The 55,477-nt window shown below is 76.5% G+C and carries 54 protein-coding genes (1 of these 54 cut by a window edge); 36 read left to right on the top strand and 18 right to left on the bottom strand.

The window, feature by feature from the left end; translation table 11 throughout:
• Window positions 1–6 precede the first annotated feature (6 nt).
• Complete coding sequence (locus BUE45_RS10130; protein ID WP_073378063.1) at window positions 7–447, top strand: MarR family winged helix-turn-helix transcriptional regulator; 441 nt, start codon at window positions 7–9, stop codon at window positions 445–447.
• 230 nt (window positions 448–677) lie between these two features.
• Here BUE45_RS10130 and BUE45_RS10125 read toward each other — a convergent pair whose 3' ends face one another.
• On the bottom strand, window positions 678–1,019 hold the full coding sequence (locus tag BUE45_RS10125) for a DoxX family protein (protein WP_073378060.1): 342 nt from the start codon (window positions 1,017–1,019) through the stop codon (window positions 678–680).
• A gap of 286 nt (window positions 1,020–1,305) precedes the next feature.
• On the opposite strand from BUE45_RS10125, the gene BUE45_RS10120 reads away from it, so the two are divergent.
• A complete protein-coding gene (locus BUE45_RS10120; RefSeq protein WP_073378058.1) occupies window positions 1,306–2,811 on the top strand; it encodes an MFS transporter in 1,506 nt (501 codons plus the stop codon).
• 22 nt (window positions 2,812–2,833) lie between these two features.
• On the top strand, window positions 2,834–3,400 hold the full coding sequence (locus BUE45_RS10115) for a TetR/AcrR family transcriptional regulator (protein ID WP_073378056.1): 567 nt from the start codon (window positions 2,834–2,836) through the stop codon (window positions 3,398–3,400).
• A 143-nt stretch (window positions 3,401–3,543) separates the two neighbouring features.
• On the opposite strand, the gene BUE45_RS10110 is transcribed toward BUE45_RS10115, so the two are convergent.
• Window positions 3,544–3,804 (bottom strand): hypothetical protein, encoded by a 261-nt coding sequence (locus tag BUE45_RS10110; RefSeq protein WP_073378054.1) that lies wholly within the window; start codon window positions 3,802–3,804, stop codon window positions 3,544–3,546.
• A 249-nt stretch (window positions 3,805–4,053) separates the two neighbouring features.
• Entirely contained in the window at window positions 4,054–5,037 is a 984-nt protein-coding gene (locus BUE45_RS10105) for an ArsR/SmtB family transcription factor (protein ID WP_073378296.1), read from the bottom strand.
• A 105-nt stretch (window positions 5,038–5,142) separates the two neighbouring features.
• Here BUE45_RS10105 and BUE45_RS10100 point away from each other — a divergent pair, with 105 nt between their 5' ends.
• Both BUE45_RS10100 and BUE45_RS10095 read left to right on the top strand, forming a co-directional pair.
• Window positions 5,143–5,499 (top strand): cupin domain-containing protein, encoded by a 357-nt coding sequence (locus BUE45_RS10100; protein WP_073378052.1) that lies wholly within the window; start codon window positions 5,143–5,145, stop codon window positions 5,497–5,499.
• 75 nt (window positions 5,500–5,574) lie between these two features.
• Window positions 5,575–6,681: an NAD(P)-binding domain-containing protein gene (locus tag BUE45_RS10095; protein WP_073378050.1), complete on the top strand. Its 1,107-nt coding sequence runs from the start codon at window positions 5,575–5,577 to the stop codon at window positions 6,679–6,681.
• 14 nt (window positions 6,682–6,695) lie between these two features.
• Here the strand turns inward: BUE45_RS10095 and BUE45_RS10090 are convergent, their stop codons facing one another.
• Window positions 6,696–7,247, bottom strand: coding sequence for a TOPRIM nucleotidyl transferase/hydrolase domain-containing protein (locus BUE45_RS10090; protein ID WP_143173316.1), 552 nt, complete (start codon window positions 7,245–7,247; stop codon window positions 6,696–6,698).
• Window positions 7,248–7,419: 172 nt separating this feature from the next.
• Between BUE45_RS10090 and BUE45_RS10085 the strand changes: the two genes are divergently transcribed.
• The 6 genes from BUE45_RS10085 to BUE45_RS10060 all read left to right on the top strand — a co-directional run bounded on the left by BUE45_RS10085 (window position 7,420) and on the right by BUE45_RS10060 (window position 13,521).
• Window positions 7,420–8,103: a Crp/Fnr family transcriptional regulator gene (locus tag BUE45_RS10085; RefSeq protein WP_245832952.1), complete on the top strand. Its 684-nt coding sequence runs from the start codon at window positions 7,420–7,422 to the stop codon at window positions 8,101–8,103.
• A gap of 141 nt (window positions 8,104–8,244) precedes the next feature.
• Complete coding sequence (locus BUE45_RS10080; protein WP_073378045.1) at window positions 8,245–9,030, top strand: hypothetical protein; 786 nt, start codon at window positions 8,245–8,247, stop codon at window positions 9,028–9,030.
• Window positions 9,023–10,675, top strand: a complete 1,653-nt coding sequence (locus BUE45_RS10075) for a hypothetical protein (RefSeq protein ID WP_073378043.1) — start codon at window positions 9,023–9,025, stop codon at window positions 10,673–10,675. The genes BUE45_RS10080 and BUE45_RS10075 overlap by 8 nt, the downstream gene beginning before the upstream one ends.
• A gap of 28 nt (window positions 10,676–10,703) precedes the next feature.
• Complete coding sequence (locus BUE45_RS10070) at window positions 10,704–11,267, top strand: hypothetical protein (RefSeq protein ID WP_073378041.1); 564 nt, start codon at window positions 10,704–10,706, stop codon at window positions 11,265–11,267.
• A 63-nt stretch (window positions 11,268–11,330) separates the two neighbouring features.
• Window positions 11,331–12,227 carry a hypothetical protein gene (locus BUE45_RS10065; protein WP_073378039.1) on the top strand — a complete coding sequence of 299 codons (897 nt, stop codon included), beginning with the start codon at window positions 11,331–11,333 and terminating at the stop codon, window positions 12,225–12,227.
• 271 nt (window positions 12,228–12,498) lie between these two features.
• The gene (locus tag BUE45_RS10060) at window positions 12,499–13,521 is read left to right on the top strand and encodes a glutathione S-transferase family protein (protein WP_073378037.1); all 1,023 of its coding nucleotides are present in this window, start codon (window positions 12,499–12,501) and stop codon (window positions 13,519–13,521) included.
• A gap of 42 nt (window positions 13,522–13,563) precedes the next feature.
• On the opposite strand, the gene BUE45_RS10055 is transcribed toward BUE45_RS10060, so the two are convergent.
• Window positions 13,564–14,463, bottom strand: a complete 900-nt coding sequence (locus BUE45_RS10055) for a LysR family transcriptional regulator (RefSeq protein ID WP_073378035.1) — start codon at window positions 14,461–14,463, stop codon at window positions 13,564–13,566.
• A 106-nt stretch (window positions 14,464–14,569) separates the two neighbouring features.
• Here BUE45_RS10055 and BUE45_RS10050 point away from each other — a divergent pair, with 106 nt between their 5' ends.
• The gene (locus tag BUE45_RS10050) at window positions 14,570–15,535 is read left to right on the top strand and encodes an EamA family transporter (protein ID WP_073378033.1); all 966 of its coding nucleotides are present in this window, start codon (window positions 14,570–14,572) and stop codon (window positions 15,533–15,535) included.
• On the opposite strand, the gene BUE45_RS10045 is transcribed toward BUE45_RS10050, so the two are convergent.
• From BUE45_RS10045 to eat, 4 genes are all read right to left on the bottom strand, one after another.
• Window positions 15,483–16,700: an FAD-dependent oxidoreductase gene (locus BUE45_RS10045; protein WP_073378030.1), complete on the bottom strand. Its 1,218-nt coding sequence runs from the start codon at window positions 16,698–16,700 to the stop codon at window positions 15,483–15,485. The two genes, BUE45_RS10050 and BUE45_RS10045, sit on opposite strands and share 53 nt — an antisense overlap.
• 41 nt (window positions 16,701–16,741) lie before the next feature.
• Complete coding sequence (locus BUE45_RS10040) at window positions 16,742–17,554, bottom strand: TetR/AcrR family transcriptional regulator (RefSeq protein ID WP_073378028.1); 813 nt, start codon at window positions 17,552–17,554, stop codon at window positions 16,742–16,744.
• 308 nt (window positions 17,555–17,862) lie between these two features.
• Window positions 17,863–18,627 carry a FadR/GntR family transcriptional regulator gene (locus BUE45_RS10035; RefSeq protein ID WP_073378026.1) on the bottom strand — a complete coding sequence of 255 codons (765 nt, stop codon included), beginning with the start codon at window positions 18,625–18,627 and terminating at the stop codon, window positions 17,863–17,865.
• 89 nt (window positions 18,628–18,716) lie between these two features.
• Complete coding sequence (eat, locus tag BUE45_RS10030; RefSeq protein WP_073378024.1) at window positions 18,717–20,171, bottom strand: ethanolamine permease; 1,455 nt, start codon at window positions 20,169–20,171, stop codon at window positions 18,717–18,719.
• Between the two features lie 218 nt (window positions 20,172–20,389).
• On the opposite strand from eat, the gene BUE45_RS10025 reads away from it, so the two are divergent.
• The 4 genes from BUE45_RS10025 (at window position 20,390) to BUE45_RS10010 (ending at window position 24,856) form a co-directional block, all read left to right on the top strand.
• Window positions 20,390–21,760 carry a glutamine synthetase family protein gene (locus BUE45_RS10025; RefSeq protein WP_073378022.1) on the top strand — a complete coding sequence of 457 codons (1,371 nt, stop codon included), beginning with the start codon at window positions 20,390–20,392 and terminating at the stop codon, window positions 21,758–21,760.
• 74 nt (window positions 21,761–21,834) lie between these two features.
• Window positions 21,835–23,214 (top strand): aldehyde dehydrogenase family protein, encoded by a 1,380-nt coding sequence (locus tag BUE45_RS10020; protein ID WP_073378020.1) that lies wholly within the window; start codon window positions 21,835–21,837, stop codon window positions 23,212–23,214.
• A 51-nt stretch (window positions 23,215–23,265) separates the two neighbouring features.
• The gene (locus BUE45_RS10015) at window positions 23,266–24,030 is read left to right on the top strand and encodes a 3-oxoacyl-ACP reductase (RefSeq protein ID WP_073378018.1); all 765 of its coding nucleotides are present in this window, start codon (window positions 23,266–23,268) and stop codon (window positions 24,028–24,030) included.
• 76 nt (window positions 24,031–24,106) lie between these two features.
• Window positions 24,107–24,856, top strand: a complete 750-nt coding sequence (locus tag BUE45_RS10010; RefSeq protein WP_073378016.1) for a gamma-glutamyl-gamma-aminobutyrate hydrolase family protein — start codon at window positions 24,107–24,109, stop codon at window positions 24,854–24,856.
• On the opposite strand, the gene BUE45_RS32485 is transcribed toward BUE45_RS10010, so the two are convergent.
• Complete coding sequence (locus BUE45_RS32485; protein ID WP_073378013.1) at window positions 24,844–26,928, bottom strand: serine/threonine-protein kinase; 2,085 nt, start codon at window positions 26,926–26,928, stop codon at window positions 24,844–24,846. The two genes, BUE45_RS10010 and BUE45_RS32485, sit on opposite strands and share 13 nt — an antisense overlap.
• A gap of 251 nt (window positions 26,929–27,179) precedes the next feature.
• Between BUE45_RS32485 and BUE45_RS10000 the strand changes: the two genes are divergently transcribed.
• The 5 genes from BUE45_RS10000 (at window position 27,180) to BUE45_RS09980 (ending at window position 31,114) form a co-directional block, all read left to right on the top strand.
• Window positions 27,180–28,145: a glucosyl-3-phosphoglycerate synthase gene (locus BUE45_RS10000; protein ID WP_084737098.1), complete on the top strand. Its 966-nt coding sequence runs from the start codon at window positions 27,180–27,182 to the stop codon at window positions 28,143–28,145.
• The gene (gene folP / locus BUE45_RS09995) at window positions 28,142–29,002 is read left to right on the top strand and encodes a dihydropteroate synthase (protein WP_073378009.1); all 861 of its coding nucleotides are present in this window, start codon (window positions 28,142–28,144) and stop codon (window positions 29,000–29,002) included. Before BUE45_RS10000 ends, folP begins: the two co-directional genes overlap by 4 nt.
• A gap of 28 nt (window positions 29,003–29,030) precedes the next feature.
• Complete coding sequence (locus tag BUE45_RS09990) at window positions 29,031–29,723, top strand: class III extradiol ring-cleavage dioxygenase family protein (RefSeq protein ID WP_073378007.1); 693 nt, start codon at window positions 29,031–29,033, stop codon at window positions 29,721–29,723.
• Window positions 29,720–30,460, top strand: coding sequence for a dihydrofolate reductase family protein (locus BUE45_RS09985; RefSeq protein WP_073378005.1), 741 nt, complete (start codon window positions 29,720–29,722; stop codon window positions 30,458–30,460). The genes BUE45_RS09990 and BUE45_RS09985 overlap by 4 nt, the downstream gene beginning before the upstream one ends.
• Window positions 30,461–30,631: 171 nt before the next feature.
• Window positions 30,632–31,114, top strand: a complete 483-nt coding sequence (locus BUE45_RS09980) for a hypothetical protein (protein WP_073378003.1) — start codon at window positions 30,632–30,634, stop codon at window positions 31,112–31,114.
• A 103-nt stretch (window positions 31,115–31,217) separates the two neighbouring features.
• Here BUE45_RS09980 and BUE45_RS09975 read toward each other — a convergent pair whose 3' ends face one another.
• Window positions 31,218–32,369: a PrsW family intramembrane metalloprotease gene (locus tag BUE45_RS09975; protein ID WP_073378001.1), complete on the bottom strand. Its 1,152-nt coding sequence runs from the start codon at window positions 32,367–32,369 to the stop codon at window positions 31,218–31,220.
• On the bottom strand, window positions 32,366–32,968 hold the full coding sequence (locus BUE45_RS09970; RefSeq protein ID WP_073377999.1) for a hypothetical protein: 603 nt from the start codon (window positions 32,966–32,968) through the stop codon (window positions 32,366–32,368). Before BUE45_RS09970 ends, BUE45_RS09975 begins: the two co-directional genes overlap by 4 nt.
• 258 nt (window positions 32,969–33,226) lie before the next feature.
• Here BUE45_RS09970 and BUE45_RS32935 point away from each other — a divergent pair, with 258 nt between their 5' ends.
• Genes BUE45_RS32935 through BUE45_RS09940 form a run of 7 tightly spaced genes read left to right on the top strand, consistent with a single transcriptional unit; the run spans window position 33,227 to window position 39,122 of the window.
• The gene (locus tag BUE45_RS32935) at window positions 33,227–33,805 is read left to right on the top strand and encodes a GNAT family N-acetyltransferase (protein ID WP_073377997.1); all 579 of its coding nucleotides are present in this window, start codon (window positions 33,227–33,229) and stop codon (window positions 33,803–33,805) included.
• Window positions 33,802–34,779: an amino acid ABC transporter permease gene (locus BUE45_RS32930; protein ID WP_073377995.1), complete on the top strand. Its 978-nt coding sequence runs from the start codon at window positions 33,802–33,804 to the stop codon at window positions 34,777–34,779. The genes BUE45_RS32935 and BUE45_RS32930 overlap by 4 nt, the downstream gene beginning before the upstream one ends.
• Complete coding sequence (locus BUE45_RS09955; RefSeq protein WP_073377993.1) at window positions 34,776–35,570, top strand: amino acid ABC transporter ATP-binding protein; 795 nt, start codon at window positions 34,776–34,778, stop codon at window positions 35,568–35,570. The genes BUE45_RS32930 and BUE45_RS09955 overlap by 4 nt, the downstream gene beginning before the upstream one ends.
• 47 nt (window positions 35,571–35,617) lie before the next feature.
• Complete coding sequence (locus tag BUE45_RS09950; RefSeq protein ID WP_073377991.1) at window positions 35,618–36,589, top strand: ABC transporter substrate-binding protein; 972 nt, start codon at window positions 35,618–35,620, stop codon at window positions 36,587–36,589.
• Window positions 36,590–36,647: 58 nt separating this feature from the next.
• Window positions 36,648–37,685: an LLM class flavin-dependent oxidoreductase gene (locus tag BUE45_RS09945; protein WP_073377989.1), complete on the top strand. Its 1,038-nt coding sequence runs from the start codon at window positions 36,648–36,650 to the stop codon at window positions 37,683–37,685.
• Window positions 37,686–37,690: 5 nt separating this feature from the next.
• Window positions 37,691–37,837: a hypothetical protein gene (locus tag BUE45_RS32480; RefSeq protein WP_178378498.1), complete on the top strand. Its 147-nt coding sequence runs from the start codon at window positions 37,691–37,693 to the stop codon at window positions 37,835–37,837.
• Window positions 37,824–39,122 (top strand): LLM class flavin-dependent oxidoreductase, encoded by a 1,299-nt coding sequence (locus tag BUE45_RS09940; protein WP_073377987.1) that lies wholly within the window; start codon window positions 37,824–37,826, stop codon window positions 39,120–39,122. Before BUE45_RS32480 ends, BUE45_RS09940 begins: the two co-directional genes overlap by 14 nt.
• Before the next feature lie 143 nt (window positions 39,123–39,265).
• On the opposite strand, the gene BUE45_RS09935 is transcribed toward BUE45_RS09940, so the two are convergent.
• The 3 genes from BUE45_RS09935 to BUE45_RS09925 all read right to left on the bottom strand — a co-directional run bounded on the left by BUE45_RS09935 (window position 39,266) and on the right by BUE45_RS09925 (window position 43,709).
• A complete protein-coding gene (locus tag BUE45_RS09935) occupies window positions 39,266–40,276 on the bottom strand; it encodes an alcohol dehydrogenase catalytic domain-containing protein (protein ID WP_178378497.1) in 1,011 nt (336 codons plus the stop codon).
• A gap of 261 nt (window positions 40,277–40,537) precedes the next feature.
• Complete coding sequence (locus tag BUE45_RS33805; protein WP_073377983.1) at window positions 40,538–42,409, bottom strand: FAD/NAD(P)-binding protein; 1,872 nt, start codon at window positions 42,407–42,409, stop codon at window positions 40,538–40,540.
• Between the two features lie 82 nt (window positions 42,410–42,491).
• Window positions 42,492–43,709 carry a winged helix-turn-helix domain-containing protein gene (locus tag BUE45_RS09925; RefSeq protein ID WP_073377981.1) on the bottom strand — a complete coding sequence of 406 codons (1,218 nt, stop codon included), beginning with the start codon at window positions 43,707–43,709 and terminating at the stop codon, window positions 42,492–42,494.
• A gap of 197 nt (window positions 43,710–43,906) precedes the next feature.
• Between BUE45_RS09925 and BUE45_RS09920 the strand changes: the two genes are divergently transcribed.
• The 3 genes from BUE45_RS09920 (at window position 43,907) to BUE45_RS09910 (ending at window position 47,056) form a co-directional block, all read left to right on the top strand.
• A complete protein-coding gene (locus BUE45_RS09920) occupies window positions 43,907–45,499 on the top strand; it encodes a hypothetical protein (RefSeq protein WP_073377979.1) in 1,593 nt (530 codons plus the stop codon).
• A gap of 69 nt (window positions 45,500–45,568) precedes the next feature.
• The gene (locus tag BUE45_RS09915; protein ID WP_073377977.1) at window positions 45,569–46,534 is read left to right on the top strand and encodes a phosphotransferase enzyme family protein; all 966 of its coding nucleotides are present in this window, start codon (window positions 45,569–45,571) and stop codon (window positions 46,532–46,534) included.
• A gap of 96 nt (window positions 46,535–46,630) precedes the next feature.
• Window positions 46,631–47,056, top strand: a complete 426-nt coding sequence (locus tag BUE45_RS09910) for a hypothetical protein (protein WP_073377975.1) — start codon at window positions 46,631–46,633, stop codon at window positions 47,054–47,056.
• 5 nt (window positions 47,057–47,061) lie between these two features.
• Here BUE45_RS09910 and BUE45_RS09905 read toward each other — a convergent pair whose 3' ends face one another.
• Window positions 47,062–48,588, bottom strand: a complete 1,527-nt coding sequence (locus BUE45_RS09905; protein WP_073377973.1) for a bifunctional phosphatase PAP2/diacylglycerol kinase family protein — start codon at window positions 48,586–48,588, stop codon at window positions 47,062–47,064.
• Between the two features lie 167 nt (window positions 48,589–48,755).
• On the opposite strand from BUE45_RS09905, the gene BUE45_RS09900 reads away from it, so the two are divergent.
• From BUE45_RS09900 to BUE45_RS09880, 5 genes are read left to right on the top strand one after another with little or no spacing between them, the layout of a single operon-like run.
• Entirely contained in the window at window positions 48,756–50,030 is a 1,275-nt protein-coding gene (locus BUE45_RS09900) for an NAD(P)/FAD-dependent oxidoreductase (RefSeq protein WP_073377971.1), read from the top strand.
• On the top strand, window positions 50,027–50,803 hold the full coding sequence (locus tag BUE45_RS09895; protein ID WP_073377969.1) for a DUF1365 domain-containing protein: 777 nt from the start codon (window positions 50,027–50,029) through the stop codon (window positions 50,801–50,803). The genes BUE45_RS09900 and BUE45_RS09895 overlap by 4 nt, the downstream gene beginning before the upstream one ends.
• Window positions 50,800–52,047: an SAM-dependent methyltransferase gene (locus BUE45_RS09890; RefSeq protein WP_073377967.1), complete on the top strand. Its 1,248-nt coding sequence runs from the start codon at window positions 50,800–50,802 to the stop codon at window positions 52,045–52,047. The genes BUE45_RS09895 and BUE45_RS09890 overlap by 4 nt, the downstream gene beginning before the upstream one ends.
• Window positions 52,044–53,318, top strand: coding sequence for an SAM-dependent methyltransferase (locus BUE45_RS09885; protein WP_073377964.1), 1,275 nt, complete (start codon window positions 52,044–52,046; stop codon window positions 53,316–53,318). Before BUE45_RS09890 ends, BUE45_RS09885 begins: the two co-directional genes overlap by 4 nt.
• A gap of 56 nt (window positions 53,319–53,374) precedes the next feature.
• Window positions 53,375–54,100: a DUF1295 domain-containing protein gene (locus BUE45_RS09880; RefSeq protein ID WP_178378505.1), complete on the top strand. Its 726-nt coding sequence runs from the start codon at window positions 53,375–53,377 to the stop codon at window positions 54,098–54,100.
• A 310-nt stretch (window positions 54,101–54,410) separates the two neighbouring features.
• Here the strand turns inward: BUE45_RS09880 and BUE45_RS09875 are convergent, their stop codons facing one another.
• Window positions 54,411–55,196: an SDR family oxidoreductase gene (locus BUE45_RS09875; RefSeq protein WP_073377959.1), complete on the bottom strand. Its 786-nt coding sequence runs from the start codon at window positions 55,194–55,196 to the stop codon at window positions 54,411–54,413.
• 88 nt (window positions 55,197–55,284) lie between these two features.
• Window positions 55,285–55,477: the end of an NAD(P)-dependent alcohol dehydrogenase gene (locus BUE45_RS09870; RefSeq protein WP_073377957.1), read on the bottom strand. Its footprint extends 857 nt past the window's final position; only the last 193 of its 1,050 coding nucleotides appear in the window; its start codon lies beyond the right edge, outside the window; its stop codon occupies window positions 55,285–55,287.

Raw genomic sequence — 55,477 nt, 5'->3', positions numbered from 1 at the left:
GGACCCATGGTCCACAGACTCGACGGCCGCGCCACCTGGCTGGTGGGCCGGGCGCACCTGCGCTCGCACGGCCTGCTCCAGGAGGCGTTCGCGGCGGCCGGCGCGCGCCCGTACCACTACCGGCTGCTCGCCGCGCTGGAGGAGTCCGGCCCGCTGAGCCAGGCGGAGCTGGGGCGGGCCGCCGGGCTCGACCGCGGCGACGTCACCCGCTCGCTCGATGTCCTGGGCGGGAGCGGCCTCATCCTGCGCGAGCCCGACCCCGCCGACCGCAAGCGCAACCGGGTCTCGATCACGCGGGCGGGCCGGGCGGAGCTGTACCGGCTGGACGCCGTGCTCACCGAGGTCCAGGAGCGGTTCCTGGCCCCGTTGTCGGCGGGGGAGCGCGCCGTGTTCCTGGGCCTGGTCGCACGGCTGGCCCGGGACCCCGAGGGCGCCCGGGAGGCCTAGTCGTCCCGGGTCGGCCGCCCGCTCGCGCGGGGCCGCCCCGGCGCCGGTGGCACACCCGGCAGGAAGGCGTCCGGCGCCGCCCCGGCGTGCCGCCGGATCCCGTCCGCGTCCATGCGGGCGGCCTCGCCGTCCAGCGGCATGGCCCGGTCGGCCGGCCCGCCGATGACCGGCCGGTTCGGCCGGGCCGCAGCGCGTACCACCGGGGCGGGGGCCGGCCGCCGCCCCGGGCGTCAGGGCAGGTAGGCGGCGAACGCCGCCACCGAGGCGGTGAAGAACAGCGCCCAGGGGCCCAGGCGCAGGTCGCCGACGCGCAGGTGGGCGGCGAGGGCGCCGAGGAAGTACAGCACCAGCCCGGCGGAGGCGGCCGTCCCCACCGCGGGCACGGCCAGGCCGAGCAGCAGCCCCAGTGAGCCCGCCCCGAGTAGGGCGCCCAGCAGGGGGATCCACCTGCGGGGCACGCCGAGCCGGTCCGCCTCCTCGCGCGGGTAGCGGTGGCCGGACAGGTCGGCGACCGCTGCCGCCGCGCAGGCCAGTGCCGCGGGCAGGACGGCGGCGAGGTGGAGGAGGTGCATCGTTCGGCTCCCGGGTGTCGACTGCGGTCACGCCCCTGTGACGGATCGCGGGACCCGGATGTGACCGCGGTCCGCTCGGAGCCGGGTACGGGACGGCGGCGCGGAGCCCGTTCTGCGAACGCCCTTCCGGCTCCGGGCCGGGGCCTGCGGGGAGGACGCCGCACAGCGGACCGGGGGCGGGCGTCCGGTGGACGGCCGCGTCCCTCCCGCACTCTTCCGTAGAAAGTTGAACGATGGTACAACTTGTGCAATCGTTCAACTTGTTCTCGTGAAAAGGGGAGGCGTCATGCAACGCCCCGGAATACGGGCCTGGGCGGGCCTCGCGCTGCTGTCACTGCCCACGGCCCTGCTCGGCCTGGACGTCACGGTGCTCTACCTGGTGCTGCCGAGCCTGGCGGCGGACCTGGAGCCCACGGCCGCGCAGACGCTGTGGATCATGGACGCCTACGGGCTCCTCATCGCGGGCTTCCTCGTCACGATGGGGAGCCTGGGCGACCGCGTCGGCCGCCGCCGGCTGCTGGTGGCCGGCGCCGTCGCGTTCGGGCTGTTCTCGGTCCTGGCCGCGTACGCCCCCAGCGCGGAGTGGCTGATCGCCGCCCGGGCGCTGCTCGGCGTCGCCGGGGCCACGCTCATGCCCTCCACGCTGGCGCTCATCGGCACGCTGTTCCCCGACCCCCGCGACCGCGCCCTGGCCATCGGGGTGTGGGCCACCGTGTTCGCCCTGGGGATGGCCGCGGGGCCGGTGGTGGGCGGCGCCCTGCTGGCGCACCTGCCCTGGGGGTCGGTCTTCCTGGTCGCGGTCCCCGTGGCGGCGGTCGTGGCGGTGGCCGCCCCGGTCCTGCTGCCCGAGTACCGGGCCCCGCGCGCGGGCGGGTTCGACCTCCCCGGCGTGGCCCTCTCGCTGGGGGCGCTGCTGCCGCTCGTCCACGCCGTCAAGCACCTCGCCGTCGACGGGCCCGACCCGTGGACCCTGGCCGCCGCCCTGGCGGGCACCGTGTGCGCGGTCCTGTTCGTGCGCCGCCAGCTCCGCTCCCCGGCGCCGCTGCTGGACGTGTCGCTGTTCGCGGACCGGGCCTTCTCCGCCGCCCTGGTGGTGCTGCTGGTCGGCCTGGTCGGCGTGGGCGGGGCGATGTTCCTGGTCACCCAGTACCTGCAACTGGTCGAGGGCCTGGCGGCCACCGAGGCCGGGCTGTGGATGGGGCCGCCCGCCCTGGCCATGCTGGCCGCCGCCGTCGGCGCCCCCCTCGCCGCCCGCCGCATCCGCCCCGGCACCGTCATGGCGGCGACCCTGGCCGTCTCCCTGGGCGGCTACGCCCTGCTGGCGGCGGCCGGCCCGGGGGACCGGCTCGGCGTGGTCCTCGGGTTCGCCCTGGTCTACCTCGGCCTGGGCGCGATCGCCGCGCTGGGCACCGACATCGTGGTGGGGGCGGCGCCCGCGGAGAGGGCGGGGTCCGCGGCGGCGGTGTCCGAGACCGTGCAGGAACTGGGGCTGGCGCTCGGGGTGGTGCTGCTGGGCGGGCTGGCCGGAGCCGTCCACCGGCAGCGGGTCGTGCCGCCCGAGGGCGTGTCCGCCGACGTGGCGGCCCGGGCCGGCGAGGGGCTGTCGGGGGTGCGCTCGGTGGCCGACCGGCTGCCCGACGCCACCGTGCAGAGCGCGGTGGACGCGTTCGTCGCGGGGCTCAACCTGGCCGCCCTGGCCACCGGGCCGGTCATCGCGGTGCTCGCGGTGGTCTGCGCCGCCGCCCTGCGCCACGTCGGTCCGATCGGAGCCCCGGTGCCCGCGGACCGCTAGCCTGGGCGGTGTGGGAGGCACCATGGGCGAGGCGGCGGCGGCCACCGACGGGCGCAGGATCCGGGGAGAGCGCCGGCGGGCGGAGATCATCGAGGCGACCCTGCGCGTCGTGCGCAGGGACGGCGCCTCCGGCGTGACCCACCGCACCGTCGCCCGGGAGGCGGGGGTGACCGCCAGCCTCACCACGTACTACTTCGCGACCCTGGACGACCTGCTGGTCGCCGCGCTGGCCACCGTCGCCGACCACTACAGCGGGCGGGTCCGCGCCGTCATCGACGCGGGCGGGGACACCCTGCGGGGCCTGGCGGAGCTGATCGCCGAGTCCGCCGGGACCGGGCGCGAGCGCGCCCTCGCCGAGCGGGAGCTGTCGACGCTGGCGGCGCGGCGTCCCGCGCTGCGCCCGCTGGCCCTGCGCTGGCGGGAGAGCGTGGCCGAGCTGGCCCGGGCCCGCACCGACGACCCCGCCGCGGTCGAGGCCCTGGTGGCCGCCTCCGACGGGCTGTGCGCGTCCCTGCTGCTCGGCGGGGGAGAGGCCGACACCGACCACGTGTACGCGGTGCTGGACCACGCGCTCGCCGGCGGGCGCTGACCCTTTCCGGCGGCCCGTGATATCGGTCCGGCCCCGGAATGCGCTTGCGCTTCCCGGAATCGCGTCGCGTGTGGTTGTTTTCTTTCGGGCGCCTTTTCGGCCGGGTCCCGCGGAGAATGTCCGCGGGACCTTTCCCCCTGCGGTCAGGGGCGGCGCAGCCACAGGTAGACGGTGGCTCCGCCGTCGCACTGGTAGTCGTCGTAGCGGCGGTTGTCCACCTGCTTGCGCCCCTCCTCGTGGCAGGCGGCGTAGGTCCAGTACCAGGAGTAGTACTCCCAGCAGGGGCGGGCCCCGCCGTTGGACTCGCACTGCGGCGTCGGCTCGACGGCGGCCGCGGGGGAGGTGAGGCCGAGGGTGGCGACGACCGTCATGGCGGCGACGGCGAGGGTCCTGGTGAGCTTCACGAACCACCTCTTCTGTGTTCCCGTGAAAGGGTGTCCGGAATGTGCCCTGAGGGTGCGCGATCGCGCTTTTCCGGATCGAGAGGATCATAGGTTGCCACTTGTTAAAGCAGGGGAAAAGTGAGGGTAAAGCAATGGTCAAGTGAATTCACATATCCGAATTCTGTGATTTCGTTCCCCGCCTCCCCGCCTCCCCGCCTCCCCGCCTCCCCGCCTCCCCGCCTCCCCGCCTCCCCGCCTCCCGGGCCCGGATCAGCCGCGGCCCAGGAGCGCCTCGCCCAGCGGGGTGCGCGTGTGCAGGACCCGGTTGCCCTCGCGGCGGGCGTGCACCAGCCCCGAGCGGTGCAGCACCGCCAGGTGGTGCGAGGCCGTCGACACCGCCATCGCGCAGGCCTGCCCGGTCTCGGAGGTGGTCCGGGGCCCGTCCAGGCAGGCCAGCACCCGGGCCCGGCCCGCGCCCAGCAGCTCGCCGAGCGCCGCCTCGGCCGCCGCTCCGTGGATCCAGGTCTCCGACAGCCCGTCCACCGGGTAGAACAGGCTGGGCTGCACCGGCGGCTCGGTGAGGACCGCGCACCGGGCGGTGCCCATCACCGACGGGGCCAGCACCACCCCGCTGCCCTCACAGCGCACGTCCTCGTCGTGCAGGCGCAGCGCCACCTCGATGGTGTCGCGGTTCCAGCTCACCGTCTCGTGCAGGGTCGACACCATCGCGCCCACCCCGCCCGCCCCCATCCGCCGCATCCGCAGGTCGATGTCGGCGCCCATCAGGCGGCGGACCTGCGGCCAGTGCGGGGCCATCGTCGCCTCCCACACCTGCTCCCAGGCGTCGGCCAGCATGTCCCGGGTCCGCCCGGGGCGCTCGATCATGCGCGCCACCAGGTCCCGGGCCCGGCCCTCGGACCGCACCAGCACCTTGTTCAGGTCGAACCGGACCGCGTCCAGCGCCACCCCGCGCAGCCGCTCGACCTCGTCCCGCGGGGTCATGTCCCAGCTCGGCGCGGCGGTGAGGAAGTCGGGGAAGTACCCCTCCCGGCGGACCACCGCGGCCAGCCGGTCCAGGGCGGGGCCCGGCACCGACGGCTTCACCGACCGCAGCCACCCCCACTGGAGCGGGTGCCGCTGCGGGTTCAGCAGGATCCGTACCGCGTGCGCCAGCTCGTGGCCGGGGGACACCCCGAACCGGATCGCCGACACGTCGTCCGCGCCGATGTGGAAGCGGGCGCTCTTTCGATCCATGTCGAAACAGTAGAGCCCCGCGGCGCCCGGCCGCCAGTGTGGGGGCATCGCCGGGAGCGGGGCCGCGGGGCCGCCGCCGGGCACCGACACCGGGAGAAGGACACCATGGACGCCACCACCGCCCGCGCCATTCCGTTCGACGAGATCGTCGTCGGCCAGGCCCGCCGCACCGGGCTCTTCGAGGGCCGCAAGTACGGCTCCGGCATCAGCTTCTTCCTCGTCGACAACGACCCGGGACAGGGCCCCGGCCTGCACCGCCACCCCTACAGCGAGACCTGGACGGTCCTGGAGGGCGAGGCCTCCATCACGATCGGGGGAGAGCGCGTGGTGGCCCGGGCCGGGGACACGGCGGTGGTCGGCCCGCACGTGTGGCACGGGTTCGTCAACTCGGGCACCGGTCGGCTGCGCATCATGTGCGTGCACGCCTCCGACACGCTCATCCAGGAGTTCGAGGACGAGTGACCCCGCCCGGCCTGCGGGGAAGAAACCCCGCCGCCCGTTGTTGCCCATGGACGGCGGCGATGCGAGGGGGAGGCCATGGCGGACGGGGGCACGGGCACCGGACCGGGGGAGGCCGGCGGGGCCGAGGCGGTCGTGGTGGGTGCGGGGCAGGCGGGCCTGTCGGTGGCCTGGCACCTGCGCCGCATGGGCCTGGTCCCGGGCGAGGACGCGGTGGTGCTGGACCGGGGGCCCGCCCCCGGCGGGGCCTGGCAGTTCCGCTGGGAGGCCCTGCGCCTGGACGACGCCCACAAGGTCGAGGACCTGCCGGGCATGCGCGAGATCGGGTTGAGCTTCGCCACGGCGGACGGGGCCCGGCCCGCCCGCGACATCGTCCGCGAGTACTACGACCGCTACGAGCGCGCCTTCGACCTGCGGGTGCGCCGCCCGGTGCGGGTCACGGCGGTCCGCGAGGCCGGGGACGGGCGCCTGCGGGTGGAGACCGACCGCGGCGCGCTGCTCACCCGGGTGCTGGTGAACGCGAGCGGGACCTGGGGGCGTCCGTTCCGGCCCTACTTCGCGGGGGCCGCCGGGTTCCGGGGCGTGCAGGTCTCCACCCCGCAGTACCGGGCCGCGCGGGACTTCGCCGGCCTGCGGGTGGCGGTGGTGGGCGGGGGCACCTCCGCCACCGGCTTCCTCCACGAGCTGGAGGGGGTGGCCGCCGCCACGGTCTGGGTCACCCGCCGCCCGGTGCGGTTCACCGACGACCCCGGGGCCGGGGTCGCCGCGGTGCGGCAGGCCGACGAGGCGGCCCGCGCCGGCCGGCCGTTGCCGAGCATCTCCGGCGGCACCGGGCTGCCCGCCACCCCGCGCAACCTGGCCGCCGTCGAGCGCGGCCTGCTGGTGGCCCGCCCCATGTTCGCCGCGATCGAGCCCGACGGGCTGCGCTGGGCCGACGGCTCCTTCGAGCCGGTGGACGCGATCATCTGGGCGACGGGCTTCCGCTCCGAGCTCACCCACCTGGCCCCGCTGGGGCTGCGCGAGCCCGAGGGCGGGCTGCGGGTGGAGCAGGGGCGCGCGGTGCGCGACCCGCGCGTGTTCCTGGCGGGGTACGGGCCGCAGGCCAGCACCATCGGCGCCAACCGGGCGGGGCGCACGGTCGCCCGCCAGGTGGTGGAGCACCTGCGCGCCCCGGCCGGGGTCTGACCCCGGCCGGGGCGTCAGACCGTTCCGGCGGCCGTCTCCAGGGCGGCCAGGACCGCGGCCAGGGGTTCCGGCACCAGGCCCGGCGCCAGGGCGTCCGCCATGGCCCGGGCGTAGCGCTCCTTCTGGTTGCTCATGAACCCGTGCAGCTGCCGGTCCGCCGGCCGCCCCCGGTGCGCGGGCTGCCGGCGGTAGGTGCGCAATGACCGCTCCCGGCCCTGCCCGGCGATCACCCGCTCCACCCCGGCCACGCCCAGCGCCCGGATCAGCTCGTCCTCCAGGTCGGCCACGCACACGTGGAAGTCGGGGCCCAGCCCTGCCCCGGCGAAGGCCCTCGCGAAGTGGCGCTCCTCGGCGGCGTCGCACAGACCCACCAGGCGCAGACCGGCGCCCCGCGGCCCCAGCAGGGTCACGAAGCGGCCGACGTTGGTGGCGCCGCCCATGGGCACGATGGCCGTGCCCAGGGCGCCCGGGTCGAGCCCGCGCCGCCCGGCCAGGGCCAGCAGCGCGGAGCGGTCGCTCTCGCCCTCGACGAGGACCGCGGTGCCGAAGCCGTTCCGCCCTTCCACGCGCGCCACCCTACGGCCTGCCCGCCGGGCCGCCCAGTCCTTTTCCCGCGTTTGCGCCGGTACATGTCCTGTCATATGACGTCACGCTTGGACAACGCCCGACGCATCACCGGTGGACGGCACGGGCCGGTCGCCCACCATGGAGGGGAGGGCGTCGAGTGGCCGGGGAGGCGTGGCGGTGGTCAGGCAGGGCTTCGGAGGACTGCTCCGGGACGACCAGTGGGAGGCGCTGGTGCGCGCCGGATCGCCGCGGGTGCACCGAACGGCGGTGCCGATCATGGGGCAGGGGGACCGGGACGACACCGTCCACCTCCTGCTCGGCGGGAACGTCAAGGTCTCGGTCCTGCTGCGCGACGGCACCGAGGCCCTGGTGGCGATACGCGGTCCCGGCGAGGTGCTGGGGGAGATGTCGGTGCTCTCGGGCCTGCCGCGCACCACGACGGTGCGGGCGGTCCGCGCCTCCTGCTCCACCCACGTGATCCCCGGGGTCCGGTTCCGCTCCCTGGTGCGCACCATGCGCTTGGAGCGCCTGCTGTGGGAGCACATCGTGCGCAGGCAGCAGGAGAGCGAGGAACTGCGCACCGAGATGGCCAAGCTCGGATCGCGCCGGCGGCTGGCCGAGACCATGCTCCGCCTCGCCGGACCCCCGGCGGCGGACCCGGGCACGGTCGAGCTGCACCTGACCCAGCGCGAGATCGGCGAGGCCGTCGGCCGCTCCCTGTCGTGGGTCCAGACCGAGATCCGCCGCCTGCGCGAGGCCGGGGTGGTGTCCACCGGCCGCCGGAGCCTGATCATCCACGGCGCCGAGCGGCTGCGCGGCGCCCTGGCGGACGACGCCGGTGCGCGTACCGACTGATACACGGATACATCCGCGAAGAACGTCCCCCCGGATGCCCAGTTCTGGGTAATAGGCCCGTCCGCAACGGGTGACAGTGGTGTCCACGCGGTCCCCAAGGACCGTGTGCTTTCACTCGCCACCCAGGAGCCGACGAAGACCATGGCGGACATTTCCCGTCGTGCCCGGCGCACGAGCCTCATGATGCCGCCGCAGCGCGCCGTACTGGCACTCGACGCGGAGGGGTACTCCCGCACCTCCTCCCGCCACCAGAGGATCCTCAACACCGCGGTCCGTGAGGTCCTGGAGGAGGCCTTCGACCGCTGCGGCCTGGCCGACCTGTGGCGGACCTGCGCGTTCCCCCAGCACACCGGCGACGGGTACGTCGTCGGCGCCCCCTCGGAGTACCTCCCCCTGCTCGTCCACCCCCTCATGGACGAACTCCAGGGCGTCCTGGCCGACACCCAGCCGCACCTGGCGTTCGAGGACCGCGGCCTGCGGCTGCGCCTGCGCGCCGCGGTGGGCCTGGGCCCGCTGCCCGACAGCGGCGGCGCCGAGCCCGGCGACGGCGTGGGCACCGCGATGACCGAGACCCACCGGCTGCTGGACGCCGCCCCGCTCAAGGAGGCCCTGGCCGCGGCCGACCCCGAGATCACCCTCCTGGTGGTCGGCCTGACCGGCCGGGCCCACGAGGACGCGGTCCTGGGCGGGTACACCGCCCTGACACCCCGCGCCTTCCGCCCCGTCGAGGTGTCGCACCCGGCCAAGGGCTACCGCGCCCCGGGCCACCTGTACGTGCCGCGCCCCTCCTCCCGGCCCGGGGGTGCGGCACCCGGAACCGCCGGGCGCGAGGGTGTCCGGCACAGGGACGCCGACCCCTGGGCGCCGCGGCCCGGCACCCGCCCGGCCCCGGGGTCGGTCGTCTTCGAGGCGGTGCACGATGCCTGACGCGACCACCCGGGTCCTCCCGGCCGCCGACGCGGCCCCGCCCGCTCCCCCCGGCCCGGACGCGCCCGCCCCGGGCCGGGGGGACCCTGCCCCGCAGGGGTTCGCCGCCGACGCGCCCACCGGCACCTCCTCCGAGGTCACACGGCTGATGTGCCTGGGCGCCTACCTCGACCGCGTCTACCGCCGGATCGTCCTCGGCCGCCTGGTGGAGGACGCCCGCCGCGTGGTGGCCCCCTCCTACGGGTTCGACGCGGAGCCGGTGGTCGCCCACTGCCTGCGCGCCGACGCCATCGACGAGGAGTTCCACCGCCGGCTGTCCACCGCCCGGGTGGTGGCCGTCGCGGTGCTGACGGGCGTCCTGCTGCTCCTGGCCGTGGGATGGGCCGAGTCCGTCCGGTTCGACCGGGTGTCGGCCTGGACCGCCGTCGCCCTGGCGCTCGTCCTTCTGGCGCTCTGCGTCCGGGTCGGCGTCCACTTCCTGCCCGGCGACACGGGCCGGGACGCCGTGGCGCTGGCCCGCGAGGCCGACACCCTGCTCATGCCCTGGCTGGTCCGGCGCGCCCACCGCGAGCGCCTCAAGCGCATCCTGGCCCGTGAACTCAGCGAGGAGACCTTCACCGGCTCGGTCCCCATCGCGCACGTGCCGAGCAAGCACGTGCCCCTGCTGCGCGCGATCGCCCGTGAGCAGTACTCGGCGCTCGTCCCGTACCGGAACGAGGACCCCTTCCTGGGGGCGGGCGGCGAACTGCACATGTGGTCGATCGCCCTGGAGCTGCGCGAGGCCGGCGCGGACCGGTCGGCGCCCGCGAGCCCGCTCGACGAGCGCGTGGTCGTGGACCTGATCCGCCCCCAGCTGGAGTCGCTGACCCTGTCGGCCGCCGAGGACGGCCGCGACCGGCTCGGCGGCCTGGAGATCGCCGAGTGCGTGTACCTCCCGGGCACGCTGCCCCACGGGGTCCCGCGCAGCAGGCTCCCGGTGGGCGGGCCCGACGACGCCCGGGTGGCCGACCACCTGCGCGCCGCCGTCGGGGAGGGCGGGGAGCGGCGCCGCCACTTCCTGCGCATCCGGGTGGCTGGCTGGGACGAGCAGGTCGTCGTCACCGTGTTCGTCCGGGTCCACACCCAGGGCGGGATCCTGCTGCTGGAGATCGTCCCCTACCTGCTCGGGCCCCTGGAGGAGCGGTTCCGGATCATGGACGGCCTGGTGGACGCGCTCACCTCCGGGGTGGACGTGGACGGGGGGCTCGACCAGTGGATGGCCCACGACACCGGGCTGCGCAAGACCCTGGGCGCCCTGCTGCCGGCCGCCCGTTCGGCCGGGGAGGCGTCCGCCTTCGACGACGGGGACATGCGCGTCCGCGGTCCCGTGTTCTCGCTGCGCGAGCACGTGGACGGCGGAAAGCTGTCGCACTTCCAGCGGATGGACGTCATCCGCTACGTCAAGACGCTGGGGCTGCGCATCACCGAGGGCGTGGACCAGGCGCTGGCGCAGGCGGGATACGAGACCGAGGAGTTCCGCCAGCAGGTCGTCAACGTCGGGGAGGGGGCCGTCTTCATCGGCGGCTCGATGAACAACGGGGCCATCGCCACCGGCCGCGGGGCCAGCGCCCAGGACCACTCCGCCCGGAGCGCTCCGCAGGGCTAGAGGACACGGGAACGAGAGGGGAGAGCACATGGCGCACGAACACGACGGGCCCGAGCACCAGGAGGAGGAGGGCGCCCCCGCCGCGGGCGGGCTCTACATCGGGGGATCCGTCACCGGCGGCGCACTGGCCACCGGCCACAGGGCGTCCGCGCGCGACGAGTCCCGCCACGAGGGCCCGGCGGCCCCGCTGCCGCCGGTCACCGCCCGGCCGGTCAGCGCCCCGGCGGGGCAGACGGTGGTCGCCGGGCACGTCACCGGCGGCGCGGTGGCCACGGGGAGGGACTCCGAGGCGGTCGACGCCTCGGTGCGCACCGACCCGCTCACGGCCAGGGCGCTGGAGGACCTGCGGGAGGTGCGCGCCGCGCTCGCCGCCCTGCCCGCCACCTTCGAGACCGAGACGGTGGGCGGGGCACTGGACGAGGCGCGGCGGGAGATCGAGGAGGGCGGAGCGGTGGCCCCCGGGCTCCTCCGACGCCTGCTGTCCCTGGTCCGCGGCGGCAGCACGGTGCTCGGCGAGGTGGCGCGCTCCACCCGAGCCGTGGAGGACCTGCAGTCCTCCCTGATGGCGATCGAACAGCGCCATGGCGGCTGAGCCGGGGCCGGTCCCCCTCCGGCGCGCGGCCGCACCCGGAAACCACGAGAAAGGCCGGACACGATGACGACGACACCGCGCTGGGACGACGAGCGCCAGCGCTGGGAGAAGCCGGCGGAGCGGCCGCTGCCCGAGCCGGGTGAGGCCGGGGTGCCCTGGGCGCCCGTGGCGGGGCTGGCGGCGGCCGTGCTGGTGGGCGCCTCCCCTGGGCTGGTCACCGCGCAGGAGGGGCCGCCGGCCGTCGCGGGCGAGCCCGCGGCGGGCTACTTCGGGGACGACGGGACCGGCGGGGAGACGGACGGGGAGCCGACCGCCGCCCCCTCCGACTCCTCCGCCTGGAACGACGGCACCCCGGGCGGCGACCCCTTCGGCGGCGGGGACGGCGGGGACGGCCCGGCCGGCGACGGCGCGGGAGGAGAGGGGACGGGCGGGGACGACACGGACGCGCCCGGGCCGGACGACACCGCGACCGACCCGCCGGACGGCCCGCGGGACCCCGCTCCCGGCGCCTCGGAGGAGCCCTCCCCCGACGCTCCGACCGCCCCCGACACCGCGCCCGCCCTGGACCCGGGGCTGTGGGAGCCCGCCGGCGAGGGGGAGGACGAGCGCACCTTCACGCTCGTCGCCGACGACCGCTTCGAGGCCGTGCTCGCCTGGGAGGAGGGGGAGGAGGCGGACCTGGACCGGGTGCTGGAGGACCGGGTCCGGGTGCCCGCCCGCGACGAGGAGGCGTACGAGGAGGTCTTCTCGGCGGCGGAGGGCGCGTGGTCGCCGGGCGACCCGGCGTTCGAGTTCCGCCACGGGACCGATCCCGCGCGGTACGCGCTGGCCACGGCCCTGGCCCGCGACGGGCGGGTGGTGACCGTGACCCTGCGCGGCCCGGCCGAGGCGGAGCGCGCGGACCTGGAGGGGTACCTGGGGGAGGCGGTGGCGTCGCTGGGCGGGGCGGACGGGGGGTGACCCCCGCCGACGGGCCCCCCGGGGGCGGCTGACCCGGGGGCGGGGCGGGAGTGCGTCGAGGACGGAAGGCGCGCGCCCGCCCCGCGGTGTTCCCGCGGGTCGTGTGCGGGGGGTGGTGGGTGTGCCGCGGGGTGCCCGCGGGGCGTTCGCGTCACGGCGTCCCCGGCGTCCCTCTCGCCGCACGCGTCCCCCGCGCCCCGCCGGTCACGGCCGCGCCGGGGGCGCGGGGTTACGATGCGTCCGAAGCGCCGTCGCCGGGAGGAGAAGCGGGATGCGGGCCAACGAAGTCCCCTCGGAGGAGATCACACGCGACCCGGCGGCCTTCGCCGACCGGGTCACCGCCGACGGCCGGTTCGGCCGCGTGGCCGAGCCCGGACGCTACCGGCTGGTGGTCAGCCGGGCCTGCCCGTGGGCGCACCGGACGGTCATCGTCCGCCGCCTCATGGGCCTGGAGGACGCGGTCTCGCTCGCGGTCACCGACCCCGTCCAGGAGGTCATCGACGGCGACCCGCACTGGGTGTTCACCGAGGCGACCGGCAGCCCCGGCGGGCGGGACCCGGTGCTGGGCGTCCACGCCCTGCGCGAGGCCTACCTGGCCCGCGACCCCGGCTACACCGGCGGGGTGAGCGTGCCCGGCCTGGTCGACGTCACCACCGGCCACCTGGCCACCAACGACTACGACCGGCTCAGCCTGGACCTGGCCGGGGAGTGGGGGCCGCTGGCCCGGGAGGGCGCCCCCGACCTCTACCCGGAGCCGCTGCGCGACGAGATCGAGGCGGTCGGCGCCGAGGTGTACCGCGACCTCAACAACGGGGTGTACCGGGCGGGGTTCGCCCCCGACCAGGAGCACTACGACCGCGCGGTCGCCGGGGTGTTCGCCCGCCTGGACGACCTGGAGGCGCGCCTGTCCTCCCGCCGCTACCTGGTGGGGGAGACCGTCACCCTGGCCGACGTCCGGCTGTTCACCACCCTGGTGCGCTTCGACGCGGTGTACCACGGGCACTTCAAGTGCAACATCGCCAAGCTGACCGAGTACCCGGCGCTGTGGGCGTACGCCCGCGACCTGTTCCAGACGCCCGGGTTCGGCGACACCACGCACTTCGACCACATCCGGGTCCACTACTACCGGGTCCACACCGGCATCAACCCGACGGGCATCGTCGCCGCCGGGCCCGACCCGGCGCAGTGGCTCGCCCCGCACGGGCGCGCGGCGCTGGGCGGGCCGCCCTTCGGCCGGGCCACCCTGCCCGGCCCGGTGCCGGAGGGGGAGCGGGTCCCGGACATCGCCGCCTGAGCCCTCGACCCGCGCACGGCCCGGCCCCCGACCCGCGCGGGGTCAGAGGGCGGCGGCGTGCGCGCGCAGGACCCGCACCGCCTCGGTGACGGCCGGGCGCCGCGAGGTGCCCTCCCGCCACAGCACCGACAGGCCGCGCACCGGCGTCGGGTCCACCGGGCGCACCGCGACGTCCACCGGGAGCGGGCCCCGGCCCAGCCGGGGCACCACGGCGATGCCCAGGCCGGCGGCCACCAGCGCCAGCTGGGTCTGGTACTCGGCCACGTAGTGGGCGATGTCGGGCTCGGCGCCGATGGCGCGCATCGTGCGGGTCAGCCAGTCGTGGCACACCGTCCCCGGGGGCTGGCAGATCCACCGCTCCCCGGCCACGTCGGCGCGGGTCAGGGCGGCGCGGGCGGTCAGCGGGTGGTCGGGCGGCAGCAGGATGTCGCAGCGGTCCTCGCCGATGCGCTCGCGCGCCACCCCCTCGGGGACGCTCATCGGCGCGATGTCCCAGTCGTGCACCACGGCCAGGTCCACGGTGCCCTGGGCGACCATGGGCGGCGTGGCGTGCGGGTCCTCCTCGAACAGCCGCACGTCCAGGGCGGGGTGCGCGGCGGCCAGCTCGGCGAGCACCCCGGGCAGCAGTCCGCGCGCGGCGGTCGCGAACGAGGCGACGGTCAGCCGCCCGTGGGGGCGTCCGCGCCGCTCCTCCAGGGACACCTCCGCCTCCTCCACCAGGGCCAGCACCCGACCGGCGGTGCCCACCAGCATCGCGGCGGCGTCGGTGAGCACCACGCCGCGCCCCTGCCGCTCCAGTAGCGGGGTGCCGGTCTCGCGTTCGAGCTTGCCGACCTGCTGCGAGATCGCCGAGGGGGTGTAGCCCAGGGCCTTGGCGGCGGCCGCGACGGAGCCGTGCACGTGGACGGCGTGCAGCGCGCGCAGACGGGACAGGTCGAGCACGGGGTGCTCCTTCCGGGCGGGCCGCGCCACCGTGTAGCAGGTGTGAATCCAACAGTGTACGAATCTTCGCTGGTGCTTAATCCTCGCGGCGGCCATCATCGAACCCATGCGTCCCCTCCACCTGTCCCTGGCCGTGCTCGTCGCGGCGGTCTGGGGTGTCAACTTCGTCGTCATCGACGTCGGCCTCGACCACTTCCCGCCCCTGCTCTTCACCGCGCTGCGCTTCGTGGTGGCGGCCCTGCCCGCGGTCTTCTTCGTCCGGCGGCCCCGGGTCGCCCTGGTCTGGGTCGTCCTCGCCGGGCTGACCCTGGGGGTGGCCAAGTTCGGCCTGGTCTTCACCGGGATGCACCTGGGCATGCCCGCCGGGCTCACCTCGCTGGTGCTCCAGGTGCAGGCGGTGTTCACGGCGGCCTTCGCGGTGGTGTTCCTGGGCGAGCGGCTGCGCCCGCTCCGCTACGCGGGCATGGGGGTGGCGCTGGCCGGGATCGGCGTCGCCGCCTGGGCGCAGGGCGCCTCGGGGCCGCTCACGGCGTTCGCGATGATCGTCGGGGCCGCCGCGTTCTGGGGCCTGGCCAACGTCATCACCCGCAAGGCCGCCCCGCCGGACGCCCTGTCGTGGACGGTCTGGATGAGCCTGGTGCCGCCGCTGCCGCTGTTCGCGCTGTCCCTGCTGGTGGAGGGGCCGCAGGCGGGTCTTGCGGCGCTGCGCGGGCTGGACTGGGCCGGGGTGGGCGCGCTCCTCTTCGTCGCCTGGGTGGCGACCGTGCTGGGGTTCGGCGTGTGGGGGTTCCTGCTCCGCGAGCACGACGCCTCGGCGGTCGCCCCTTTCACCCTGCTCGTCCCGGTGTTCGGGATGCTCTCCGCGCTGGTGTTCCTGGGTGAGGCGATCACGCCGCTCAACCTGCTCGCGGCGGTCCTGCTGGTGGGCGGCGTGGCGCTGACCGCCCTGGGCGGGGCGCGGCGCCCGGCCGCCCCGGGGCCGGCGGGACCCGGCCCGGGGGAGGAGGGGGACCCGGGGCTCAGCGCCGGGCGAACTCCGGGGCGTGCTCCGAGCGCAGACCCAGGCCGATGAGCCGGGCGGGCACCGAGGTCATGAACGGCAGGTGCTCCATCACCCACAGCAGCGGCGCGGGCGGGCCCTGCCGCCTGCCCTGGAGCATCGGGTCGACCACGACCCTCTCCATGACCCGCTGGAGCCGCTGCACGGCCGCGGTCGGCAGCAGGCGGCGGTCGCGCACCCGGCCCAGGGCGCGGGCGTCGGCCCGCCCCTCCCGCAGCGGCCCGGCCAGCAGGGTCGCCGCCGCCACGGCGTCCTGCACCGCCAGGTTGATGCCGACCCCGCCCAGCGGGGACATCGCGTGGGCGGCGTCGCCGATGCACAGGACCCCCTCGCGGTGCCAGCGGTGCAGCCGGTCGAGCCGGATGTCCAGGTGTTTGACGTCGTCCATGGACTCCAGGGCGCAGACCCGGTCGCCCAGCTCCGGGAGCAGTTCCCGGATGTCGTCCCGGAACGCTTCCACGCCCCGGGCGCGCAGTTCGGCGTCGGTGCCCTTGCGGCCGATGTAGGCGATCTGGAGGTAGTCCTCGCGCGGGATGACGATGAGGAACCGGCCCCATCCGGCCCGGGGGGTCAGCGCGCGCAGGGTCGAGGGGACGCCGGGCAGGCGGAACCACCAGGCGTCGATGTCCACCGGGAACTCCGCGGGGACCAGTCCGGCCTCCCGGCGCACCAGCGACCTGCGGCCGTCGCAGCCGACCGTGAGGTCGGCGCGGATCTCGCCCTCCCCGTCGGGGCCCCGGTAGCGGGCGCCGACCACCCGGCCGCCCTCCCGCAGGAGCCCGGTGGCCTCGGTCCCCATTCGCAGGGTGAACGCCTCCTCCTCCGCGCCCGCCCCGGCGAGCAGGTTGAGCAGGTCCCACTGCGGCACCATCGCGATGTGCCGGTAGCGGCCGGGCAGCCGGCGGAAGTCGGCGATGGTCACGGTCCGGCCCCCGCCCAGGGGGAAGGCGACCCGGTCCACCGGGCTCTGCGGCAGGGCGGCGAACCGCTCGCCCAGGCCGAGTTCGTCCATCAGGCGGATGGTGGAGGGGTGGACGGTGTCGCCGCGGAAGTCGCGCAGGAAGTCGTCGTGCTTCTCCAGCACGGTCACGGGCACGCCCGCGCGGGCGAGCAGCAGGCCCAGGACCATCCCGGCGGGGCCTCCGCCGGCGATGAGGCAGGTGGTGCGTTCGGTCATCGGGAACCTCCCGTTCCCGGGGCGGCGCCGCCGCCCCTGGTTCAGTGCGGCGGGTCGGTCGCCGCGGCCCGGAGGAAGGCGTCGCTGAACACGGCGCAGGTCTCCTCCACGTCGGGGAAGCCGATACCGGGCACCCCGGTCAGGGCGGGGCGCAGGGCGAAGTGGACGACGACGGGCGCGACCAGCTGCTGGACCAGCAGCGGCAGCGGCAGGTCGCGCACGCGCCCGGCGGCGACCTCCGCGGCCATCCAGCCGCCCAGGGCGGCCAGGGCCCGGGGGAAGAACCGGGCGGCCAGCAGGTCCCGGGTGGGGCCGGTGGGCCGGGCGAACACGTCGGACAGCAGCGCCGGGAACACCCGGGGCCCGCTCAGGAACGCCCGGGCCAGCACCAGGTGGACGCCGCGGACGGCGGCGGCCAGGTCCTCGCCCGGATCGGCGAGGAAGGCCTCCACGCCGGAGAGCGGGCTGTACCGCTCGAAGACCTCCGCCAGCAGGTCGTCGCGCGAGCCGAAGGCGGCGTACAGGCTGTGCACCGAGCAGTCGGCGGCGGAGGCGACGGCCTCCATGGTGGTCGCGGCCAGGCCCACCTCGTCCAGCAGGCGGGCCACGGCGTCGACGGCCCGGTCCCGGACCGGCGGACGGCCGCCGGGGTCCACCCCGGCCGCGCGCACGGCGGCGTCCAGGGGCCCGCGCCGGCCCCCGAGGCGGCGCAGGAGGGTGCTGCGGGAGAGCCCCGCCTCCCGCGCGATCTCGATGAGCGGCACGTCGGCCACATCCCTTCCCGTCCGGCCGGCGGCGCGGATCGCCGCGTCCACCAGGTCGTCCGGAGCGTGTGCGTGTTCGGTATCTGACATCAATATCAAGGTATCCCGTAATCGAGTTCCAGACAAGAATTTCGGTGCTCGTGGGGCCGGTGGGGGGAAAGTGACGCCGGATTCGGTCGGGCCCGCGTCCCGCGAGGAGGGGGCGGGCAGCGGCGCAGACCGGGCGGACCGGTGTTCCGCGTGGTCGGGGGTGCGCGCGGCCCCGGCCGGGCGGTGTCCGTGCTCGCGCGGTGGGGGGTCGACGGGGCGCGCGCCCGCCCGCGGACGTGCCGCGTCCGGGCGGGCCGGGCCGGAGCAGGAGGAGCGGCGGCTCGGCCGGTCGGCCGACGCCCGGCGTATCAGGAGAGGAAGCCGCGCATGAGGGCCTCGCTGCCCTCCAGGTGCTCGCCCACGGCGCGGCGCGCCGCGTCGGGGTCGCCCGCCCGCACCGCGGCCACGATCGCCCGGTGCTGGGCGCTGCTGTGCTCCAGGTTCTTGACCAGCATCGGCATGGCGTCGAGCAGGTCGTTGAACCGCATCCGCACGTCCGTCAGCGCCGCGGCCAGCGACGGCGACCCGGCCAGCTCCGCCAGGGTCAGGTGGAACACGGTGTCCAGCCGCCGGTAGTCGGCCACCTCGGCCCCGTCCACCGCGGCCAGCCGCTCGGCGAGCAGCCGGTCCTGCGCGGCGGTGAGCCCCCGTTCGGCCAGCAGCGCCGCCGTTCCGATCTCCAGCGCCCGCCGGAACGCGAACAGGTCGTCCAGGTCCACGGCCATGCCCTCCAGCACCCGCCGCGCCTCGGCCCGGCTGGGCCGGGGGCGCACGTAGGTGACGAAGGTGCCGCCGGTGCGGCCCCGGCGCGACTCCACGTAGCCCGCCTCCGCCAGGGCCCGGATCGCCTCGCGCAGCGTGATGCGGCTGACCCCCAGCCGGGCGGCCAGCTCCCGCTCGGCGGGGAAGCGGTCCCCGTGGGGGACCACGCCCAGGCGGATCGCCGACAGCAGGCGCTCCACGGTCTCCTCGAAGGCGTTGCCCGCCCTTACCGGCCGGAACACGGCCTCCGCCGCCGGTCCCGCCTCCCCGGCGGTGGGCTCGGCGTTCGTCCTCACCACGGTCCCCTCCATCGTGCGCCGCGCCCGCGGGCCGGTGGGACCAGCCTACGGGCGCGGCGGGCCGGGGCCGCTGCGGCCCCGGCCGGGCCGCCCCCGGGCGGCTACTTGAGCTCGGACTCCGCCCGCTCGATGAGCGCGAACTCCTCCTCCGGGGCGTTGGCCACCAGGTGGTGGCGCGAGTAGAACCAGAAGTACGCCAGGAAGACCACGAAGATCCCCGCCGTGATCGCCGCCCCCACCATGTCCACGAAGAACGTCGCCACCACGGCGCACAGCGCCAGCGCGAACGCGATCCCGGTGGTGACCGCCCCGCCCGGCGTACGGTAGGGCCGCTCCAGGTCCGGCTCGCGGCGGCGCAGCACCATGTGCGACAGCGTCATGAGCACGTACGACACGGTGGCCCCGAACACCGCGATGTTGATCAGCCGGTCGCCGTCGGCCACCGTCACCGCCAGGGCGAACCCCAGGGTGCCGGGCACGATCAGCGCGAGGTAGGGGGTGCGGCGCCGGCCGGTCACCGAGAGCCAGCGCGGCAGGTACCCGGCCCGGGACAGGGCGAACAGCTGCCGCGAGTAGGCGTAGATGATGGAGAAGAACGACGCCACCAGCCCGGCCAGGCCCACGTAGTTGACGAAGTCGGCCAGCAGGGTGTCGCCGCCGTAGGCCTCGCGCAGCGCCTCGGGCAGCGGGTTGGTCGACTCCGCCATCACCGACGCGCCCGCCCCGCCGGGGGCGAGCAGCAGCATCCCGGTGGCGGTCACCATGAGCACGACCATCGCGCCGATGATGCCGCGCGGCATGTCCTTGCGGGGCTCGCGCGCCTCCTCCGCGGCCAGCGGCACGCCCTCCACCGCGAGGAAGAACCAGATGCCGAAGACGAACGCCCCCAGGATCCCCACGTAGCCGTAGGGCAGGAACGCGCTGGCCCCCGCCGCCGCGGTGGGCTCGATGTCGAACAGGTTGGCGGGGTCGAACCGCGGCACCATGCCCACGATGAACGCCACCAGCGCCACCATGGCCACGCCGGTGATCACGAACATCACCCGCAGCGCCTCGCCCACGCCCCACAGGTGGATGCCGACGAAGACCAGGTAGCACACGAGGTACACGGGCCAGGCGGAGTCGAGCCCGAACAGCCCCAGGGCCTCCACGTACCCGCCGATGAACACGGCGATGGCCGCCGGCGCGATCGCGTACTCGATGAGGATGGCGGTCCCGGTGGCGAACCCGCCCAGCGGGCCCAGCGCCCGCCGGGCGAAGCCGTACCCGGCGCCCGCTGTGGGCAGCGCGGAGGCGAGTTCGGCCAGGCCCAGCACCATGCACAGGTACATGGTGCCCATGAGCAGGGTGGCGATGAGCAGCCCGCCCCAGCCGCCCTCGGCCAGGCCGAAGTTCCACCCGGCGAAGTCGCCGGAGATCACGTAGGCGACGCCCAGCCCGGCGAGGAGCAGCCACCCGGCCGCGCCCCGCCGCAGCCTGCGCCGTTCGAGGTAGTCGTCGTCGGCGCGCGAGAAATCCGCGCCCTGGATGTGCAGGGGACTCTTGTCGTCGGACACAGGGGGCCTCCCGGGGGGTGACGGGGGTGCGACTAAAGGTATATGGCCGGTCCTTTTCAATTGCCGGAGATGCTCCGCCTCCCTATCGGTCCTTGTCAAGGGGGTTAACGCGCTATTGACACGCACTTACCGTGCTGGTTATCTGGCCCCAGATAAGGTCTGATCTCGATCCAAAAGCGGCCGCCCCCGGTCCCTCCGCTGACGAAGGAGCCCTTCAGGTGAGAGCGAACTCCGACCCCCGGACGGCCCCGCTGACGGTGGAGGCGCTGCGCGCGGCCGTCGCCGACGGGACCGTCGACACCGTCCTGGTCGCCTTCCCCGACATGCAGGGGCGCCTCCAGGGCAAGCGCCTGTCCGCCCGGTTCTTCCTGGAGGAGGTCCTCGAACACGGCACCGAGGGCTGCAACTACCTGCTCGCCGTGGACGTGGACATGAACACCGTCGACGGCTACGCCATGTCCTCCTGGGAGACCGGCTACGGCGACTTCGCGATGGTCCCCGACCTCGCCACCCTGCGCCGCACCCCGTGGGCCGAGGGCGCGGCCATGGCCGTCGCCGACCTCGCCTGGCACGACGGCACCCCGGTGCGGGCCTCACCGCGCGCGGTCCTGGACCGCCAGCGCGACCGGCTGGCCGAGCGCGGCTGGACCGCGATGGTCGGCACCGAGCTGGAGTTCGTGGTCTACCGGGACACCTACGAGCAGGCCTGGGACCGCGGCTACCGCGGCCTGACCCCCGCCAACCAGTACAACGTCGACTACTCGGTGCTGGGCGGGGCGCGGGTCGAGCCGCTGCTGCGCCGCATCCGCAACGAGATGGCCGGGGCCGGGCTCTACGCGGAGTCGGCCAAGGGCGAGTGCAACCTCGGCCAGCACGAGATCGCCTTCCGCTTCGACGAGGCCCGCGCCACCTGCGACAACCACGCGATCTACAAGAACGGCGCCAAGGAGATCGCCGCCCAGGAGGGCATGGCGATCACCTTCATGGCCAAGCCCAACGACCGCGAGGGCAACTCCTGCCACATCCACATCTCCCTGCGCGGCGACGACGGCGCCCCCGTGCTCGCCGAGGGGGAGGGGCTGTCCGAGACCGGGCGGCACTTCCTGGGCGGGCAGCTCGCCGCGCTGCGCGAGTTCACCCTGCTGCTGGCGCCCAACATCAACTCCTACAAGCGCTACGTGCCGGGCAGCTTCGCGCCGACCGCCGTCGCCTGGGGGCGCGACAACCGCACCTGTGCCCTGCGGCTGGTCGGCCACGGCCCGTCCCTGCGGGTGGAGAACCGGGTGCCCGGCGGCGACGTCAACCCGCACCTGGCGGTGGCCGCGCTCATCGCCGCGGGCCTGCACGGCATCGAGCACCGGATCGAGCCCGGCGAGCCCTGCGCGGGCAACGCCTACGCCTCCGGCCTGCCCACCGTCCCCGCCACCCTGCGCGACGCGCTGGAGCTGTGGGAGGGCAGCGCACTGGCCGCCGAGGTCTTCGGCCCCGAGGTCGTGGCCCACTACGCCAACAACGCCCGGGTGGAGCTGGCCGCCTTCGAGGCCGCCGTCACCGACTGGGAGATGTTCCGGGGCTTCGAGCGCCTGTGACCGCGCCCCGGCCGCCCGCGCCCCGCGGCTCCGCGGCCGGGCGCCCGACCACCGCACACCGACGAGGGGGACCCATGGCCGCCGACGCGGCACCGACCGTCCAGCGGGTCGTCGACCCGGCCACCGAGGAGGTCATCGCGACCGTCCCGCTGGCCTCCGCCGCCGACACCGACGCCGCCGTGGCCCGCGCCCGCGCGGCCTTCCCGGCCTGGCGCGACACCGCCCCGGGCGAGCGCGCCCGCCTGCTGCGGGCCGTGGCCGACGCCGTCGACGCCCACCTGGACGAACTCGCCGACCTGGAGGTCCGCAACGCCGGGCACCCCGTCGGCCAGGCCCGCTGGGAGGCGGGCAACGCCCGCGACGTGTTCCGCTACTACTCCGCCGCCCCCGAGCGCGCGGCGGGGCGCCAGATCCCCGTCCCCGGCGGGTGGAGCGTCACCTTCGCCGAGCCCCTGGGCGTGGTCGGCGTCATCGTCCCCTGGAACTTCCCCCTGCCGATCCTGTCCTGGGGGACCGCGCCCGCGCTCGCGGCCGGCAACACCGTCGTCGTCAAACCCGCCGAGCTCACCCCGCTCACCGCGCTGCGCCTCGGGGAGCTGGCCCGGGAGGCGGGGCTGCCCGAGGGCGTGCTCCAGATCCTGCCCGGGGCCGGGCCGGTCGCCGGGGACCGCCTGGTGCGCCACCCCGACGTCGCCAAGATCGTGTTCACCGGCTCCACCCGGGTCGGCAAGGGCATCATGGCGGCCGCCGCCGAGGACCTCACCCGGGTGACCCTGGAGCTGGGCGGCAAGAGCGCCAACATCGTCTTCGCCGACGCCGACCTGGAGAAGGCCGCCGCCGCCGCGCCCTACGGCGTGTTCGACAACGCCGGCCAGGACTGCTGCGCCCGCTCCAGGCTGCTGGTCCAGGCGAGCGTGTACGACCGGTTCATGGAGCTGCTGCGCCCGGCGGTGGAGGCCGTCGCCGTGGGCGACCCCCGCGACCCCGCCACCGAGGTCGGGCCGCTCGTCTCCGCCGCCCAGCGCGACCGCGTCGCCGCCTACGTGGACGGCGCCACCGTGGCCTTCCGCGGCAGCGCCCCGGAGGGGCCCGGGTTCTGGTACCCGCCCACGGTCCTGGCCACCGCCGACCCCGCCGAGCCCGCCTTCCGCGAGGAGATCTTCGGCCCGGTCCTGTCCGTGCTGCCCTTCGGGGACGAGGCCGACGCGGTCCGTATCGCCAACGACACCCCGTTCGGGCTGGCCGGGTCGCTGTGGACCCGCGACGTGGGCCGCGCCCTGCGGGTCTCCCGCGCGGTCCGGGCCGGGAACCTGTCGGTCAACTCCCACGCGGCGGTCCGCTACTGGACCCCGTTCGGCGGCATGGGCCAGTCCGGCATCGGCCGCGAGCTGGGCCCGGACGCCCTGGACGCCTTCACCGAGACCAAGACCGTCTTCCTCTCCGACGACACCTGATCCCACCCCGTCGCGCAGACCCCGACGACAGCCGAAGGAGCACCAGCACAGATGAACCGTTTCGAGGGCCGCGCCGCCGTCATCACCGGAGCCGCGGGGGGCATCGGCCGGGCCACCGCCCGCAGGCTCGCCGCCGAGGGCGCCCGCGTCGTGGCCGCGGACCTGGACGAGGAGGCGGGCCGCGCCGTCGCAGAGGAGGTCGGCGGCACGTTCGTGCGCACCGACGTCACCGACGAGGAGGACGTCGAGGCGCTCTTCGCCGCCGCCCGGAAGGCGTACGGCAGCGTGGACGTCGCCTTCAACAACGCCGGGATCTCCCCGCCCGAGGACGACTCGATCCTCACCACCGGCATCGACGCCTGGCGCCGCGTCCAGGAGGTCAACCTGACCTCGGTGTACCTGTGCTGCAAGTACGCGCTGCCGCACATGCGCGAGCAGGGCCGCGGGTCGATCGTCAACACCGCGTCGTTCGTGGCGACCATGGGCGCCGCCACCTCCCAGATCTCCTACACCGCCAGCAAGGGCGGCGTGCTGGCGCTCAGCCGGGAGCTGGGCGTGCAGTTCGCCCGGGAGGGCATCCGCGTCAACGCGCTCTCCCCGGGTCCGGTGGACACCCCGCTGCTGCGGGAGCTGTTCGCCAAGGACCCCGAGCGGGCCGCCCGCCGCCTGGTGCACGTCCCGCTGGGGCGGTTCGCGGCGGCCGAGGAGATCGCCGCGGCGGTGGCGTTCCTCGCCAGCGACGACGCCTCGTTCATCACCGCCTCCAACTTCCTGGTGGACGGCGGTATCTCCGGGGCCTACGTCACCCCGCTGTAGACGGGGCCGGACCGGAGCCGCCGCCCAGGAGGCGGTGCGGCACCGACGACACAGGGACAGGGAAGGGAGGCGCGCCGTGGCCGCGCCCGTCATCGGGATCTCCGCCTACGCCGAACGCGCCCGCTGGGGGGTGTGGGACACCGGTGCCGTCCTGCTGCCGCGGGAGTACGTCGACGCGGTCGCCGCCGCGGGCGGGGTCCCCGTCCTGCTGCCCCCGGTCGCGGAGGCGGCCGGGGCGGTCCGCGCCCTGGACGGGCTGCTGCTGGCGGGCGGCGGCGACATCGACCCCGCCCGCTACGGCGCCGGGCGCTCCGGGCACACCGCCGGGGTGCAGGCCGCGCGGGACGGCGCCGAGAGCGCCCTGCTGGCCGCCGCGCTGGACCGGGGCCTGCCGGTGCTGGGCGTCTGCCGGGGCATGCAGCTGCTCAACGTGTTCCGCGGCGGGACCCTGCACCAGCACCTGCCCGACACGGTCGGCCACGACGGGCACCGCAGGCGCGCCGGGGTCTTCGACCCGCACCCGGTCACCGTCGCCGAGGGCTCGCTCACCGCCCGGGCGCTGGGCCGTACCCGCCTGGACGCCCCGTCCTACCACCACCAGGCCGTCGACGTCCTCGGCACGGGGGTGCGGGCCACCGGGTGGGCCGACGACGGCACTGTGGAGGCGCTGGAGTACGAGGGCGCCGACACCGTCCTGGGCGTGCAGTGGCACCCGGAGATGGGCGCCGACCCGAGCCTGTTCGCCTGGCTCGCGAGGCGGGCGGCGCGGGCGGAGGCGGCACCCGCGCCCCCCGCGGACCCGCCGGCCCGGAGTCAGGACGGGTAGGGCCGGGGGCCGCCCCGCGGGCCGCGCGGCAGCGTCCACTCCCGCAGCACCTGCGACTCCACCCGCACCCGGGTGCGCAGCGAGTCCACGCCCCGCCCCCCGGGCAGCCGCTCCAGGTCCGCCGCCAGCGATTCCAGGGTGCTCCCGGCCGCCGACGCGTTCCCCTGGAGCCGGTGCAGCCGCGCGATCTCCAGGCGCAGCGCCAGCGCGCGGGGGTCGCCGGCGCCCAGGACCCGGGTCAGGTCCGGCAGCAGGAGCAGCGCCTCCCACACCGCCGAGCCCAGGTCGCCCAGGGAGCCCAGCCGCTGCACGATCTCGAACCGGGTGGTGAGCGTGTCCGGGTGGTCCGGGCCCAAGACCCGGGTCCGGTCGGGCAGCAGCCTGCGGTGCTCGGCCAGGGAGGCCGCCTCGTCCCCCAGGTCGCCCAGGGAGACGGCGACGTCCCGGCGGGCGGCGAGGGTGGCGGGGTGGTCGGGGCCGTGCACCCGGAGGCGGTCGCCCAGCAGGCGCCGGTGCTCCTCCATCGCCCCCCGGTGGTCGCCCAGTGCCGAGAGGTGGTCGGTGGTGTTCTCCCGGGCGGTGAGGGTGTGGCCGTGGTCGGGTCCCAGCACCCGCGCCAGGTCCGGCAGCACCGTGCGGTAGGCCGCCAGGGCAGCCTCGTGGTCGTCCAGCTCGCCCAGCTGGTAGGCGATCTGGAACCGGGTGCCCAGGGTGTCGGGGTGGTCGGCGCCCAGCACCGCCGCCTGGTCGGGCAGCAGGGCCCGGTACTCCTCCAGGGCGCCGCGGTGGTCGCCCGCGTCCTCCCGGCAGGCCGCGATCCGCGACCGCAGCTCGAGCGCCCGCGGGTGGTCGGGGCCCAGGGACTCCCGCAGGCGCGGCAGCAGGCGCTCGTACCCGGCCAGGGCCGCACCGTGGTCCCCCTCGCGGCGCAGCCGGTCGAAGACCGCCGACTCCGAGCGCAGGGCCTCCTCCGGCTCCGGGACCCGGGACGCCGGGCCCGCGGGGGCGTGCGCCCCCGCCCCGCCCGAGGACACCCCGTACGCCGCGGCGCCGGTCCGGTAGGCCGGGATGCCGCCGGAGGGCGTGCCCGCCGGGGCGCCCCACGGGGCGCGGCCCGGGGGCGGACCCGCCGGGGCGGCGGAGGGGGCGCCCGACGGCGGGCGCGGGGGCGTGCCGGGCGCGGACGGCGCGCCCCCCGCCGACCCGGCCGCGGTGCCCGCGCCGCCCGCCGGACCGTCCCCGAACACCGGCCAGTCCACCTCCGGGTCGACGTCCCCGACCACCTCGGCGACCTCGTGCGGGGCGGGCCGGAGCGCCGGGTCGTGCTCCCAGCAGCGGGCGATGACGGCCCGCACCTGCGCCGGCACCTCCCGCGGGATCCCCGGCGGCGGGCCGATGAGGTTGCGCACGATCCCGGCCAGGGTCGGGGCGTCGAACGGGTTGCGGCCCACGGCCGCGTGGGCCAGCACGGTGCCCAGCGAGAACATGTCCGAGGCCGGGCCCACCTCCAGCGCGTCCATCTGCTCCGGCGACATGTACAGCGGGGTGCCCAGGGTGGCCCCGGTGCGGGTCAGTCCGGAGGAGTCGCCGCTGGGGCGCGCGATGCCGAAGTCGATGACGCGCGGCCCGTCCGAGGCCATCAGCACGTTGGCGGGCTTGAGGTCGCGGTGCGTCAGCCCGGCGCCGTGGATCGCCTCCAGCCCCTCCGCCAGGCCGACCGCCAGCACCCGCAGCGCGCCGTGCGGCAGCGGCCCGCGCCCGGCCAGCACCTCGTGCAGGGAGGGGCCGGGGATGAACGCGCTGACGATCCACGGCGGGTCCCCGTCGGGGTCGGCGTCCACCACCGGCGCGGTGTGGAACCCGCCGACCCGGGCGGCGGCCGCCGCCTCCCGGGCGAACCGGCCGCGGAACTCGGCGTCGCCCGCGTACTGCGGCAGGATGACCTTCACCACGACCTTGCGGCCCGCCGCGGTGCGCCCCAGGTACACCCGCCCCATGCCGCCCGCGCCCAGGCGGTGGGTCAGCCGGTAGCGGCCGATGCGTTCGGGGTCTGTCGGATCCAGGGGCTGCACGGGCGAAGGTCCTTCTGGCGTCGGGTCCGGGGCGGTCTCCGTGCTCTGGACGAGCGGGCCGCCGCCGCGGTTCAGCCTACGGCCCCGGGGGCCCCCGGGGCCTCCCCGGACCGCCTCCCCGGACCGCCTTCCCCGCGGGCGGGAGCGACCGGGGTCTCACCGCTATACGGGGGGTGCGGGACGCGGAGACCGGCCGGCCGGGCACAGTGGGCCCGTACTCTTGGCCGCCGGGAGGGCTTGTGGGAGGGCTTGTGGGCGACACCTGGTTCGAGGACCGCACCTATCGGCACACCGACTGGACCCCCGGGCGGCTCCTGGACCTCAAGCGGCGGCGGGGCCTGACCGTCAGCCTGGTGGTGCCGGCCCGCAACGAGGAGGCCACCGTGGGGGGCATCGTCGCCCGGGTCCGGGAGGCCCTGGTGGAGCGCGTGCCGCTGCTCGACGAGGTCGTCGTCATGGACTCCGACTCCACCGACGGCACCGGCCGCGCCGCCGCCGCGGCGGGGGCGGCCGTGCACCGGGTGGCCGACGTGCGGCCCGACCTGGGGCACCGGAGCGGCAAGGGCGAGGCGCTGTGGAAGGCGCAGTTCGTCACCTCCGGCGACGTCCTCGCCTTCCTGGACGCCGACCTCGTCGAGTGGGACACCCACTTCGTCTCCGGCCTGCTGGGGCCGCTGCTCACCGAACCCGGGGTGCACCTGGTCAAGGGCTTCTACGACCGGCTGCTGGACCTGCCCGGCGGCGGCCGGGCCGACCACGGGGGCGGCCGCGTCACCGAGCTGGTCGCCCGGCCCACCCTGGCCCTGCGCTGGCCCGCCCTCTCCGGGGTGGTCCAGCCGCTGGCCGGGGAGTGGGCGATCCGCCGCGATTTGTTCGGCCGGCTGTCGGTGCCCACGGGGTACGGGGTCGAGCTGGCGGTGCTCATCGACACCCACCTGCGGTGCGGCGCGGACGCCGTGGCCCAGGTGGACCTGGGGCGGCGTGCCCACCGGCACCAGCCGCTGAGCGCGCTGGGGGCCATGGCCGCCGAGCTGCTCGCCATCGCCGACCGCCGCTCGGGCATCGAGCACGGGGACTCCGTGGCGTTCCCCCGGTTCGACACCTCCGGCGGCCGCACCCGCCCGCGCACCGGTACCGTCAGTACGGTGGAGCGCCCGCCGGCCGCCGGGGTCGGACCGGAGCGCCCGCGGGTCCTGGGAGGAGCTGTCGGTCGGTGATGAGGCTGCGGGGCCGCGGGTTCGGTGAGCACGAGTCGCTGGTGATGGCGATCGTCAACCGGACCCCCGACTCCTTCTACGACAAGGGCGCCACCTGGGACGACGGCCCCGCCTTCGAACGGGTGCGCCGGGTCGTCGCCGAGGGCGCCGACATCGTGGACATCGGGGGGATCAAGGCCGCGCCCGGCGAGGAGATCGGAGCCGACGAGGAGAAGCGCCGGGTCGTCGACTTCGTCGCCGCCGTCCGCGCCGAGTTCCCCGACCTCGTCATCAGCGTCGACACGTGGCGGGCCTCGGTGGGCCGCGCGGTCTGCGAGGCCGGGGCCGACCTGCTCAACGACGCCTGGGGCGGGTACGACCCCGGGCTGGCCGAGGTCGCCGCGGAGTTCGGCGCCGCCCTGGTGTGCACGCACACCGCCGGGGTCACCCCGCGCACCCGGCCGCACCGGGTGCGCTACGGGGACGTGGTCGCCGACGCCGTCTCCTCCACCGTCGCCCTGGCCGAGCGCGCGGTGGCGCTGGGGGTGGACCCGGCGTCGGTGCTCATCGACCCGGCCCACGACTTCGCCAAGAACACCTGGCACTCCCTGGAGCTGACCCGCCGCCTGGACGAGATGACCGCCACCGGGTGGCCGGTGCTCGTGTCGCTGTCCAACAAGGACTTCGTCGGCGAGACACTGGACCTGCCGGTGGGGGAGCGGCTGACCGGGACCCTGGCCGCCACCGCCGTGTGCGCCTGGCACGGCGCCCGCGTGTACCGGGTGCACGAGGTGGCCCAGACCCGGCAGGTGCTGGACATGGTCGCCTCGATCCGCGGTGTCCGGCCCCCCGCGCGGACCGTGCGGGGACTGGCGTGAGGGGCCCGTGGCCCGTGAGGGGGGACCGTTGATCGTCGCCACCGCCGTGTGCCCGTCGCCGCCGCTGCTCCTGCGCGAGCTGACCGGGGGCCGTGACGTGGCCGCCGACCTGCGCAAGGCGTGCGAGGAGGCGGTCGGCGGGCTGCTCGCCGCCGCCCCGGACGCGATCGTGGTGCTGGGCGCGGACGAACGCTCCGCGCGGGGGGTGCGGGGGCGTATCCCGCTGTCGGCGTTCGGCGGCCCCGGGGAGCGGGTCCCCGCGGCCGAGGCGCTGCCGACCTCCCTGGCGGTGGCCCGCCGCCTGCTGGACGACCTGGGGGCGCGGGTCCCGGTGGAGATGGGCACCATCGCCTTCGGGGCGGACCCGCAGGAGACCGCGCGCCGGGGGCGGGAGATCGCGGCCCGGCCCGGGCGGGTGGGGCTGCTGGTCGTGGCCGACGCGGGCGCCCGCCGCGGCCCGCGCGCGCCCGGCCACCTGGACGAGCGCACGTTCGCGGTCGACGGGGCCGTCCGCGCGGCCCTGGCCTCGGGGGACACCGGGGCGCTGCTGGCGCTGGACCCCGGCCTGTGCGCGGAGCTGCTCATCGGCGGCCGTTCCGCGCTCCAGGCCATGGCCCACGCCCTGGCGGGGCGCCCGGCCGCCGGACCCCGCCTGCTCTACGCCGACGACCCCTTCGGCGTGCTGTACCTGGTGGCGCTCTGGCCGGGGGAGCGGCCGTGAGGGTGCTGCTCAACGAGGTCTCCCCGCGCACCGCGGCCCCGGGCTCGGAGGTCTCGGGGGAGGCGCTGGCGGTGCTGTACGCCCACCCGGAGCGGTGGACGCGCGCGAACATGGTCGCCACCCTGGACGGGGCGGGCGCCGGGGAGGACGGGCTGACCGGGTCCGTCAACACCCCGCCCGACAACGAGGTGTACCGGCTGCTGCGGGACCTGGCCGACGTCGTCCTGGTGGGCGCGGGGACCGCCCGCGCCGAGGGGTACGGGCGCCCGGGCCCGCGCCTGCGGCCGGGCCGCACCCCGTGCCCGGACCTGGCCGTGGTGAGCCGCGCCGCGCGGGTGCCGCCGGGCCTGGCCGGGCCCGCGCCGGGGCGCGGCGGGGTCTGGATGGTCACCCGCGCCGCCGCGGGGGAGCGGGCGCTGGAGCGCGCCCGCGCCCTGCTGGGGGCCGACCGGGTGCTGGTGCACGGCGGCGCCGAGGTGGACCTGCGGGCGGCCCTGGCCGACCTCGCCGGCCGGGGGCTGTCCCGTGTGCTGTGCGAGGGCGGCCCCTCCCTGCTGGCGGACGTGGCCGCCGCCGGGCTGCTGGACGAGCTGTGCCTGAGCACGGTCCCGCTGCTGGCGGGCGGCGACGCGCCCCGCATCGCCCTCGGTGCCCGGTCCGGCCTGGAGCTGCGCCCCCGCCTGGTCCTGGAGCGGGACGGCACGCTGCTGCACCGCTTCGTGCGGCCGACCCGCTGACCGGGGGCGGTTCCGGACGGCCGTCCCCGGACCGCCGCCCTGCGGGGGAGCGGCCGGCGGCCTCCGCGGCCCCGGGGCCGGGCCGGGCGGTGTGCGAGGATTCTCCGGCGGGCCGCGCGCCGTGCGGTACGGGCACCGGACCGGTCGGCCCGCGGGCCCGGGGAGGACCCGATGGACGTGCTCAGGGAGCAGCTGGCCGACGCGGTCGTCGGCCACGGACACCCCGACCTGCCGATGGTCGCCGCGCAGGCGCTGGCCCGGGGGCTGGACTCGCCCGCGCTGCGGGAGGTCGCCGGGCTGGGCCGCGCGGACCCGGCCCTGGAGCCCTTCACCGCGGCGCTCGCCGAGCTGGGGCTGGCCTGGCCCACCGAGGGGGAGGCGCACCTGGCCGCCGCGCGGCGGGTCTGCGCCGGGCTGCTCGCGGGGGAGCCGGACGGTGCGCGGGCGGCCCGGGCCGCCGAGACCGTCTACGACCACCTGTGCCGGGTCGCCTCCCTCGGGGAGGGCGACCACGGCCGCCTCCCCTTCCTCCACCTGTTCCACGACTGGGACGCGGACCGCGGGTCCGGGGTGGAACCGGCGCCGGAGCGCGGGCGGGCCGTCGCCGCCCGCTTCCGGGAGCTGGCCCGGGAGCTGCTGGAGCGGACGGGCTGAGACGCGGCGCGGGGGCCGGGGACGCCCCCGGCCCCCGCGCGGCCACTCCCCGCGCCCGGGCGGGCTCCGGACCGGCGGCCCCGGCCCCCGCGCGCCCGCGCGGTCAGACCCTGTTGGCGAAGGCGCGGTCCTCGGCCTCCTCCACCATCAGCTCCTGGACGCGCCCGGCCTCGGCGCGCTCGGCCTCGGGCACCTCGCGCAGCGCCCTGCGCCGGGCGCGGCGCCGGGCCAGGGCGACCGCCGACGAGCGGCGCAGCCCCACCTCCTCGCCCTCCCGCGCCAGGGCGCGGCGGACCCTGCGGCGGTGGGCGTGGCGGAAGGCGAAGTACACCGCCAGGGCGATCGCGAAGTTCAGCAGCACCTTGAAGACGATGCCGGCGAACCCGTCCAGCAGCGGCGAGTCGAACAGCCAGTGCATCCCCACCGCCGTCAGCACCAGCAGGAGCGCCCCGACCGCCCGGCGGCGCCCCGGCAGCCACCCCGCCGCGGCGAGCAGGCCGACGCCGGCGCCCGCCACCGCGGACATCGCCCAGTGCGATCCGAACCCGGTGAGCACCACGCGCAGCACCGTCGTCTGGACCACGGCCTCGGCCCCGTTCACCCCGCCGGCCATGGCCACCGTGTTCAGCCCGTAGATGAGGTTCTCGGTCACCTCGAAGCCCAGGCCCACCAGGGCACCCAGGACGAACCCGTCGACGGGCCCGCGCAGCGCCCGCGGGAAGGCCACGGCCACCAGCACGATCCCGACGAGCTTGAACAGCTCCTCGTTGAGCGGCGCCGTCAGCGCCGCACCCCAGGCCGACGTGAACGCCAGCCCCATGGTCTTGGACCAGACCCCCGAGAGCGCGCTGTTGGCGAGCAGGGCGCCGCCGGTCGCGGCCGTCATGCCCCACAGGACCGCCACCAGCGAGGCGGGCAGGTCGGGGGCGCGCACCGGCCGGATCCGCCGGAACAGCCAGAACCCGAACAGCAGGGTGGCGGCGCCGAAGACCAGTCCCAGCGCGGCCTCGGCGAAGAACACCCGCACCGTCCCGGCGAGCTGGAACGTCAGCGTCCCCAGCCCCAGCAGGCAGAACAGGGCGATGAGGACCATCGAGGTGAGCGCGGGCAGGCGGTACCCCAGCAGGGTCCGCTCGGGCGCGCGGGGCGCCGGGATCCGCCGCGGCCCGGGGGCGCCCGTCCGCGAGGTGCGCTGGGCGGGCACCCGGGCCGCCCGGGTGTCCACGGACCGCGGGTCCTCCGGTGCGCCGCTCATCGCTCCCCCTCCCCGGTGAACACGACGGTCCGCGCCACGTCGGCGACGGCCTCCAGGTCGGCGGTGGTGGCGTCCCGGCCGCCCAGGGTCATCTCCACGGCGAACCCCCCGTCGGGCGAGGGGTACAGCACGGCCGCGCCCTCCTCGGTCCGGCTGCGCAGCACCCCGGTCAGGCCCTCGACGCCCTGCTCGGTGGTGATCACCTCGGGGTCGCCCAGCCGCGCGGTGGGGTCCCCGGCGCGGGCGATGTCGCCCATGCCCTCCCACAGCCGCTCCGCGTCGGGGGGCGGGTCCCCGACGGGGGTGACCGCGGTCACGGTCAGGTCCACGGGCCCGCGGTGGAACCGGTAGGACTGCCCGGCCCGGCTGGCCCCCACGTCCAGGCTCCACCCCTCCTGGGGCAGGGAGAGGGAGGCGCGGTACCCGCCGCCCTCGCCGATGGTGATCTCGTCCCCGGCGCGTATCCGCTCGGTCCCCGGCAGCAGGGCGTTCAGCAGCGACCAGGCGGCGACCAGCAGGACCGCCACCGCCGCGGCGACGCCCAGCGGGAGCCACTGGTTGCGGGACCTGTCCGGCGCCGTGTAGCTCGGCTGCACCATGGCGCCCCTTTCGTCACTCTTGGTGAAGATCTATACAGACAAGAGAAACATCCTGATGTGCGCGTGTTGTCTGTTTGGTCGGAACTTGGCGCATGTTGACGGGGATTTCACCGGCCGCCGGGGGATCCGCCCGCCTTCTAATCACACTTTTCCTACTTGACATATGGGTTTTGTGGGACTCAGAATCCTTCTGTGCCCCGCGACCCCGGAATCCCCGGACCCGCAGGGCTTCCGCCACCGAGAGCGAGGTTCTCCCCCATGGGCCCACGCCGCCCGCCGACGGCCGAGACACCCGTCATCCGCACGGCGCGGATCGACGACCCCCTGGCCCGCCCCCTGCTCGACGAACTCCGCCGGGAGTACACCGAGCGCTACGGGTCCCTCGGCGACAGCGAGCTGAGTTCCGTCCCGGCCGCGCACTTCGCCCCGCCCGACGGGCTCCTGCTGCTCCTCGTGCTGGACGGCCGCCCCGTCGCCGGGGGCGCCTACCGCCGCCACGACGCGCGCACCGCCGAGGTCAAGCGCATGTGGACGGCCTCCGACAGCAGGAGGCGCGGCCACGCCCGCACGGTCCTGGCCGCCCTGGAGCGCGCCGCCGCCCGCGCCGGCTACACGCGCATGCACCTGACCACCGGGCCCCGCCAGCCCGAGGCGCGCGCCCTCTACCTCGCCGCCGGGTACACCCCGGGCTTCGACCCGGCCGCCGACCCCGAGACCCTCGGCCCGCTCCCCTTCGACAAGGTCCTGGCCCCGGCCGCTCCGGAGGACGCGCCCGCGGCCCCGGCCGTGCGCGCCCGCGCCGGCACCGCCACCCGGGCCGGGAGGGCCGACCGGTGACCGCCCCCGCCGCCACCCGCGCCGCCGGCCCCCGGGGCGCCCCCGACGACCCCACCGACTGGCCGGTCCGGCCCGCCCGCCACCCCTGGCGCTGGGCCGCCGGGGCGGCCGTCCTGGTCCTGGTCGCCATGTTCGCGAACATGATGCTCACCAACCCGGCCTGGAAGTGGCACGTCGTCGCCGACTACCTCTTCGCCGAGACCATCATGCGGGCGCTGTGGCTGACCGTTCGGCTCACGGTGTACGGCACCGTCCTGGGCTTCGGCCTGGGCGTCGTCCTGGCGCTCATGCGCCTGTCCGGCAGTGCCCTGCTCGCCTCGGTGTCCTGGACCTACGTGTGGGCCTTCCGCTCCATCCCCCTCATCGTGCAGCTGCTGTTCTGGTACAACCTCGCGATCCTCTACGACCGGCTCTCCTTCGGCATCCCCTTCGGCCCCGCCTTCGTCAGCTTCCCCACCATGGAGCTCATCAGCCCCATGACCGCCGCCGTCCTGGGCCTGGCCCTGCACCAGGCGGCCTACTCCGCCGAGATCGTCCGCTCCGGCATCCTCGCCGTCGACCAGGGCCAGCGCGAGGCCGCCGCCGCGCTCGGCATCCCCTGGGGCCGCCAGGTGCGCCGCATCATCCTGCCGCAGGCGATGCGGACCATCATGCCCACCGCCGGAAACGAGGTCATCGGCCTGTTCAAGGGCACCTCGGTGGTGTACGTGATGGCCTTGGGCGAGCTCTTCTACCGCGTCCAGGTCATCTACAACCGCACCGGCGACGTGGTGCCCATGCTCATGGTCGCCACCCTCTGGTACATCGTCCTGACCACGCTGCTGTCCGCCGCCCAGTTCTACGTGGAGCGCCACTACGCCAAGGGGGCCGTGCGCGAACTCCCGCCCACGCCCCTGCAGCGGGTGCGCTCCTTCGCCGCCGGGCTGCCCCACGCCCTGCGCTCCGCCCGCCAGCCGAGAGGGGCCACCCGATGACGGCCGCCGACACCCCCGCCCGGTCCCGGACGGCCCCCATGGTCTCCGTGCGCGGCGTGTACAAGCGCTTCGGCGCCGCCGAGGTCCTGCGGGACGTCGACCTCACCGTCGAGGCCGGTCACGTCACCGTGGTCCTGGGCCCCTCGGGGTCGGGCAAGAGCACCCTGCTGCGCTGCATCAACCACCTGGAGCGCGCCGACCGCGGCCACATCACCGTCGACGGCGAGCTGATCGGCTACCGCCGCGGACGCGGCGTCCTGCACGAACTCAAGGAGAAGCAGATCCTGCGCCAGCGCGGCGCCATCGGGTTCGTCTTCCAGAACTTCAACCTGTTCCCGCACCTGACCGTGCTGGAGAACATCGTCGAGGCGCCCCGGTACGCCTTCCGCCGGCCCGCCGCCGAGGTCGAGGAGCAGGCGCGCGCCCTGCTGGAGCGCGTGGGCCTGGCCGGGTTCGCCGACGCCCACCCGCGCACTCTGTCGGGGGGCCAGCAGCAGCGGGTCGCCATCGCCCGCGCCCTGGCCCTGCGGCCCAAGGTGCTGCTGTTCGACGAGCCCACCAGCGCCCTGGACCCCGAACTCGTCGGCGAGGTCCTCGACGTCATCCGCGACCTCGCCGCGGGCGGCACCACCATGATCGTCGTCACCCACGAGATCGGCTTCGCCCGCGAGGTCGCCGACACCGTCGTGTTCATGGACCAGGGGCGCATCGTCGAGTCCGGCCCGCCCGGACGGGTCCTGGACCACCCCGCCCACGAACGCACCCGGGCCTTCCTGGAGAAGGTCCTGTGAACCCCCCGCCCCCCGTCCCCACCCCTTCCGTCCCCCCGAGGAGCACCATGCCCACCCCCGTCGCCCCCCTGCGCGCCCCGGCCCTGGCCGCCGTCCTGCTGCTGGCCCTCAGCGCCTGCGCCGACCCCGAGGCGCAGGGCGCGGCCGAGAGCGGGGGCGCGGGCGGCGAGAGCCCGTTCAACCTCGCCGCCGAGCAGGACCGGGTCCGCGCCGAGGCCGTGCCCGAGATCGCCGGCCTCGTGCCCGAGGAGATCCGCGAGGACGGCGCCCTGACCGTCGGCCACTCCAGCGGCGGCGCCCCGCCGCTCGCCTTCTACGCCGACGACGACGAGACCGTCATCGGCGTGGAGACCGACGTCGCCCAGCTCGTCGCCGACGTCCTGGACCTGGAGTACCGGCCCGAGGCCACCGGCTGGGACAACCTCTTCCTGTCCGTGGAGAGCGGCAGGTACGAGGCCGTGTTCTCCAACGTCACCGTCACCGAGGAGCGCAAGGACCTCTTCGACTTCGCCACCTACCGGGTGGACACCGTCTCCTTCGAGGCCGCCACCGGCCACGGGTTCGACGAGATCGCGGAGCCCGCGGACATCGCCGGCCTCTCCGTCGCCGTCGGCTCGGGGACCAACCAGGAGGAGATCCTCCTGCGCTGGGACCAGGAGAACCAGGACGCGGGGCTGGAGCCGGCCGACCTGCAGTACTACCAGACCGACAGCGACACCTACCTGGCGCTCCAGTCCGGCCGCATCGACCTCTACCTCGGCCCCACCCCCAGCGCCTCCTACCACGTGGAGGTCGCCCGGGAGACCGAGATCGTCGGCACCATCTCCGGCGGCGGAGAGGTCAGGGCGGAGATCGCCGCCATGACCCTCAAGGACAACGGCCTGGTCGAGGCGGTCAACGCCGCCCTCGACGAGGTCATCGGGAGCGGGCGCTACCAGGAGGTCCTGGAGCGCTGGGCCGTGGACGGCGAGGCCGTCACCGAGTCCGAGATCAACCCCCCGGGCCTGCCCCGGAGCTGACGACCGCACCCCGGAGCCGACCCCGCGCCGTCCCCGGCCCGACACGCAGGAGCCGACCATGGCCCACCCGCTGGACCGCCCCCTGACCCTCGGCGTCGCCCTCGACGGCGCGGGCGGCGGGTTCACCGCCGCGGACCACGTCCGCGCCGTCCGCCTGGCCGAGGATGCCGGGCTCGACTTCGCCGCCCTCGGGGACTCCCTCACCGGGGTCTCCCGCCCCGACGCGCTGCTCACCCTGGCCGCCGTCGCCCCGCACACCCGGCGGATCGGCCTGGTGCCGACCGTCACCGTCACCCACACGGAGCCGTTCCACGTCTCCAAGGCGGTGGCCTCCCTCGACTTCGCCTCCCGGGGGCGGGCCGGGTGGTGGGTCGAGGTGTCCCGCACGGGATCCGACGCCCGGGCGGTGGGGCGCCGACCCACCGCGCCCGGCGAAGAGCTGTGGGCCGAGGCCACCGCCGTCGCCGACGTCGTCTCCCGGCTGTGGGACAGCTGGGAGGACGGCGCCGAGATCCGCGACACCGCCACCGGGAGGTTCGTCGACCGCGACCGGCTCCACTACGTCGACTTCGAGGGGCCCGGGTGGAGCGTGCGCGGCCCCTCCATCACCCCGAGGCCGCCCCAGGGCCGGCCCCCGGTGGTCGTGCGTGCCGAGGACGACCACGCGCTGGCCACCGCGGCGGTCGCGGCCGACGTGGTGGTCGTCACCTCCGGCACCCTGGGGGCGGTGCGCGAGCGCTGCCTGCGGGTGCGCGAGGAGGTCGCCGCCGCCGGGCGCGACCGGGACGGGGTGTTCGTCCTGGCCGAGGTGCGCGCCCACCTGGCGCGCGGCGGCCCCGGCCCGGACCGGGCCGGGGCCGGACTGGTGCACACCGGCTCGCCCGGGGCCCTGGCCGAGGCCCTGCTGGAGTGGGGCCGGGTCGTCGACGGGTTCGTCGTCGGGTTCGGCTCCACCGACGAGGACCTGCCCCTGTTCACGGAGCGGACGGTGCCCCTGCTGCGCGAGTCCGGCGTGCTCCGCGAGGGGGACGGTCCCCGGACCCTGCGGGACCGGCTCGGGCTGGCCCGGCCGGACAGCCGCTACGGGGCGGGGTGATCACGGTGTGCGGGGAGGCGGAGCTGTACCGCTGCGAGAACGGCCTGGCGCTGGGGGTGAGCCCCGTCCCGCGGCCCCGCGGGGACGCGGACGCGGCGCCGCCGCGCGAGGAGACCGACGACGCACAGGAGGAACCGCATGAGCGGCAGTGACGGGATCCGGCAGGTGCGCCTGGTGGCGCACTTCCCCGGGGTCAACAACACCACCGTCTGGAGCGACCCGCGCTCGCGCAGCCAGATCGACTTCTCCTCGTTCGAAGAGCTGGCGCGCACCGCGGAGCGGGGGCGGTTCGACTACTTCTTCCTCGCCGAGGGGCTGCGCCTGCGCGAGCACCAGGGGCGCATCCACGACCTGGACGTGGTGGGGCGGCCCGACACCCTCACCGTGCTGGCCGCGCTGTCCGCGGTCACCGCGAACCTGGGGCTGGCCGGGACGCTCAGCACCACCTACAACGAGCCCTACGAGCTGTCCCGGCAGCTGGCGACCCTGGACCACCTGAGCGGCGGACGCGCCGCCTGGAACGCGGTGACCTCCTCCGACGCGTTCACCGGGGAGAACTTCCGGCGCGGCGGCTACCTCGACCACACCGACCGGTACGAGCGCGCCGCCTCGTTCGTCCGGGCCGTGCGCGCGTTCTGGGACGCCGCCGGGACCGGTCGGGCCGCCGTGCACCGGGACCGGTTCTTCGACATCGAGGCCGTGCCCACCCTGCCCCGCTCGCCCCAGGGGCGGCCCGTGGTCATCCAGGCGGGGGACTCCCCGCAGGGGCGGGACTTCGCGGCGGCCGGGGCCGACGTCGTCTTCTCCCGGCACGGCGGGTTCGAGGCCGGGCGGGCGTTCTACGACGACGTGCACCGGCGGCTGGCCGCCCACGGCCGCGGCGACGACGAGCTGCTCATCCTGCCCGGCGTCACCTACGTCCTGGGCGACACCCCCGCGGAGGCCGAGGAGCGGGCGCGGGCCATCCGCTACCAGCAGGTGAGCGGGGCGACCGCGATCCGGTTCGTCGAGCAGGTCTGGGGCCGGGACCTGTCCGAGTACGACCCCGAGGGGCCGCTGCCCGACGTCGAACCGGACCTGGAACGGGTGCTCACCCAGGGCACGGCGGCGGCGCGCTCCACCGACCGGGCCGCCCTGGTGGAGCGCTGGCGGGCCAGAGCCGCGTCCGAGAAGCTCGGCATCCGCGACCTGGTGGTGGAGGAGTCGGCCCGGCAGACCTTCGTCGGCACGCCCGAGGCGGTGGCGGGGGAGATCGTCCGGCACGTGGCCGAGCGGGCGAGCGACGGGTTCGTGCTGGTCCCGCACCTGACCCCGGGCGGCCTGGACGACTTCGTCGACCGCGTGGTGCCGCTGCTCCAGGAGCGCGGGGCGCTGCGCGCGGACTACACCCCGGGCGCCACCCTGCGCGAGAACCTGGGGCTGGCGCCCCGCCCCTGAACCGCCCCCGGGCGCGGCGCACTCCTTCGCCCGCGCCCCGCCCGGGGGCCCCGCGCCCTTCCGGCCCGCCGGGCGGCGCGCCCCGGCCGCCCGCGGGACCGGGCGGCTCCAGGCGCGTCATGCGGACCGGCAGGCGACGGACCTCAGGGATGCACGAGGATCTTCACGTGGCCGCCCGCGTGCGCGATCAGCTCCTCGTAGCCCCTCTCGCGCGCCTCCTCCAGGCAGAGGCGGTCGGTGACCAGCGGCTTGGGGGACAGGGACCCGGCGGCGATCGCGGCGATGACCTCGGGGAAGTCCCGTGGGCCGTAGCCGAAGCTGCCCACCAGCTCGATCTCGGTGGACGCCAGCACCGCGGGGTCCAGCACCACCGGGCGCCCCTCGGAGACCACCACCGCCCGGCCGCCCCTGCGCAGCGCGCCCAGGAGCGCCGAGACCGCGCCCGTCCCGCCGCCCGAGGTCTCGAAGGAGACGTCGGCCCCGGCGGGGGCGCGCCCGCGGACGGCGGCGACCGCGTCCTGGCGCGCGGGGTCGCAGACCCGGTCGGCGCCCAGCTCCTCGGCGATCCGGCGGCGCAGCGGGGCGGCCTCGCTCACGGTCACGTGCCCGGCGCCGCGCGCCCGGGCCGCCATCAGCACGCCCAGCCCGACCGGCCCGCCGCCCACCACCAGGACCGTGTCGCCCGCGCGCATCCCGGAGCGGCGGACCGCGTGCCAGGCCGCCGCCAGGGGCTCCACCAGGGCGGCGACGGTGGGGGAGGCCCCCTCGGGCATCGGGTGGACCCGGTCGGCGGGGACGACCGCGTACTCGGACATGCCGCCGCCCCCGCCCATGAGGCCGATGAACCCGTGGTTCTCGCACAGGTTGTACTCGCCGCGGCGGCAGGCGGCGCAGCTGCCGTCGAAGACCAGGGGCTCCACGGCCACCACCGCGCCCTCGGACAGGCCGCGCACGTCGGGGGCGCACTCCTGGACCCGGCCGGAGAACTCGTGGCCCTGCACGTGGGGGCCGTGCGTGCGCAGCACGGGGTGGAGGTACTCGTCGGGCAGGACCGGGTCGAGGTAGTTGCGCACGTCGAACCCGCAGATGCCGTTCCACCCGACCCGGACCTTCACGGTCCCGGGCACCACCCGGGGCTCGGGTACCTCGTCCACCCGCAGGTCCCGGGGCCCGTGCAATCGCAGCGCCCGCATCCGGCCCCCCTGTCGCCGTCCCTGCCCCGTTATCTCCCCGCCCGCGCTCCCGCCCCCGCGCCCCGGCGTGTAAACATTCCCCCTGGCCGGGGGCGGGCGGCGCCGGGGCCGGGTCAGGGCTGCGTGCGGGGGGCGGGTCGGCGGGGGAGCCGCAGGCGGTGCAGGTGGGGGTGGTGTCCAGGACGGCGGCGCGGCCGCCGTGGATCCCCTGGTCTTCGACCTCTAGCGCAGTGCCGCCAGCAGGACGCGGGCGACGGCGTCGTTCTGGCGGAAGAACCCCGCGTCGGTGCGCGGGCGGGAGAACCCGCCCGCGCCCACGCCGCCCGCCACCAGTGCGCCCAGCCCGAACCGGGCCGGGTGCGGCTCCCCGTCGGCGCGGCGCAGCCGCTGGCCGGCCGGGTCGGCGTCGACCAGCCCGCCGTGCTCGCGCGCCCGGATCTCGCCGCGTTCGCGCAGCGCCAGCAGCAGGGGGTCGGTGGTGCGCTCCAGCGAGGGCGCGGGCAACCGCGCCTCCAGCAGCGCCCGTGCCGTCACGGTGGCGCCGGTGCTCGCCGACCGGGCCTCGAACCCGCCCTCCACGGCGCGCACGGCGGTGTCCGCGCCGGTGAAGCGCAGCACCCCCGCCCGGGCCAGCGCCAGCACCTCCTCCAGCCGCGGCCCCGGCGGACCGCTGGCCACGAAACCGAAGAACCCCAGGAACCCCGGGAACTCCCGGGCCGCCGACTCCGCCGAGACCGTCCCGTCCGCCAGCGCCTCGCCCAGCACCGTGAACACCGACAGCAGTGCGAAGAACACCGCCAGGTCCATGCTGTACGCCGGGTCGCGCCGCCGCTCCAGGTCGGCCGCGATGTACTCCTCCAGCCAGGTGCCCAGGGCGTCGTGGCCGGCGAACCGCAGCCCCGCCAGCGGCCGGTCGATCCGCCCCGCGTCGAACACGTCGGCCCCGTCCGGCACCGCCTCGGCCACCAGCTCCTTGACCCGGTCCTCCCACGGGTCGGCGGACTCCAGGCGCTCCAGGAACTCCGCCGCCCCCAGGGACAGCCGCTCCGGGTGGGACCGCGCCAGCTCCGCGTAGTGCGCGTGCGCCAGCTCGCGCACCACCAGCGGCCACACGTCCTCGCGCAGGTCCAGCGGCCCCGCCCCCAGGGCGGCCAGCGCCGCCCGGTCCAGGTGCCGGGGCAGGTCCGGCCGCGGCCCGGGCAGGTCGTAGTGGAGCTTGGAGTGGTAGGGCACCCCCCGCCGCGACCCCGCCCACAGCACGGGCTCGCGGCCCGAGGGCCGGTAGCGCAGCGTCCCGTCGGCCTCGCGGGTGAACGTCCCGCCCCGCCCCGAGGTGAGCAGCACGACCGTGTCGACGAACGCCAGCCCCAGCCCGCGCACCAGCACCGGCTCCCCGGCGGGCACCGCGTCCAGCGCGATGTCCGCGGTGGAGGCGGTCGGCACGTACACCAGCCCGTGCGCGTCCGCGTGTGCGGCGAGCCGCTCCTCCCCGGGGGCGGGCGCGGTGTCGCCGCTGCCCTGGGCCAGCACCACGAGGTCGGCGTCCAGCGCGGTGCCGTCCTCCAACGCCAGCCGCTGCGTGCCGCCGGGCAGGTCGCGCAGGTCGACCGCGCGCCCCCGCACCGCCCGCACCGACAGGCCCTCGGGCGCGCGCTCGGCGGTCCGGTGGAACACCCAGGACAGGTACCGGCTCTGCAACCGCCGGGTGGCGAACCAGTCCCGGTGCACCCGCCGGGCCTCGGCCAGGTCGGCGCCGTCGGAGGCGAAGCCCCGCGGCCGGTGAAGCGACCCCGAGGCGAGGTCGCGCGCCCACTCGGCGAGGGTGGGCCCGGGGACGACGGGGCCGTCACAGGTGGAGGACGCGTCGGTGAACATCGTGCAGTCGCCGGCGGTGGTGTTCATCCACAGCCACGGCGACTGGTCGTGCCGCCAGATCCGCCCGCCGCCGGGCGGGTGCGGGTCGACGACGCAGACCTCCAGCGCGCGCCGCGGCGGGAGGCCGGGGAGGTTGGCGGCGATCCGTTCGAGCAGGGAGGTGGCCCGCGGCCCGGCGCCGACGACGGCGATCCGGAGGGGGCGTTCGGGGGTGCTCACCCCCGAAGGCTAATGCATACTAAATCAGTCGTAAATATCGATAATCACGCCGGGCGGGTTCCCGGCCCCCGGCCGCGGCCCGCTACAGCCCGGCCAGCGCCTCCCGCCACACCCCCGGCACCGGCCCGGTGCAGGCCACCGCCCCCACCCCGGCGAACACGGCCAGCTCGCCGACCGCCGCCGCCAGGCCCGGCCCCGCCGCCTCGTCCCCCGCCCGGCCCTCGGCGTACACGCCCTCCAGGTCCAGCACCCCGCGCCGCCGGTCGGCCCGGGCCGCCACCCGGCCCACCAGCCGGTCGCCGTGCAGGACCGGCAGCACGTAGTACCCGAACCGCCGCTTCGCCCGCGGCGTGTACATCTCGTTCACGTAGTCGAACCCCCACAGCAGGGACGTCCGCTCCCGGTCGCACAGCAGGTTGTCGAACGGCGACAGCAGGGTCGTCCGCCCCTGCCACCCGGCACCCGCGGCCCGCTCCACCAGCGGCAGCACGTCGGCGTGCACGAACCACGGCTCGGCGCTCCCCGCCACCCGGGCGCGCACCGCCCGCCCGCGCTCCGCCAGCCGCTCCAGCGTCGCGGCCGCGTCCCCGTAGCGCTCGCGCACGAAGTGCCGCCGCACGTCGCGGGCCCGCCCCGCGCCCAGTGCCCGCAGCGCGTGTTCGGCCGAGCGCTCCTCGACCTCGGCGTCGGGCAGGTCGGCGCGGTCGGCCCAGGGGGGCAGCCGCCGCTCCGCCAGGTCCCACAGCCGGGTGCGCCCGCGCCGCCCGGCCACCATGATCAGCCCCTGGAACCACAGCAGCTCCAGCATGCGCTCCACGTTGCGCCCGGCCGTCCACCCGGTGGACTCCCACGGCACGGCCGCGCGGTCCTCGAACCCGTCGGTGGGCAGCGGACCGGACTCGGCGAGCCGGACCAGGACGTGCTCGCGCAGCTCCCCGTTGGCCAGGGCCCACGCCGACATCCGCGAGTCCGCGCCCGGGTGGCGGCGCATCAGCCGCCGGTGCAGCGGCAGGTCCTCGGTGAGCACCACCGAAGCCGCGTGCGCCCAGTACTCGAACAGCCAGCGCTCCCGCCACAGCAGCGCCTCCAGGTCGTCCGGGTCGAACCGGCCCAGCCTGCTCCACAGCACCAGCAGGTGGCTGCGGGCGACCACGCCGACCGGGTCGATCTGGAGGCAGCGCAGGTCGCGCAGCACCTCGCGCAGCCCCTCGGGGCCGGGGGAGGGGCGGGGGCCGGACAGGCGCTGGCGGCGCACGGCGAGGCGGCGGACCGTCCGGATGTCCAGGTCGAGGGCGTCCATGGCGGGCTCCGGGGGACGGGGTCGGGGGCGGGGCCCAGTGAACCGCACCCCTGCGACATTCGCGCCGGTCGGGGCCCGCCCGCCGCCGCTGCCGGGCGCGGACCCGACAGGGCCGGTCCGGCCCCGCCCGGAAAACCGAAAGCGCCGCCCGCGCGTCGTATGGTCGGCGCGTCCGCGCCGTGCGAGAGGGGGCCCGCGTGGTCGAGGACCTGACGGTCGGCCCGGATACCGGGGACGCCTCCCCGCGCGGCCCGCTGGGCTGGTGCGGGGCCGGCCTGTGCCTGGGCGGGGCCGCGCTGGCGCTGGCCCCCGGGGCCCCCTGGTGGACCGCGGCGTCCGCTGCGGGGACGGGCCTGCTGCTGGCCGCCGCCGGGCGCCGCCGGATGCGCCTCCGCCCGCTGCGGCTCGCGCTGCCCCCGGTCGCGGCCGGGCTCGCGCTGGCCCTGGCCGCCGGCCTGGGCGTGCGCGCGCTGGCCCTCTCCCTGGCGGTGGACCACACCGTCGCCGCGGGCGCACCCGAGACCGCGCCTCCGGTCCCCGCGCAGGTCTCCCGGGTGGCCTGGTCGTGGACGCCGCCCGGGGACGGCGCCGTGGCGGACGTCCTGCCCGGCACCCTGGGCCCGGTCGTCGTCCTGGACGAGGGCGTCGTGGCCCTGGACGGCGCCACCGGCGAGGAGCTGTGGCGCTACCTCCTGCGCGGCGCCGGCGCCCGCGCCTTCGTGTACGGCGGGGGCACGCGGGTGCACGTCGCCCACGGCGACCCCGGCGACCCCGGGCGTGACGACGCCCTGGCCTGGGTGGAGCTGGACACCGCCCGCGGCGGCACGGTGGCGGAGTTCACCGCCCCGCCCCCGCCCGAGGGCGTGTCCGCGGAGTTCCTGGCCGCCGGTCCGGGCACCCTGCTCCACTCCTGGCGGGAGGGGGAGGGGCCGCCCCGGATCAGCGCCCGCGACACCGCCGGCTTCGGCGAGGCGTGGTCGTTCACCGTGCCCCGCGAGCCGGGCAGGGTCTGCGAGCCCTGGCAGGGGTGGAACGCCGACAACACCCTGCGCACCGCCGACCTCTTCCTCGCCGCCTACGCCTGCGTCCCCGAGCAGCGGTTGCGCGGCACCTCCTGGGCGGAGATCGCCGACACCCCCGGCGACCTCCTGACCGGCGTGGTCACCGCCCTGGACCCGCGGGACGGCCGGGTGCGCTGGACCCGGGAGCTGCCCGGCCTGGAGGAGTTCCCCGCCCTGCGCCCGGGCGGCCCTGCCGGGGGCGCCGGCGCCCGGCCCGCCGTGGTGGTCGCCCCGCTCATGGGCGAGGGCGCCCCGGCCGTCCTGGACCCGCGGGACGGGTCGCACGCGGTGCGGATCACCGCCGAGCCCTGGACCGAGGGCGGGTCCGTACTGGTGCACGCCGACACCTCCGGCGCGGTCGTCGCCGAGGAGGCCGCCGACCGGCTGCTGTTCCACCGCGTGACCCCGGAGGGGGAGATCGCCGGCACCACCGCCCTGGGCGGGGACCGGCTGCCCCGCTACGGGCCGGAGCCGGCCGCGGCGCTGGCCGGATCGGTCGCGGTCTCCTCCGGCGCCCCCGGCGCGGACCCGGGGCAGGAGGTCGCGGCTGTGTGGTCGGTGCCCTTCGACGGCGAGGCCCGGCTGCTGGTCCTGGACCCGCCCGGCCCTGGGGGGCCGGTGCCGGCGGGGCCGTCGGCCGACGCCCACCGGGTGGCGGCCGTCCCCGGCGCCCTGGTCGCCGCGGTCCGCGGCACCGGCGGCGTCCGCCTGTACGGCCTGGTGGCCTGAGGGGCGCAAGCGCGGGTGAACCGTCGAAAAACCCCTGCGCCGCCGGGGGCGCCCTGGTAGCTTCGCCGCATGCGGGAGTTGCCAGACCTCCACGAGGACCGGATCGGACAAGCCCTGGGAGCCTGGGGGATACGCCCGGTCGCGCTCACCCACCTGCCCCTGGGGTTCGCCGACCACCACTGGAGGGTCACCGACACCTCGGGCCGGCGCTGGTTCGCGACCGTGGCCGACCTCTCCCGCAAGGGGTACCTGGGGCCGACCCCGGTGCGGGCCCGCGAGCGGCTGGCCGCGGCCATGGACACCGCGGCCCGGCTGCACGACGACGCCGGGCTGGGGTTCGTCGTGGCGCCGCTGCGCACCCCCGAGGGGCGGACCGTCCGGGCGGTGGGCCGCGACCTCGTGCTCAGCCTCTTCCCCTACGTGGAGGGCGCGTCCGGCGAGTTCGGCCGCCCCCTGACCCCGTACCTGCGCGGACTCCTGCTGGACGCCCTGGCCCGGCTGCACCGGGCGGCGCCGGTGCGCGGCGTCCCCGCCGCGCCCGACCGGATCGGGAACCGCGCCCGCCTGGACGCCGTGCTGGAGGACCCCTCCCTGGTCGGGACGCCGGGGCCCTACTCCGGCCGCGCGGCCCGGCTGCTGGCCGAGAACACCAAGCGGGTGCGCGCCCGTCTGGAGGAGTATGACCGCCGGGCCGCCCGGATCGCCGACGCCCCCGCCGTCGTCACCCACGGCGAGCCCCACCCCGGCAACGTGGTCTGGCGCGGCCCCCGGCCGCTGCTCGTGGACTGGGACACGGTGGGCACCGCGCCCCCCGAGCGCGACCTGTGGCTGGTCGCCTCCGACGCCGCCGACCTGGAGCGCTACTCCGAGGCCTCCGGGCACGCCGTGGACCCCGACCGGATGGACCTGTACCGCCTGCGCTGGGACCTCCAGGACGTCGCCGAGTTCGCCGACGCGTTCTCCCGGCCGCACACCGCCGACCGGGACACCGCGCAGGCGTGGCAGGCCATGGAGGAGATCGTCGCCCGCCTCTGACCCCGGGTCGCGGCGGGTCTCCCCGCCCCCGGAGGGCACCGTCGGTAGCATGCGAATCGCCCTGAGTGATCAACCGGTCCGTTCCACGGAGACGACATGCGACTGCCCCTGCGAATCAGCGACCTGCCCCTGCGCCTGGCCACCGGCGCGTTCATCCTCAACTCCGGGCTGGACAAGCGCGGCGCGGACGAGGAGGCCGCCCGCGGCATGCACGGCATGGCCGCGGGCGCCTACCCCTTCCTCAAGGACGTCGACCCCGTCACGTTCGTCAAGGCCCTGTCCGCCGGGGAGATCGCCCTGGGGACGGCGCTGCTGGTGCCGCTGGTGCCCGGCAGGCTCGCCGGCGCCGGGCTCACCGCCTTCGGCGCCTCCCTGCTCGGCCTCTACCTGCGCACCCCGGGCCTGCGCCGCCCCGGCAGCCTGCGGCCCACCCCCGACGGCACGCCCATCGCCAAGGACTCCTGGCTGGTCGGCGCCGGGCTGGCGCTGCTCATCGGCGACTGCGACCGCACCCGCCGCTGAGTGCCTCAGGCCCCGGCGGCCGGGACGAACACCCGCAGCGCCGCCGACCTCTTGCTGAACCGCACCGTCCGGGAGCCCTCGACGACCTCGCCGTCCACGGCCAGCAGCCGCGGCTCCTCGGGCAGGGTCAGGACGAGCTCGCGGGCGGTCCGCTCGCGGTAGCCCTCGCCCCGCCAGTAGCGGCCCAGCAGCACGTCCACCACGGCCCGCACCCGGGGGAACGGGGAGCGGGCGCCCAGCACCCGCACGTCCAGGCGCCCGTCGACCAGGCTCTCGCGCAGCGCCGGGACCCGGGCGTGCGTACGGTAGCGGCAGTTGCCGACGAACGCCCACCACACCTTGGTCGGCCGCCCGTCCACCACCGCCGGGACGGGGTCGACCTCGCGCAGGTCGTGCCACAGGGCCACGCAGAACGCGGGCCACTTGCCGATCCGCGGCGCCCACCGGTCGCGCCGCTCCACCATGCGCGGATAGGAGCCGAACGAGGCGGTGTTGAGGAAGAGCCGGCCGTCGACCTCGCCGACGTCCACCCGGGCGAGACGGCCGTCGGAGTAGGCGCGCAGCGCGGCGTCCACCGACGTCAGCCCCAGGGTGCGGGCGAAGTTGTTGAGGGTGCCGTCGGGGATCACCAGCAGCGGCCGGTCGTGCTCCAGGGCGGCGCGCGCCCCCGCGTTGACCGTGCCGTCGCCGCCCGCCACCGCGAGCACCTCGCCCGCCGCGGCCGCGCGGTCCATCACCTCGGTGATGTCGTCCTCCTCGGACAGGGCCACGATCGTCGCGCCCGGCAGCGCCCGCGCGATCCGCGAGGGGGTGCCGCCGGCCACCGGGCCGGGCAGCCCCTCGGCGACCGCCGCGGGCAGCACGTCGGCCGAGCGGGGGTTGACCACCGCCGTCACGCCGGTCCCGGGCAGCGCCCCCTGGGAGAGCGCGTCCCGGCCCGGCACCGGGGCGCGGTGGTCGTCCTCGGGCAGCGTCTCGGCGCCGTACGCCAGCTCGGGCCGGGGCGGCACCACCGCGCGCACCGCCAGCGCCGCGGCCAGTCCGATGGCCGCGCCGCCCAGCACGTCGCCGGGGTAGTGGACGCCGCTGTGCACCCGGGACACCGCCACCGTGCCGGCCAGCACGGCCACCAGCGCCGTCAGCGGGCGCGGGGCGTCGGCGGCGACCCCCGCCGCGTAGCCGACGGCCGCCGCGGTGTGCCCGGACGGGAACGAGGAGCTGCGGTAGTCGCGGTAGGGGATGCGGGTCCGCGGCACCCCCGCCAGGTCCGGGCGGGTGCGGTCGGTCAGGTGCTTGACCCCGGCGGAGAGGGCGTTGGCCGCCGCCGCGGCGGCCATGGCCCGCAGCGCGGTGCGGCGCAGGCGCGGCCCGCCGGTGGCGGCCAGTGTCGCCGACACCAGGAACCAGGGCGCCATGTTGTCCGTCGCCTGGACGAACTTGGGCGTGTAGGGGTCCAGTGCGGGAGCCCCCAGGCCGGTGACGAAGCGGTGGACCCTGCGGTCCAGGCGGTCGATCGCTCGTAGTGCGCGCATCCGTCCACGTTGCTGCCTCGCGGCGCCGATGTCCACGATTTCGCGGCATCGGGTCCGAACGGCACAGCCGTGAGTGACGCGGATCACAAGATGCGGCCGGGGCGGGACCCATCCGCGGACCGAACGGCACCGAATACCCCTTACCGACCCCCGGAGGAGGGACACACGTGGTCCAGGACAGGCATTCCCCCCGCCGTGTGGCGGTGATCGGCTCCGGCGTCTCCGGACTCACCGCCGCGCACATCCTGCGCGAGCACGCCGAGGTCACCCTGCTGGAGGCGGACGACCGCCTGGGCGGCCACGCCCACACCCACCGGCTCACCGGCGAGGACGGCGGGGAGCTCTTCGTGGACAGCGGGTTCATCGTCCACAACCGCCGCACCTACCCGAACCTCATCCGGCTCTTCGACGAGCTGGGCGTGGACACCCTGGCCACCGAGATGAGCCTCTCGGTCTCCTGCGAGGGCTGCGGGCTGGAGTACGCGGGCGCCCGCGGGGCCCGGGCCATGCTGCCCACCCGCTCCCGCGCCCGCCCCGCCTACCTGCGGATGCTCACCGAGATCCCGCGCTTCCACCGGGCCGCCCGCGCCCTGCTCTCCGCCACGGACGAGGACCCCGGGCCCACCCTGGGGGAGTTCGCCGCCGACCGCGCGCTGAGCCGTTACACGGTGGCGCACTTCCTCGTCCCCCTGGTCTCGGCGGTGTGGTCCTGCCCGCCGGGGACCGCCCTGGACTACCCCGCCCGGTACCTCTTCGCCTTCCTGGCCAACCACGGCATGCTCGGCGTCTGGGGCTCGCCCCGGTGGCGGACCGTGGCGGGCGGCTCGCGCGCCTACGTGGAGCGCGTCGCCGACAAGCTCGACTCCGTGCGCACCGGCGCGCCGGTCCGCTCGCTGGAGCGCCTCCCCGGCGGGGTGCGCCTGCGCGCCGGCGGGGACGTCCTGGACTTCGACGCCGCCGTCGTCGCGGTCCACGCCGACCGGGCCCTGGAGCTGCTGGAGCGGCCCACCCCCGACCAGCGGGAGCTGCTGGGCGCGTTCGGCTACTCGCGCAACCGCACCCTGCTGCACACCGACGACTCCGTGCTGCCCGCCGACCCCGCCGTGCGGGCGAGCTGGAACCACCGGCTCCCCTCCTGCGACCCCGGCGCCGGCGCCGTGCGGGTCAGCTACGACATGAACCGCCTCCAGCGGCTCCCCGGGCGGCGCCCGCACCTGGTCACCCTCAACGACGACGGCCGCGTCCGCCCCGACCGCGTCCTGGCCGAGATGGACTACGAGCACCCGGTGTACACGCCCGCGGCGCTGGCCGCGCAGCGCCGCCTCCCGGAGCTGAACGACGGCGTCCTGGCCTTCGCCGGCGCCCACCACGGCTGGGGCTTCCACGAAGACGGCTGCGCCTCCGGGGTGCGGGCCGCCGAGAGCCTGGGGGCGCTCTGGTGAACGCCGTCCCCCCGGCCCCCGCGCCCCCGCCCCGGCCCCCGGCCCCGGTCCCCCGCGCGCCCGCCCTCTACGAGTCCGTCGTCAGGCACGTGCGCTCGGCGCCGTTCCGCTCCGCCTTCGCGCACCGGACCTACTACTGGCTGACCGAGCTGGACCGCCCGCCCCGCCTGCCGTGGCCGCTGCGCGCCCTGGCCGGGTTCGGGCACCTGGCCTCCCGCGCCGACCTGGAGGGGTACCTGCGGGGCAGGGGCGTGACCCCGGACGGCGGGCCCGTCCTGGTGCTCGCCAACGCCTCCGTCCTCGGGTACGTGTTCGACCCCCTCACCGTCTACTGGTGCCACCGCCCCGACGGGACCCTCGCCCGGGTCGTCGCCGAGGTGCACAACACCTACGGCGACCGCCACCGCTACCTGCTCGACGTGGACGGGCGCGGCCGGGCCGAGACCGCCAAGGCGATGTACGTCTCCCCGTTCCACGGGACCGACGGGACCTACCGGCTGGCCCTGCCCGAGCCCGGCGAGCGCCTGGCCCTCAGCGTCACCCTCCACACCGAGGGCGCGCCGCCCTTCGCCGCCTCGGTCCGGGGCCGCCGCCTGCCGGCCACGCCCGCCACCCTGCTCCGCCTCGCCCTGCGCCACCCCCTCGCCCCGCTCGTCGGCGCGGCCCGCATCCGCACCCGGGGCATCGGCCTCTACCTGCGGGGACTGCCGGTCCGCCCGAGGCCGCACCACCGCGACACCACGGCACACGAGAAGACAGGTGCACGACCATGACCACGATGTCCCCGTCCCCGGCGGCCGTCGACGCCCACCGCTGGCCCGACGTCGCCCGGGTGCCCCGGGCCCGCCTGCGCGCCACCGTCGCACGGGCCCTGGGCCGCTACGCCGCCCACCGGGCCGGCGTGCGGATCACCGAGGACGCCGCCGCCGCGCAGGAGCCCGGCGGCGTCCCCGTCCTGCGGCTGCGCGACCCCGACGCGTTCCACTCCAGACTCGCCGCGGGCGGGCTCGTCGGGCTGGGGGAGTCCTACATGGCCGGGGAGTGGGACTCCCCGGACCCGGTCGCCCTGCTGACCCGCCTGGCCGAGCACTACACCGACCTCGTGCCCCGCCCGCTCCAGCCGCTGCGCCACGTCACCCTGCCGCGCCGCGGCCGGGGCGACCGCAACACCCGGTCCGCCGCCCGCCGCAACATCGGCCACCACTACGACCTCTCCAACGACCTGTTCGCGCTGTTCCTCGACCGCACCATGACCTACTCGTCGGCGCTGTTCGAGGGCCCCGGGCCGCGCGACCCCGAGTCCCTCGCCCGCGCCCAGGAGCGCAAGATCGACCGCCTCCTGGACGCCGTGGGCGCCGGGCCCGGCACGACCCTGCTGGAGATCGGCACCGGCTGGGGGTCCCTCGCGCTGCGCGCCGCCGAACGCGGTGCCCGCGTCACCACCGTCACCCTGTCCGCCGAGCAGCGGGACCTGGCCGTGCGGCGGCTCGCCGAGGCCGGGGCGGGCGGCTCCGCCGAGGTGCTCCTGCGCGACTACCGCGACGTGGACGGCGAGTACGACGCCGTGGTGAGCGTGGAGATGATCGAGGCCGTCGGCGAGTACGACTGGCCGACCTACTTCTCGGCGCTGGACCGGCTGGTGCGCCCCGGCGGACGGGTGGGGCTCCAGTCCATCACCATGGACCACGAGCTGATGCGGGCCTCCCGGCACTCCTACACCTGGATGCACAAGTACATCTTCCCCGGCGGGCTCATCCCGTCCGTGGCGGAGATCGAGCGCCAGCTCGCCGACCGGACCTCCATGAAGGTGGTCGGCCGGCTGGCCTTCGGCGCCGACTACGCCGACACGCTCCTGGTGTGGCGGCGTTCCTTCGACGCCGCCGCCGAGCAGGTCGACGCCCTCGGGTTCGACCCCGTGTTCCGGCGGATGTGGGACTTCTACCTGGCCTACTGCGAGGCCGGGTTCCGGTCCGGGCTGATCGACGTGGAGCAGATCGTGATGGAGCGTGCCCGATGACGACGACCGCCCCCGACTCCCGCCGGGACGCCCCCCGCGGCGTCGCCCACTTCCTCGCCCCGGTGGTCGCCGGGTTCTTCAACGGGCACCCGCCGGTGCGGCTGCGCGCCTGGGACGGCAGCGAGGCCGGCCCCGCCGACGCCCCCGTGGTCGTGCTGCGCCACCGCGACGCCCTGCGCCACGTGGTGTCCCGCCCCGGTGAGCTCGGCCTGGCCCGCGCCTACGTCACCGGCGCACTGGACGTGGAGGGCGACCTCACCGACGCGCTGCGGCGGGTCGGCGCCGGGGTCCGCCGCCACGGAACGTCGCCGCTCGGGCCCGGAGAGTGGGTCCGGGCGGCGCGCGTCCTCCTCGCCGTGGGGGCGGTCGGCGCCCGGCCCCCGGTGCCGGACGGCGAGGCGCGCCTGCGGGGCCGCACCCACACGCGCGAGCGCGACGCGGCGGCGGTCTCCCACCACTACGACGCGGGCAACGGGATCTACTCCCTGCTGCTGGACGAGACCATGGCGTACTCGTGCGCCTACTGGCCCGAGGACGACCCCGTCGCCACCCTCGCCGACGCCCAGCGCGCCAAACTCGACCTCGTCTGCCGCGAGCTGGGGCTGCGCAAGGGCTCGCGCCTGCTCGACGTCGGCTGCGGGTGGGGCTCGCTCGCCCTGCACGCCGCCCGCGTCCACGGCGCCCGGGTGAGCGCGGTGACCCTGTCGGCCGCCCAGCGCGACCACGTGGCCGCCCGGGTCCGGGAGGAGGGCCTGGAGGACTCGGTCGAGGTGGAGCTGCGGCACTACCGCGAGATCGACCGGGAGGGGTTCGACGCCGTGGCCGCCATCGAGATGGGCGAGCACGTGGGCCGGGACGAGTACGCGCCCTTCGCGCGCAGGCTGTGGTCGCTGCTGCGGCCGGGCGGCCGGCTGCTCGTCCAGCAGATGTCCCGGGGGAGCGACCACCCCGGGGGCGGGCCGTTCATCGAGCGCTACATCGCGCCCGACATGTACATGCGCCCCCTGGGCGAGACGGTGGGCCTGATCGAGGACGCGGGGCTGGAGGTGACCGCGGTCCGCTCGCTGCGCCGCCACTACGTGCGGACCGCCCGCGCGTGGTCCGCGGAGCTGGAGCGGCGCCTGGACGATCTGGTGGCCCTGGCCGGGGAGGAGACCGCGCGGGTGTGGCGGCTGTACCTGGCGGGCGGGGCGCTGGCCTTCGAGGAGGGGCGGATGGGCGTGCACCAGATCACCGCGCGCCGCTTCGGCCCGGGGGAGGGGCGGACGTGAACACCGCTGCCCTGGCCCTGACCTCGGCCCTGTCCGCCGGGGCGGTGGCCGTGCTCATGCTCGGGACCTTCGCCGTGGGGAGGCGGCTGGGGCGACACGGGGTCGTCGACGTCGCCTGGGGGCCGGCCTTCGTCCTCGTGGCGCTGTTCTCGTTCCTCACGGCGACCGGCGACCCGCTGCGCGCCGGGCTGCTGCTGGCCCTGGTGTCGGTGTGGGGCGTGCGGCTCGCCGTCCACATCGGGCGGCGCTCGCGCGGGGCGGGGGAGGACCCGCGCTACGAGCGGCTGCTCTCCCGCGCCCCCGGCGACCCGGACATGTACGCGCTGCGCGTGGTGTACCTGCTCCAGGGCGCGCTGGTGTGGCTGGTATCGCTGCCGATCCAGGTGGCCGCGCACGCACCGGGCCCGCTCGGCGGCTGGGCGGTCGCGGGCGCGGCCCTGTGGGCGGTCGGGTTCGCCTTCGAGGCCGTGGGCGACGCCCAGCTCGCCGCCTTCCGCCGCGACCCGGCCAACCGGGGCCGGATCATGGACCGGGGCCTGTGGGCGTGGACCCGCCACCCCAACTACTTCGGCGACGCCTGCGTGTGGTGGGGGCTGTTCCTCGTCGCGGTCTCGGGGAGCCCGTGGACGCTGCTCGCCCTGCCCGCCCCGCTGGTGATGACCTACCTGCTCACCCGCGGCTCGGGGCAGCGGCTGCTCGACGAGCACATGCGCGGGCGGCCCGGCTGGGCGGAGTACGAGGCCCGCACCAGCGCCTTTTTCCCCCGGCCGCCGCGCGGCTGAACCGCCCGGCCGCGCGCGGGGCGCCGCCCCGCGCACGGCCGGGCGGCGGCCGGTCCGCTCGGGGCGGCTCCTGGGGAAGAGGGGCCGCCCCGAACGGCCGGAGCCCCGTCCGTGAGGCCAGCCTACCCTCGCCCGGCCCGGACACCGCCGGGTCCGGCGGACCGGTCCGGTGGGCGCCCCGGCGTCCGGGCGGCACCGCCCCGCCGCGGACGCCCCGCCCGGCCGACCGCGGCGCGGCCGCAACCCGCCGAACGGACGGCGCCGCGCGCCGGGGCGGTCCCCGGCGCGCGGCGCCCCGTGCCACGGTGGTTCAGACGGTCGGGATCGCCCCGCCGTCCACCCGCACGATCGACCCGGTCACGTAGGCCGCCTGCTCGCTCGCCAGGAACGCGGCCACCGCGCCGTACTCCTCGGCCCGGCCGTACCGGCCCACCGGGATGGTCGCCGCGGCCTCGGCCTCGACCTCCTCCACCGTGCGGCCCTCCCGCTCGGCGCGCCCCCGGTCCAGGGAGTCGGTGCGGGCGGTGGAGATCCGGCCCGGGACGATGACGTTGACCGTCACCCCGTCCCCGGCCACCTCGCCCGCCACCGTCTTGGACCAGGAGTGCAGCGACGCCCGCAGCGTGTTGGACACCCCCAGGTTCGGGATGGGCGCGATCGGACCGGCGGAGGTGCTCGTGATCACCCGGCCCCAGCCGCGCTCGCGCATCCCCCCGACCACGGCGTCCGTCAGCCGGATCACCGGCAGCACCATCGCGCCGTACATGTCCTCCCACAGCCCGGGCTCCTGCCCGAGCGCGGGGGTGGGCGGCGGCCCGCCGGTGTTGTTGACCAGGATGTCCACCGACCCCAGCCGCTTCTCCACGTACTCGACCACCCCGGCGGCGCGGTCGTGCTCGGCCAGGTCCCACTCCACCGAGAGCGCCGACGTGCCGTGGGCGTCGCAGTCCTCCACGACCTTCGTCAGGCGCTCCTTGTCGCGGCCGGTCACCGCCACGTTCACACCCTCGGCGGCCAGGGCCACGGCGATCGCCCGCCCCAGCCCCGAACTCGCCGCCGTCACCAGCGCGGTCTTCCCCGCGATCCCCAGATCCACCTGTTCCGCCCTCTTCCGGCCCGTATCGGTCGGGCGCACTCTACCGAGGCCGCAGGCCACGGCGGAAGCCGGGAAGGCCGCGAACCGGTCACTTCTGTCCGGGCACCACCACGGCGCGGCCGGAGACCTCCCCGGCCTCCAGCCGCCGGTACGCCTCCAGGGCGTCCTCCATGCCGAAGCGCTCCACGTCGGGGCTGATCTGCCCGGCCCGGTACAGGTCCACCACCTCCCACAGGTCCTCCACCGTCCCCCAGTAGGTGTTGGTGACGTAGGACTCGTAG

Origin of the sequence: Nocardiopsis flavescens, from assembly GCF_900141985.1 — a bacterium.
Lineage (GTDB): Bacteria > Actinomycetota > Actinomycetes > Streptosporangiales > Streptosporangiaceae > Nocardiopsis > Nocardiopsis flavescens.
This window is presented reverse-complemented; position numbering and strand designations above follow the sequence as displayed.

Excerpts from the sequence above, each read along its gene's own strand:
- BUE45_RS10130 (WP_073378063.1), top strand. The coding sequence starts at position 7 with ATGGTCCACAGACTCGACGGCCGCGCCACCTGGCTGGTGGGCCGGGCG.
- BUE45_RS10125 (WP_073378060.1), bottom strand. The coding sequence starts at position 1,019 with ATGCACCTCCTCCACCTCGCCGCCGTCCTGCCCGCGGCACTGGCCTGC.
- BUE45_RS10120 (WP_073378058.1), top strand. The coding sequence starts at position 1,306 with ATGCAACGCCCCGGAATACGGGCCTGGGCGGGCCTCGCGCTGCTGTCA.
- BUE45_RS10115 (WP_073378056.1), top strand. The coding sequence starts at position 2,834 with ATGGGCGAGGCGGCGGCGGCCACCGACGGGCGCAGGATCCGGGGAGAG.
- BUE45_RS10105 (WP_073378296.1), bottom strand. The coding sequence starts at position 5,037 with ATGGATCGAAAGAGCGCCCGCTTCCACATCGGCGCGGACGACGTGTCG.
- BUE45_RS10100 (WP_073378052.1), top strand. The coding sequence starts at position 5,143 with ATGGACGCCACCACCGCCCGCGCCATTCCGTTCGACGAGATCGTCGTC.
- BUE45_RS10095 (WP_073378050.1), top strand. The coding sequence starts at position 5,575 with ATGGCGGACGGGGGCACGGGCACCGGACCGGGGGAGGCCGGCGGGGCC.
- BUE45_RS10080 (WP_073378045.1), top strand. The coding sequence starts at position 8,245 with ATGGCGGACATTTCCCGTCGTGCCCGGCGCACGAGCCTCATGATGCCG.
- BUE45_RS10075 (WP_073378043.1), top strand. The coding sequence starts at position 9,023 with ATGCCTGACGCGACCACCCGGGTCCTCCCGGCCGCCGACGCGGCCCCG.
- BUE45_RS10070 (WP_073378041.1), top strand. The coding sequence starts at position 10,704 with ATGGCGCACGAACACGACGGGCCCGAGCACCAGGAGGAGGAGGGCGCC.
- BUE45_RS10065 (WP_073378039.1), top strand. The coding sequence starts at position 11,331 with ATGACGACGACACCGCGCTGGGACGACGAGCGCCAGCGCTGGGAGAAG.
- BUE45_RS10060 (WP_073378037.1), top strand. The coding sequence starts at position 12,499 with ATGCGGGCCAACGAAGTCCCCTCGGAGGAGATCACACGCGACCCGGCG.
- BUE45_RS10050 (WP_073378033.1), top strand. The coding sequence starts at position 14,570 with ATGCGTCCCCTCCACCTGTCCCTGGCCGTGCTCGTCGCGGCGGTCTGG.
- BUE45_RS10045 (WP_073378030.1), bottom strand. The coding sequence starts at position 16,700 with ATGACCGAACGCACCACCTGCCTCATCGCCGGCGGAGGCCCCGCCGGG.
- BUE45_RS10040 (WP_073378028.1), bottom strand. The coding sequence starts at position 17,554 with ATGTCAGATACCGAACACGCACACGCTCCGGACGACCTGGTGGACGCG.
- BUE45_RS10035 (WP_073378026.1), bottom strand. The coding sequence starts at position 18,627 with ATGGAGGGGACCGTGGTGAGGACGAACGCCGAGCCCACCGCCGGGGAG.
- BUE45_RS10020 (WP_073378020.1), top strand. The coding sequence starts at position 21,835 with ATGGCCGCCGACGCGGCACCGACCGTCCAGCGGGTCGTCGACCCGGCC.
- BUE45_RS10015 (WP_073378018.1), top strand. The coding sequence starts at position 23,266 with ATGAACCGTTTCGAGGGCCGCGCCGCCGTCATCACCGGAGCCGCGGGG.
- BUE45_RS09980 (WP_073378003.1), top strand. The coding sequence starts at position 30,632 with ATGGACGTGCTCAGGGAGCAGCTGGCCGACGCGGTCGTCGGCCACGGA.
- BUE45_RS09975 (WP_073378001.1), bottom strand. The coding sequence starts at position 32,369 with ATGAGCGGCGCACCGGAGGACCCGCGGTCCGTGGACACCCGGGCGGCC.
- BUE45_RS09970 (WP_073377999.1), bottom strand. The coding sequence starts at position 32,968 with ATGGTGCAGCCGAGCTACACGGCGCCGGACAGGTCCCGCAACCAGTGG.
- BUE45_RS32935 (WP_073377997.1), top strand. The coding sequence starts at position 33,227 with ATGGGCCCACGCCGCCCGCCGACGGCCGAGACACCCGTCATCCGCACG.
- BUE45_RS09955 (WP_073377993.1), top strand. The coding sequence starts at position 34,776 with ATGACGGCCGCCGACACCCCCGCCCGGTCCCGGACGGCCCCCATGGTC.
- BUE45_RS09950 (WP_073377991.1), top strand. The coding sequence starts at position 35,618 with ATGCCCACCCCCGTCGCCCCCCTGCGCGCCCCGGCCCTGGCCGCCGTC.
- BUE45_RS09945 (WP_073377989.1), top strand. The coding sequence starts at position 36,648 with ATGGCCCACCCGCTGGACCGCCCCCTGACCCTCGGCGTCGCCCTCGAC.
- BUE45_RS09940 (WP_073377987.1), top strand. The coding sequence starts at position 37,824 with ATGAGCGGCAGTGACGGGATCCGGCAGGTGCGCCTGGTGGCGCACTTC.
- BUE45_RS09925 (WP_073377981.1), bottom strand. The coding sequence starts at position 43,709 with ATGGACGCCCTCGACCTGGACATCCGGACGGTCCGCCGCCTCGCCGTG.
- BUE45_RS09915 (WP_073377977.1), top strand. The coding sequence starts at position 45,569 with ATGCGGGAGTTGCCAGACCTCCACGAGGACCGGATCGGACAAGCCCTG.
- BUE45_RS09910 (WP_073377975.1), top strand. The coding sequence starts at position 46,631 with ATGCGACTGCCCCTGCGAATCAGCGACCTGCCCCTGCGCCTGGCCACC.
- BUE45_RS09905 (WP_073377973.1), bottom strand. The coding sequence starts at position 48,588 with ATGCGCGCACTACGAGCGATCGACCGCCTGGACCGCAGGGTCCACCGC.
- BUE45_RS09890 (WP_073377967.1), top strand. The coding sequence starts at position 50,800 with ATGACCACGATGTCCCCGTCCCCGGCGGCCGTCGACGCCCACCGCTGG.
- BUE45_RS09885 (WP_073377964.1), top strand. The coding sequence starts at position 52,044 with ATGACGACGACCGCCCCCGACTCCCGCCGGGACGCCCCCCGCGGCGTC.
- BUE45_RS09880 (WP_178378505.1), top strand. The coding sequence starts at position 53,375 with ATGCTCGGGACCTTCGCCGTGGGGAGGCGGCTGGGGCGACACGGGGTC.